Source organism: Streptococcus sanguinis, assembly GCF_019928825.1.
GTDB classification, from domain to species: Bacteria; Bacillota; Bacilli; order Lactobacillales; family Streptococcaceae; genus Streptococcus; species Streptococcus sanguinis_L.
Genome location: NZ_JAHZOP010000004.1, coordinates 288,358 through 346,028 on the forward strand (window position 1 = coordinate 288,358; position 57,671 = coordinate 346,028).

The window sequence follows — 57,671 nt, forward strand, 5'->3', positions numbered from 1 at the left end:
AAATAACAAAGAAGAATTAAGTAAATTTTTGCATGGTGCTAAATTAAGTAAAATTTTACTAAAAATATTGAAGTTTTACTCGGAAACAGTTATAATAAAGATAAGAAAACGATTACAATATTGATCATTCATTTTAAAGGAGTTTAGCTTATGTCAAATGTCATTTCAGTAGAGCAAATCCGCTCAGATTTTGCCAAGGTCTTTGGAGTAGAAGCGGATCACACTTTCTTTTCACCTGGTCGGATCAATCTGATCGGTGAGCATACCGACTATAACGGTGGCCATGTTTTTCCTGCAGCAATTTCCCTAGGAACTTATGGAGCAGCTCGCAAGCGGGATGACCAGCTCTTGCGATTCTTCTCAGGAAATTTTGAAGAAAAAGGGATTATTGAAGTGCCACTGGAAAACCTTCACTTTGAACCTGAGCATAACTGGACCAACTATCCAAAAGGAGTTCTGTATTTTCTACAGGAGGCGGGCCATAAGATTGACCGAGGCATGGATGTCTACGTTTATGGAAATATTCCCAATGGATCTGGCTTGTCGTCTTCAGCATCGCTAGAGCTCTTAAATGGTATCATTGCTGAGAAACTCTTTGATTTGAACTTGGAACGTTTGGACCTAGTGAAAATCGGGAAACTCACTGAGAATGAATTTATCGGAGTTAATTCTGGCATTATGGATCAGTTTGCTATCGGAATGGGTGCTGACCAGCGAGCTATTTACTTAGATACAAATACTCTTGAGTATGATTTGGTTCCTCTTGATCTCAAGGACAATGTTGTAGTGATTATGAATACCAACAAGCGTCGGGAATTGGCGGATTCTAAGTACAATGAACGCCGTGCTGAGTGCGAAAAAGCTGTTGAAGAGCTCAATCGTAAGCTGTCTATCGCAACTCTGGGTGAGTTGGACGAGTGGTCTTTTGATGAGTATAGCTATTTGATAGAGGACGAAAATCGTCTCAAACGAGCTCGCCATGCTGTTTTAGAAAATAAACGGACTTTGCAAGCGCGGGTAGCTTTGCAGGCAGGCAATCTTGACAAATTCGGCCGTCTCATGAATGCTTCCCATGTTTCATTGGAGCATGACTATGAAGTGACTGGTCTAGAGCTGGACACCTTGGTTCACACAGCCTGGGAGCAAGAAGGTGTTCTGGGGGCTCGTATGACTGGAGCAGGCTTCGGTGGTTGCGCCATTGCTTTAGTTTGTAAGGATGCGGTGGAAACTTTCAAAGAAAATGTTGGCCGCAAGTATCAAGAGGTTGTCGGCTATGCCCCTAGCTTTTACATTGCAGAAGTAGCTGGCGGAAGCCGAGTGCTGGACTAAATCACAGAAAAGGAACTTGGGTCTGGGACAAAAGTCCTAGCCTCTCAATTGTCTTTGGATTGTCGAGCAAGACGCAGTGGTTGAGTGGGCTCTATTACGCTGATTTCATCAGCTTTTACAGCCCTAATCAACTGTGCGGAGGTGGGACGACGAAATCGAATTCTAACGAATTACCGATTTCTGTCCCACTCTCTTTACTAGCAAGAGAAAGGAAGATCTATGTCCAAGAAGTTACTGGATGCTTTCGTATCAGCAGTGATTGACAATAGCACTTTTGAAGAAATGGACACCATCTATCTGAGCAATCGTGTTATGGCTTTGGTCGGAGAGGCAGTGGCAGAGGAGGATACGGAAGCTGAGCAGCTAATTGAACTTAAGGATGACTTGGTAGCTGTGGCTGTCAAGAATGGGACGATTGGTGATACCCTAGCTGAGCAGGATATACTGGGAGCAGAGCTCATGAACTTCATCACCCCTGCCCCTAGTCGGCTCAATCGGGACTTCTGGACGACTTATGCCTCTAATCCCGAGCAAGCTGTAGCTGATTTTTACCAGCTTAGTCAAAAGAATGACTATATCAAGGTCAAGGCTATTGCTAAAAACATTGCTTTCAAAGCACCGACTGAATATAGAGATTTGGAAATCACCATTAATCTCTCTAAGCCAGAAAAGGATCCCAAGGAAATTGCGGCAGCTAAAAAGGCTAAGAACAGCCATTATCCGGCCTGCCAGCTTTGCATGGAAAATGAAGGTTATCAAGGTCGCTTGGACCACCCAGCCCGCGCCAACCATCGGATTGTCCGATTTGACTTGGCTGGACAGGAATGGGGCTTCCAGTATTCGCCCTATGCCTACTTTAATGAGCATTGCATCTTTCTGCACAGCCAGCACCTTCCCATGGCTATCAGTCGGCTGACCTTTGAGCGCTTGCTGGACATCGTGGAGACCTTTCCGGGTTATTTCGCTGGCTCCAACGCCGACCTGCCGATTGTCGGTGGCTCTATCCTGACCCACGACCACTATCAGGGAGGACGTCATACTTTCCCTATGGAAATAGCAGAGCTGGATTGCAGCTTTACTTTTAGCGGATTTGATGAGGTCGAGGCAGGTATTGTCAAATGGCCTATGTCCGTTATTCGTCTAAGGTCTGAGAAGAAGGAACAGTTGATTGAGTTGGCTGACAAGATCTTGCAAGTTTGGCGGACCTATTCTGACCCGAGTGTGCAGGTCTTGGCAGAGTCGGAGGGTGAGCCTCACCATACTATCACACCGATTGCGCGCAGAAAAGATGGATCTTTTGAGCTAGACTTGGTCTTGCGGGACAATCAAACTTCCCCAGAACATCCGGACGGCATTTACCATCCTCATAGGGATGTGCAGCATATTAAGAAAGAAAATATCGGTCTGATTGAAGTTATGGGACTGGCTATTCTGCCACCTCGACTCAAGGAAGAACTCAAGCAGGTGGAACTTTTCTTGCTGGGAGAAGACTGTCAGGTTGCTGCCTATCATCAGGAGTGGGCCAATCAACTCAAAGACCAGAATCCAGATGTTAGTGCTGAGACGGTGGAAGGAGTAGTTCAGGCATCGGTTGGACAAATTTTCAGCCGAGTACTGGAAGATGCGGGAGTTTACAAGCGAACAGAGGAAGGGCAGGAGGCTTTCATGCGCTTCGTCCAATCCGTTGGCATCCAGCCCTAGGAAATGTGTTATAATGAATCTAGCGTAACAGGGAAAGGAAGTTTTATGGCAATTTTAGTGTTAGGTGGAGCTGGCTATATCGGCTCGCACATGGTAGACCGTCTGGTAGCAGCAGGCAAGGAAGAGGTAGTCGTCGTTGATAATTTGGTGACTGGCCATCGGGCAGCCGTCCATCCGAAAGCGGTCTTTTATGAGGGGGATTTGGCGGATAAGGACTTTATGCTTAGCGTTTTTGCCAAACATCCATCCATCGATGCAGTCATTCACTTTGCTGCCTTTTCACTGGTGGCAGAGTCTATGTCGGATCCACTCAAGTATTTTGACAATAACACAGCTGGCATGGTTTCTCTTTTGGAGGTCATGCAGGAATGCGGTGTTAAAAATATTGTCTTTTCTTCGACAGCGGCGACTTATGGCATTCCTGAGGAAGTGCCGATTCTGGAAACGACTCCTCAAAAGCCTATCAATCCTTATGGTGAGAGCAAGCTTATGATGGAGACCATTATGCGCTGGGCAGACCAGGCCTATGGCATCAAGTTTGTAGCCCTGCGTTATTTCAATGTGGCCGGTGCCAAACCTGACGGTTCAATCGGTGAGGATCACGGTCCTGAAACCCATCTCCTGCCCATTGTGCTTCAGGTGGCTCAGGGCAAACGTGAGAAGATTGCCGTCTTTGGCGATGATTACGATACTCCGGACGGGACCAATGTCCGCGATTATGTCCATCCTTTCGACTTGGCTGACGCCCATATTTTGGCTGTCGAGCACCTGCGTGCTGGTCAACCATCTGATGCCTTTAACCTTGGCTCTTCGACTGGTTTTTCCAATCTTCAGATTGTAGAAGCCGCCCGCAAGGTGACCGGCCATCCTATTCCTTTGGAAATAGCAGAGCGGCGCCCAGGGGATCCGGATACGCTGATTGCTTCCTCTGAGAAAGCAAGAAATGTTCTGGGCTGGCAGCCGAAATTTGACAATATCGAAACCATTATCGAAACCGCTTGGAAATGGCATTCCAGTCATCCAAATGGCTATGATGACAGAGGATAAACTGACAAACCAGCTAGAAAAGCTGGTTTTTTACTTTGAATTATAAAACGCTTGTTTACAAATTTTTAAAAGCCTCTTGTAATAAAAGGAAGATTAATTGACATATTATTTGTAATCTTGTTTAGTTGCTACTAATTCTTAGTATATCTTGAAAAATCATGGCAGCTACAGATACAAGGAGAAATAAGAATGTAAAATAGCGAATTTTTTGAACCACTATCAGATGAGACAGATGTTGACAGTTTGTTGTGTAAGGGCTTTAGTGACTTATGATATAATGAAGTCATAAAAGTTTGAGAAGTCTCTTAATCTTTTCAAGCTGATTTTCATAAAGAGAATAGGAAATAAGTATGCAATCGATTCTTGCCTTATATATCACCCTGATGCCGGTCATTCTGGCTGGAGTTCTGAATATGATCTTTTGCAAGTCTTCACTGTTAGAGGCGGCTTATCGACCAATGGATGCTGGGTTGATTTTAAAGGATGGGAAGAGGCTTTTTGGGGCTAACAAGACCTGGAAAGGTTTCTTGGGCATGATTGTCTGGGGAGCTTTGGCGCAGATCCTTTGGGGATTGCTCTTAAAGGGTATTCCCACCCTAGAGAAGCTGCACTTGGTCTATGCCTTCTACGAAAATACCGTGCTCTTTAATCTGATGCTTGGGGCTCTTTTGGGGCTGGCTTATGTTTTGTTTGAGCTGCCTAATAGCTTCATCAAGCGCCGGTTGGAAATAAGAGAGGGCAAGACGGCGGAGAATGGCTGGAAATGGACCTTTATCTGGATAGACCAGATTGATTCCTTGATTGGCTGTATCATTTTCTTGCTTTTCTATATTCCTCTGTCCTGGAAGCAGATGCTGGGCATACTTATTCTCGGGGCAGGCACGCATCTAGGAGTCAATCGTCTGCTCTACTGGGCTAAACTTAGAAAAAATCGTATGTGAGGTGGGAGCTTTTGATGAAAGAACTATGGCTGGAAAAAGAGCCTTCGGCTGTCTATGGCGGTAAAATCAATCAGTTAATCAACCTCTGTCAGCTGGGGCTTTCGGTGCCTAGGGCTCTAATATTGCCGGCAGACCAAGTCATGGCTTGGCTAAAAGTAGCTCTGCCAGAATACTCAAAACAGGGACTTAAAGAATTAATCGAACTGGGCAAGGAGGAAATTGCGGAGCGTTTGCAGCAATATCCCTTGGATCCAGCTTGGCTACAGGAGTTAGTAGCTTTTTGTCAGGAAAATCAAGCTTATATCGTTCGCAGCAGTGCCCTTTTAGAAGATGGACAGACCATGTCATTTGCCGGTCAATATGACTCGATTGGCAACTGCCGGACACTGTCAGAAATTGAGCAGGGCATTCGTTCTTGTCTGCTTTCCCTCTTTAATCCAGAAGCATTGGCCTACTGGCAGCGTCATGGGCTTGCTGAGCAGGATTTTGCTATGGCAGTGCTGATTCAGGAGCAGATAGAGTCTGACTTTAGCGGTGTCTGCTTTTCCCTAGACGTGGCGACCAATCAGGACCAGACCATGCTTCTTGAGTATGTAAAAGGCTCAGCTGAGAGCTTGGTTAGCGGTCAAGTCAATCCTGAGCAGCTGACTCTTTCTTGGTACAAGCCGGACTGGAGCAAGTTTGAAAAAGTTGAAATCCCTCTGGCAGTCTTGCAGAAACTGCACGCGCAGGTTTTGGAGATTGTGGCGTATTTTGGTCGGCCGATGGATATTGAGTGGTGTGCTGTCCAAGAGCAAATCTATCTGCTGCAGGCTCGGCCCATCACGACAGTACCAACTAAAATCGACAGTGGTCGCTGGACGACGGCGAATTTTCGGGATGGAGGAGTGGCGGCCCAGCCCTGTCCCAACCTGATGTGGAGCCTTTACTGCCATTCTTGGCAAGAGGCACTCTCTAGCTTTTTGCTGGCAATTGGCCTAGAGCCTGAAGGTGTGATGCCTCCGCTGATGCGTCTTCATTATGCTCGGCCTTTCTGGAACTTAGGCGTAGTCAAGCAAGGCATGGAGCAGATTCCGGGTTATATTGAGCGAGACTTTGATGATGAGCTGGGAGTCAATAAAGACTACCAAGGTCAAGGTTTTACCAGCAAATTAAGTCCAGCCCTGCTCTTGAATTTCCTGCGGGTAGCCTTGAAAACGCAAAAAGTAACTAAGAATTTTCTGCATCAGGCACCAGACAAGCTGCAAGACCTGCGCCAGCAATTTACCCGCCTGAATCAAGAAATCCAAGAACTGAACGACCAAAGCCTGCTGCATCAGGTCGAGAGTCTTTGGCAGTTAGTGCTAAATCAGGCTTATTTAGACAGTGAGGGAACTTATTTTTGGCAGGCCTACATCAATACGGTCCAGCTGTCTATGAAAAAGACCAGTCTGCTCAAATGGCTGTCTGTAGATGAGTTTTTCCAGTTGATTGCTAAGTTGGGAAATGTTTCACACACCAAGCCTTTAACTCGAATGCTGGAAGTTGCGGATCTTATTCTAGCAGATGAAAAGCTGACAGACGACTGGTTGAAGCTATCGGTGGAAGAATTGCAGGAACTGACTGCACAATATCCTGAGCGAGCTGATTTCATCAAGATTCAGGATTTCCAAAAGGATTTTGGCTATCACTCGGATCGGGAGCTGGACTTGCGAGTAGCTAGTTACGAAGAAGATGCTCATCAGGTTATGATAGCAGTCCAGCAATTGGTTGTTGATTCAGCTTACTACCAGGCGGCCAAAGCTTCGCTCAGTCCTGTCTCAGAGCCTGAGCTGGATTTGGCTCATCTATCTCGAGCCAAGCAGAAAAAGATAGAAAAAATCAGCGAAGACTTGCGGAACTTGCTTTGGTGGCGGGAGGAGTTCAAGGATATTTCCACGCGCTATTACCACCTCATTCGCCAGATTAGCCTCAAACTCGGCCGAGCCTATGAAAAGCGAGGCTTTCTGAAAAATGAACAAGATATTTTTTACATTAAGAAAGAAAGCCTGACTTCCTTTATGGAAGGGCAAATGACTGCTGACCAGCTCCAAGAAGAAGCAGCAGATAATCAGCACTATTGCCAGGCCTATCGGAATTTTGAGCCAGCGGGGGATTTGACCGACAAAGAGATTAGCCCGGAAGAGGTAGCCCATGATAGTCAGACTCTTCTGACAGGGATGCCAGCCAGCAGCGGTCAGGTGACCGGTCGGGTTCGAGTTCTCTTGGATTTGGCGGATATTGAGACAATTGAACCGGGAGAAATTCTTGTCACTCGCTATACAGATACGGGCTGGAGCTATGTTTTCGGTATTCTAGGAGGTCTTGTGACAGAGTATGGCGGGGTTCTCTGCCATGCCTCCATTGTCGCTCGGGAATGCGGGATTCCAGCTCTGGTCTGCGCTAAGAATGCAACTCAGCTGCTAGAAACTGGCATGCTGGTTACTTTAGATGGAAGAAGAGGAGAAATAAGAATTCATGAAGAAGAATGAACCTTTGTTTATCGGTGAATACGACAAATCTGTTATCCTGACCTATACGGGCGCTGCTTTTGCACTGTTGGCAGTCTATGCCATCATTCAGTCCCAGCTGCGGTTAGCTATGATGGCCTTTATCGTTAGCGGTATCTGTGACCTCTTTGATGGTGTGGTGGCGCGGCGGATGAAGCGGACTGAAAGTCAGAAGCGCTTCGGCATTGAAATTGATTCGCTCTGCGACATGATTAGCTTTGCGGCTCTCCCGGCTGTGCTCCTCATGATCCAGTTGCCCTTGGGAGGGGCCAATATCATCTTGGCTGTCCTCTATGTCTTAGCTGCGGTTACACGCTTGGCTCATTTTAATCGCTTGGCCAAGCATGATGAAGGATCTGGCTCTTATTTTATCGGCTTGCCAGTGACTTACAGCGCCCTCTTTTTCCCTCTGACCTATCTGGTATGTCAATGGTTGGCGCCTGGTTTCTTTGCTTGGGTGTGGTTGGGCTTGTCTCTTTTGCTGACCTTCCTATTTGTATACAACTGCCGAATTCCCAAGCCGAATAAGCTGGCCTATCTGGTCTTTGCGATTCTAGCTGTTGCAAGTCTGATTGGTCTGGGGGTTCTCCCGCATGGTTAAGGTCTATCAGAGAAAGACTGGCCAAGTAGTGGAACCGACAGAATACAAGGCGGGTCTGTTAGACAAGCTTTATGGTACTGCTTGGGGTCGCTTCTTATTGCCTATCTTGACCCGACCTAGCCTGTCTTATCTTCTGACTTTGAAAGACTACACTCCTTTATCTCGCAAGAAAATAGCAGCTTTTGTGGAAAGTTATCAGCTGGATCTGGCTGACTATGAAGATGGCCCCTATCCTAGCTTTGCGGCTTTTTTCCAGAGGAAAATCAAGCCAGAACTGCGTCCAATCTGTCCTGACAGTCAAGTGCTGGCAGTGGCGGATGCCAAGCTGGAGGCTTTTACCATCAGTCAGGACTTGCGGCTGATGATTAAGGGGCAGTCATACAGGCTAGCTGACCTACTGTTGGATGAAGAGTTGGTTCAGCTGTTTAGTGGCGGAACAGCGCTGGTTTATCGACTGGGAGTGGAAGACCTGCACCGCTATCTGGCAGCTGAATCCGGCAGAATTACCCAAAGACGAAAAATCAAGGGACGCCTGCATACGGTCAGACAGGTAGCCCAGAAGCGGCGCTTGATTTACAAGGAAAATAAAAGAGAATACTGTCTTTTAGATACCGAGCTAGGGCCAGTCTTGCAGATGGAAGTAGGGGCGCTCTTGGTCGGAAGAATTTACAATCACAATCAGGACCGTTTGGTCCGAGGACAGGAGAAGGGCTGCTTTGGTCTGGGCGGCTCAACCATTCTTGTCCTCTATCCGGCAGACACGATTCGCTTGGATCAGGATATCCTGACTTACTCAGACCTCGGAATAGAAACCCAGATTCAAATGGGTGAAAAGATTGGAGAAAAGCTATGTTTAAACGATTAGCTGTTTATTATAAGGAAATGTTCCCTTTGCTGCCGCGCTTTTTTGTGGCTGCCATCATGTTTTTTGAGATTTATTTTGTCCTCTTGCTCAATGACGGAGTGACCAAGTTTCACTTTGACCATCAGGAGTTGATTGGGATTTTTACGATTTTTGTCTTTCTGATGATTCTGCGGATTGCGGATGATTTCAAGGACTATGAGACCGACAGACGTCTCTTTCCTCATCGGGCTCTGCCATCTGGCCGGGTGAAAAAGAAGGACTTGGCTATTGCCCTCAGCTTTATCGTAGCTGTGTCTGTGATTCTCAATATTCTCTTTATGAACAATATCGGCTGGTTCCTCTTCCTCTATATCTACGGAACCCTCATGTCCTTCTGGTTCTTTAAGCGAGACAAAATTCAAAATTCCTTGCCTCTGGCTCTTGTGACCCATAATCCGGTCATGATGATTTTGAATCTCTATACTATCTCTTTTGTCTGCTACAAGTACAATCTGCCTCTCTTGTCCCTGCCGACCGTTTTGCTGGCCTTTACCATGTATTTCCCAAGTCTGATCTGGGAAGTCTGCCGCAAGATTCGGGCGCCAAAAGACGAGACCGAGTATGTGACCTATTCTATGCTTTTTGGCTACAAAAAAGCCACCCGCTTTATCGAGGTGGTGACTCTGCTGGATATCTTGACCAATTTCGCTCTTCTCTGGAATATTTCCCATGTCGGAGTGGTGGTCTTGGTGCTGAATGTCATCTGGATGACTGTCCAGTTTGAGCAGTTTATCAAGGATCCAACTCGCTTTAATATCCGGGAGCGGGTGGAGCGTTATACTTATATCACGGAGACAACCATGGTTCTGTCCGTTGCTGTCTATCTCTTGATGGGGGTACTTTGATGAAAAGAATCAAGCAGACAGGGCTTGATCAGGTCGGAGGCAAGGCCTATCATTTGCTGAAAATGCAGGCTGCTGGATTGCCGGTTCCTGACTTTGCAGTGTTTGCTTTTGACTTTTTTCAAAAATCTGCCAGCTCTGCTGACTTGGAGCGGATGGAAGCAGCCTATCGGTCTGGAGAGTTGGACTTGTCCCATCTCAGTCAGCAACTGCAGGACTGGGCCAGAGAGCAGTTTAGTCAAGAAGACCTGACGGCAGCAGAAAGTTGGGTTCGTAAGGAGTTTTCTCAGAAAGACTGTCGCTTTGCAGTCCGCTCATCTGCAACCATTGAGGATGGCAAGGCTTCCTCATTTGCCGGTCAGTTTGAGAGCCAGCTCAATGTAAAGCCAGAGGGGCTTAAAGAAGCTATTCAAGCGACCTTGCTCTCTCTTTATCAGGAGTCAGCTCTTAGTTATCTGTTTGAGCAGGGACTATCTTTGAAGCAAGCGCAGATGATTTGCCTTGTTCAGGTCATGCAGGAGGGAGACTTATCTGGGATTTACTTCACAGCTAATCCCAAGGGCATTCTTAACGAGCACATCATTGTCATCGGTCGGGGCTTGGGCAATAAGGTTGTTGAGGATAAGATTCCTACAACAATGGTGACGCTTCATCCCAAGGACCAGCTTTTTTATACAGAGCAGACGGAGGACTCACCAGACGTATCACAGGAACAACTCGAGGAGTTACAAGACTTGGCTGGTCAGGTGAGTCAGCTTTTCGGACCTTATATGGATATGGAGTTCACCTTCGCCAATAGCCAGCTCTATCTCTTGCAGGCTCGACCTATTACCACCTTGCCAGAGGGACAGTGGATTATTCTGGATAACAGTAACATTGTCGAGAGTTATCCGGGCGTTTCTAGTCCTTTGACCATTAGCTTTATCCAGGAGGCCTATGCTAGCATTTTCCGCAGTCTGGCCCAGCGCTTGGTTGGCAAGGATGCTCCAGAGTTGGCTGCCTATGAAGCCACCTTTCAAAATATGCTGCAGCCGGTCAATAGCCGGGTCTATTACCAGATTCAGAGCTGGTATCAGCTGCTACAGCTTTTACCTTTTTCTAAGAAAATCATCCCTATCTGGCAGGATATGCTGGGAGTGCGAGAGAAAGAGGTACCTAAGATGCCAGTGCACCTGTCTGCTTTCAAACGTCTGCAAATCATGCTTCGTATCATCAGAGAGTTTTGGACAGCACCCGAGCAAATGCGGCAATTGGAAGAACAGTTTGCCCGGATTCAGCTAGAATATGAAGTGAGCTTTTCTCCCGACACAGATGCGGAGACCTTGATTGCCTTGGTCAGTAAGCTAAAAGAGGATATTCTGGCTCACTGGGACATTACTCTGGTCAATGACCTCTATGCTTTTGTTTATACTGGACTCCTGAAGAAGTCGCGTCGCGGCGGAGCTGTTCAGGCTGAGATTGCAGGAATTGAGCAGATTGAAAGTATGCGGCCGGCTTTGGCTCTGCAGGCTTTAACAGCTCAGCTGAAAGCAGAAGAAAATGCAGAGATTAGACAGGCCATGACTAGTGAAAGCTCAGAAGTTTTTCTGACTCGCCAGCATCGTTTGGTCAAAGAAATAGTCCATTTTATCCATGAATTTGGTGATCGGGCTCCAGAAGAGTTGAAGTTAGAAACTCCCACCTTCCGAACGCATCCAGAGCGTCTGCTCAAGCTCCTGTTGCAAACGTGCCAGCAAGAGGAGAAGAGGTTGGCTCCTCAGAAACTTGAAGAAGAAGTGCAAAAATCAGGCTGGTGGACGAATTTTCTTCGCAAGCGAGCCATGACTGGTGTTAAATATCGGGAAAGCTCACGCTTAAACCGCACACGGATCTATGGCATGATGCGGCAGATTTTCCGAACTCTGGGCCAGCAATTAGCCGAGCAAGGACTGCTAGCTACGCCTGACGATGTTTTTTACCTGACAAAAGAAGAGTTGTTTGAGCTGACCAGAAAGCCCAGAGATGTTAGCAGTTTGATAGCTGATCGTCGAGAAAAGATGGAGGCGGATAAGGAACTACCAACCTTTAGTCGCTATGTTTTTGCAGGGCAGGTCTTTGAGAAATACCTCAAACCGCAAAACCACACCAGCAGTCATAATACGGGCAATCAAGCTCTACAAGGGATTGGCTGCTCACCTGGCTGCGTTAAGGCTCAGGTTTTGATCGTGGAAGATGTGCAAAAGATTGAGTCTGCTCAGGACCGGATTATCGTGACCAAGATGACCGATCCTGGCTGGGTCTATCTTCTGACTCAAGCCAAGGGTGTCATTGCTGAGCAGGGCTCTTTGCTCTCGCACACAGCCATTATTTCCCGCGAGTTAGGTATTCCTTCCATTGTCAATGTCAGAGGTGCCTGCAGCCAGCTGCAAAACGGTGATTGGATTGAAATGGATGGCCTGACTGGCAAGATCCGACTAATCAAGGAGGAAGGTTATGCTTGAAATTAAACCAGTCAAACCCAATACTACAGAGTTGGCCGATTTTCTAGCCCTGCCCAAACAGATTTACCAGCCAGACCACCTCATGCAGTCGAAAGAGGAAGAGCTGGCTTTGATTAAGGGTAGTCACCCGCTGAGTTCTGACTTAGAAACCTATGCTTTTATTGGGTATGTGGACAGTCGGACTTGTATTCGAGGGATCCTGACCTTCTATCCAGGTGATGAGGCTGCTTACTTGGGATTTTTCGAGTCAATCAATGACCAGCAGATTGCATCTGCTTTTATCGAACATTTAGCACATTTCGCCCGCAGTCTCGGAGCGATTAAGATAATTGGTCCCGTACAGGCAAGTTTTTGGCTGGGCTATCGAATGCAGCTGACTGGAACAGAAGAGCTCCCTTTTACTGGAGAACCTCATAATCCAGACTATTATCCCCAGCTATGGCAGGCTGCTGGTTTTGATCTCAAGGAGCGCTATCTGTCCAATTTTTATCCCAAGGTCAGCAATCAAACTCATCAGGACAAGCTGGCTCATCGCTTTGAGTCTTTTGAAGAAGCGGGTTTCACCATTTGCTCTCCCAAAAAGAAGGACTGGGAAGAAGCCTCGCTGCAGGTTTTTGAGCTTCTCAATCGTCTCTATCAAGATTTTCCGATTTATCGGTCAATTTCTAGTCAGCAGTTCAGTCAGATTTTTCAAAAATACCAGTATATTCTTGATTTTTCAATGGTTAAGCTGGCTTATAAGGAGGGTAAGCTTGCTGGTTTTCTGATTGCCATGCCGGACTACGGCTCTCTGGTTTATCAAAAACTGACTCCGCTTAACCTAGCCAAGCTTTTTTGGACCAAGCGTTTTCCAAAACGTTATACGATTATGTATCTAGGAGTAGATGAGCAATTCTTGGGGTTGGGCTCTGCCTTGGCCTATCCGATTTTTAAAGAAGCGCAGAAGCGACAAGCTTCAGCTATTGGGGCCTTGATTCATCAAAAAACTGTCACGCGCCACTATGCGGCAGAACTGCAAGGGGACAAGCATGAGTATGGCCTCTTTGAATTGGATTTAAACTCTTGATTAACAAATTAAAATATAGACAAAAAAGCAAATTTTCTAACCGAAGATTTGTTTTTTAGTTAAAAATGAACACTATTTTCAGGTTGTTCAAAAATCAAAAGATTTCAGCCTTCAAAGATATATTTTTAAGCAAAAGCATTGAATTTTTGTAGGAAATTCTGTAAAATTTTAAGAGATTATTATATGAAGAAAAGGGAATTATTATGGAAAAAAGAATCACTGGCGATACGCTCCAGCGTTATTCTTTTAGAAAGTTATCAGTAGGATTGGTTTCTGCCACTATCGGAAGCTTCTTTTTGAGTACCGCAATAGGGGGAAATATAAGCACGGTTGAGGCTGCAGAAGTCTCAGCAGGCAAAACCGTTCCAGTCCAGTATCACTACGTAGTAGAGTCTGAACTGACTGAAGCTGAGAAGAATGCTGTTGTTAAGGAGCTTCCAAAGTTTGTGGAAGAAAACTCTGATGCTTATTACCTGGTTTACCGTCCAAAGACTCAGGGGCTTTCGGCAAAAAGTTTGCCAAAGACAGGCTACTCAAGTCTGTGGGAAGCAACTTTTGCAGCTGCTGGGCTGACTTTAGCAGTCTTAGTAATTGCACGAGGTAGAAATGGCAAGAGGTACTTGTCTTCTATTTTGCTGGTGACTGGTCTAGGCTCTATTCTCCTAGCTCCTTCTGTATTTGCAGTGACCAATATTGAATTAGCCGCCTACAATCAAAGGCTGAATTTGACAGTGGGAGATAAGCTGCCTGAGCCTATAGAGATTGCTGGTTTCGAATATGTTGGCTATCTGAAAAGCGGTGAACAGGGCAAGGAGAACGCAGCAGGAAGTCATCAGCTTCCTACGGCACAAAAGGACTTGTCAGCTGTCGAAGTCGATCAGCAGGCAGGTAAATCTGCTAGTCTTTCTGGGAATCAGGGTACTGCCAACAAGCCGGTATCTAATGAAACAGAGAAACTGACAGAGCAAGAAAAAGAGATTATTGCTGCCAAAGAACGTGAATTTGCTCGGCTTTCTCCAGTCACTGAAGTACCAGAACTGGAATTCAAGAGCCAAGAAAGCAGCCAGACCCAAGTCCTGCCTTATCAAACAGAATACCAATATTCAAATGAACTCGCAGAGGGGCAATCTCAGGTCATTCGTGCAGGTGTCGCTGGTACACGTACTGTCGTCACTCGCAATTATATTGTAGGTAAAGAGATTGTAAAAAGCGAAGTCGTTTCAGACCAGGTAACTGCAGAGCCAGTTTCGGAAATTGTGTTGGTTGGAACTGCTGCAGTCAAATCTGTACCAAAAGAAGCACCAGTGCAAGAAGTTCCAGAGCTAACAACTTATGGTACCTCACCAGATGAAGCACCCGTGCAAGAAGTTCCCGAATTGACGACTTATGGCACAACGCCCGATACTGCACCGGTTCAAGAAGTGCCTGAGTCAACGACTTATGGCACTGCACCAGACACCGCTCCAGTGCAAGAAGTTCCGGAATTGACGACCTATGGCACAACACCAGATACCGCACCGATTCAAGAAGTCCCAGAATTGACGTCTTATGGCACTGCACCGGATACTGCTCCCGTACAAGAAGTTCCCGAATTGACGACTTATGGCACAACGCTAGATACAGCACCGGTTCAAGAAGTCCCAGAGCTAACCACTTATGGCACTGCGCCAGATACCGCTCCAATACAAGAAGTTCCGGAACTAACAACTTACGGTACCGCACCAGATGAAGCACCCATGCATCAAGCCCCAGAATTAGAGCTGACTGCGACAGATGAAACAAGAAGAGAAAAGATAGATTTTTCCGTTGAAGAACAGTATACTGATGAGATTCCAGAAGGCAGTCGCCAAATTGTCACACCAGGTGTCCAGGGTGAGCGGGCTATTACCACTCGTATCTATACCTCTAATGGCCAAGAGGTTGACCGCCAAGTTTTATCAGATGAAGAAATACTTGCAGCAGTCACTCAGATTATTAAGGTCGGTACAAGTAAGTCAAGCCTGATTCCGGCTGACGCACCAAAGGTTGAAGAACTACCAGAATACCTGCTAACTTACACCGACGAAACGCGTGTTGAAAAGGTTAACTTCACCATTCGTGAAGAAGAAACGGACGAGCTAGCCCAAGGTACTCGCCAAATTGCCACTCCAGGTGTGCAGGGCGAGCGAACTATCAAGACTCGTGTCTACAGTTCCAACGGTCAAGAAGTTGACCGCCAAGAAATTTCAAATGAGGAAACTCTAGCGCCAGTAACGCAAGTTGTCAAAGTCGGAACAGCTAAGCCAAATATGGTACCGAATGATGCACCAAAAGTAGACGCTTTGCCAGAATACCCGTTGACTTATACGGACGAAACGCGTGTAGAGAAAATCAACTTCACAATTCGTGAAGAAGAAACGGACGAACTTGTTCGAGATGCCCGTCAAATTGCGACTCCAGGAGTGCAAGGTGAGCGAACTATCAAGACTCGTATCTTCAGCTCCAACGGTCAAGAAATTGATCGTCAAGAGATGTCCAATGAAGAAACCTTGGCTCCAATAACGCAAATTATCAAAGTCGGCACGGCTAAGCCACACATGGTACCAAATGATGCACCAAAAGAAGATGCTTTGCCAGAGTATCCATTAACATACACGGACGAAACTAGAGTTGAAAAAATCAACTTCACTATTCGTGAGGAAGAGACAGATGAGCTTGTTCGTGATGCTCGTCAAATCGCGACTCCAGGTGTTGAGGGCAAGCGGACCATCAAGACCCGCGTCTACAGCTCCAACGGCCAAGAAATCGACCGCCAAGAATTGTTTAATGAGGAAACCTTGGCTCCAGTAACACAAGTTGTCAAAGTCGGCACAGCTAAGCCAACAATGGTACCAGGTGATGCACCAAAAGTAGACGCTTTGCCAGAGTATCCGCTAACTTACACAGATGAAACGCGTGTTGAGAAAATTGCCTTCAATATTGAAGAACAATACACCGATGATTTGCCACAGGATGCCCGTCAAATCGCGACTCCAGGCGTGCAAGGCGAACGGACAATCAAGACTCGTGTCTACAGTTCCAATGGTCAAGAAATCGACCGCCAAGAGCTTTCTAACGAGGAAACTCTTACGCCAGTAACGCAAGTCATCAAAGTCGGAACTGCTAAGCCAAACATGGTACCGAACGAAGCTCCGAAAGCCGATGCTTTGCCAGAGTACCAGTTGACTTATGCCGATGAAACGCGTATTGAGAAAATCGCCTTCAATATTGAAGAGCAATATACGGATGAATTGCCTCAAGACGCTCGTCAAATTGCTACTCCAGGTGTTGAGGGTGAGCGAACCATCAAGACTCGCGTCTATAGTTCCAATGGTCAAGGAATTGACCGCCAAGAGTTGTCCAATGAAGAAACCTTGGCTCCAGTAACACAAGTTGTTAAAGTCGGAACTGCTAAGCCAACCATGGTACCGAATGATACACCAAAAGCAGAGGCTCTTCTAGAATACCCTTTGACTTATACGGATGAGACGCGTGTTGAGAAAATTGCTTTCAACATAGAGGAACAATATACGGATGAATTGCCACAAAATGCTCGTCAAATCGCAACACCGGGTGTTCAGGGCGAGCGGACCATCAAGACCCGCGTCTACAGCTCTAACGGTCAAGAAATTGACCGCCAAGAGTTATCGAATGAGGAGACTATAGTTCCAGTAACACAAGTTGTTAAAGTCGGAACTGCTAAGCCAACCATGGTACCAGGTGATGCGCCAAAAGCAGACGCTTTGCCAGAGTATCCACTGACTTACACGGATGAAACTCGAGTGGAGAAAATAAACTTCACGATTCGTGAAGAAGAAACGGACGAGCTAGTTCGCGATGCCCGTCAAATTGCCACTCCAGGTGTGCAAGGTGAACGAACCATCAAGACCCGTGTTTACAGTTCCAACGGTCAGGAAATTGATCGTCAAGAACTATCTAATGAAGAGACTCTAGCTCCAGTAACGCAAGTTGTTAAAGTCGGAACTGCTAAGCCAACCATGGTACCAGGTGATGCGCCAAAAGCAGACGCTTTGCCAGAGTATCCACTGACTTACACGGATGAAACTCGAGTGGAGAAAATAAACTTCACGATTCGTGAAGAAGAAACGGACGAGCTAGTTCGCGATGCCCGTCAAATTGCCACTCCAGGTGTGCAAGGTGAACGAACCATCAAGACCCGTGTTTACAGTTCCAACGGTCAGGAAATTGATCGTCAAGAACTATCTAATGAAGAGACTCTAGCTCCAGTAACGCAAGTTGTCAAAGTCGGCACGGCTAAGCCAAGCATGGTGCCAAGCGAAGCGCCAAAAGCAGACGCCTTGCCAGAGTACCCTCTGACCTACACGGATGAAACGCGAGTTGAGAAGATTAACTTCTCTATTCGTGAAGAAGAAACGGACGAGTTGGTTCGAGATGCCCGTCAAATCGCAACACCGGGTGTTCAGGGCGAGCGGACCATCAAGACCCGCGTCTACAGCTCTAACGGTCAAGAAATTGACCGCCAAGAGCTTTCTAATGAAGAGACTCTAGCTCCAGTGACGCAAGTTGTCAAAGTCGGAACAGCTAAGCCAAACATGTTGCCAAGTGAAGCTCCGAAAGCAGACGTGTTACCAGAGTATCCACTGACTTACACCGACGAAACGCGAGTTGAGAAGATTAACTTCACCATTCGCGAAGAAGAGACAGACGAGCTTGTACGAGATGCCCGTCAAATCGCAACACCGGGAGTTCAAGGCGAGCGGACCATCAAGACTCGTATCTACAGCTCCAACGGTCAGGAAATTGATCGTCAAGAACTATCTAATGAAGAGACTCTAGCGCCAGTAACACAAATTGTTAAAGTTGGTACGGCTAAGCCAAATATGGTACCGAACGATGCGCCAAAAGCAGAAGCTTTAGAAGAGTTCGATTTAATTCCACTGCACAATCTATTAGCGGAAGCGGATCAGATTAAAGCTCAGGCACGTTATTTCAACGATAGTCTGAGTCATCAATCTAGCTATGATACTGCTTTGGCGGCGGGGCAAGCGATTCTAAGTCAATCACATGCTAGCCAAGCAGAAGTTAACCAACTGGTGGAACAAATCAATCAAGCAAAGGCTCAGTTAAGTGGTCTTGAGGTTGTCAAAACGGCTCTTCAAAACGAGTACGATTTAAATCCAATTATTAAAACAAGTGCTAAATATAAGAATGCTGATTCAGATAAGCAGACAGCTTATACTGACGAATTAACCAAGGCAGAAGTAGTTCTGAACAATCAAACTGCTACACAAGTGAAGGTCAACCAAGCTTTTGCTAGCCTGACAGCAGCCAAAGATGCTCTAAATGGAGTGCCTAAAGTCAAGCCAACAGTTTCCATTCTAAGTCTGACAGAAAATCCTGATGATAAGTCGGTTACAGTCCAATATAGACTGGAAGACCAGACCCAGTCCTTCCGTTCAGCGACTGCAGAATTATACCAGGGAGATCAGCTTGTCCGCACTCTTCCGATTACCAATTTCGCAGGAAGTCTGAAGATTGACGACTTAGACTACTACACAGGCTATACCCTGAAAACCAAGCTGACTTATGAACTGGATAATGGCAGCTTCACAGAACTTGAAACGGACAGCCGCAATTTTGAATTGGAATACAAGAAGATTGCCTTCCGAGATATTGATTCGGCCGAGTTTTACAGAAAAGAAAACGACCAGTTTAAGCGCATCGTGTCCATGAGCTCTATGCCTACGGATCTGTCTACCTACTTTGTCAAAGTCAAATCAAGTGAATCTAAGGAAATGCTTCTGCCGGTTCACAGCATAGCGGAAAGTCATAAGGATGGCAGGGACGTCTATAAGGTGACAGTATCTCTGCCTGAGCTGGTCCAAGAAGGTGAGACAGGCTATAAGTCTGGCTATGACTTCTATATCAGCAAGGCAGTCACTAGTCAACAAAATGTCTACACTAGCTTTGCTGGTTTGATAGATGCCATGAAGAAAAATATGGCCGGCAACTATGTTCTGGGGGCTGATTTGGATGCTAGCGAAGTTAGTCTGGCACCTGCAGACTATGTCTACCTCAAAGGGAACTTCACAGGCAATCTGACAGGTAACCATAATGGCAAGCAGTACGCTATTTATAATCTAGCCAAGCCTTTATTTGAAAACCTCAAGAGTGGTTCCTCTATTTCTAATCTGGATTTGAAAGAGGTCAATATTGTCGGTACTTACGACTCAGCTGCCCTAGCTCGCAATGCAGAAAATGCTCGAATCACAGATGTTTCTGTCCAAGGTAGAGTAGAAGTAAAAGAAAATGCTTCACAGGTGGCAGGTTTGGTCGTTATTGCTAACAATACGCAAATTACCAATAGCTCCTTTACTGGAACTATCGTGTCAAATGATAAACAGGGCAAAGAATACAATGTCGGTGGTTTGGTTGCCAATCTCAAGGGAGGAAACTCCTTGATTAGCCAAAGCAGGGCAGATGTGACCATTCTAGCAGGCGCTAGAGCCAACAACCAACGCTTCGGCGGTCTGGTTGGCCGTTTGGAAAGCAATGCCCGCATCAGCCGCTCTTATGTAGCTGGAAAGATTCAAAACTCTACTAAGAACGGTCAGATTGGTGGTGTGGTTGGTTCCAATTACTTCAATGGCTTGATTGATAATGTCATCAGCCATGTCAGCGGTACAAATGTTTACAGTATTTCTGGCGATCAGGGATATGAGAACAACCGTATCACAGAAGCTTATGCCGTTGAAGGAAATAAAACACTGGAAAATGACAAGTTTATCACTTCAACACTGACTCTGAACGAGGCAGAAGAGAAGCTAGCTAGCTTAGACATTACGACCACTCTAGAAGACACAAATCTCAACCTTTATTCTGTCAACTATGCCCAGGAAAAGAATGCTCGAGAAGACCGTCTGATAGCTTATGCTAACATGGAAAAACTCCTTCCATTCTACAATAAGGAGACCATCGTTGCTTATGGAAATAAACTTCCAGATAATCACAAGCTCAATACAGAGTACTTGCTGGATGTTGTTCCGATGAAGGGCGACCAGATTATCACTGATATCAATAGCAATAAGACCGGAATTAACCGTCTGATGCTGCACTTTGAGGATAATACGGTTGACTATCTGGATCTGACCTATAAGGGAGATTTCAAATATAAGGCAATTGCAGAGTACAGTGTAAATGGCTTAGATCTCCTTTATACTCCAGAAGCCTTCCTATCAGACTATAGCAGAGTTCTAAATCAAGTGCTGCCGGAGTTGAACAAGGTTGTCCTGGACTCACCGGCTATGCGAACTGTTTTAGGCGTGAATGCTGACACTTCTTTGGATGATCTCTATCTGGATACGGCTTTTGACCAAGTCAAGACCAAGCTGTCACAAGAGTTACGCAAGGTACTGGCTATGGACAAGTCTATCAATACGGAAGGCAATGTTGTATCAGACTATATAGCTCAGCAAATTAAAGACAATAAAGAAGCCTTCTTACTTGGTCTAACCTATCTCAACCGTTGGTATAATATCAACTATGACAATATCAATGTCAAGGATTTGTCTGCCTATAAGTTTGACTTCTTTGGAAATCATAATGCTTCAACGCTGGATACCATTATTTCACTTGGTCAGTCAGGCTTTAATAATCTTAAAGCCAAGAACAACTATATGGCTTATGATACCTCGCTCTCTGAAGCGACTGGTAAACGAGGCCTCTTCAATTATCTAGAAGGCTATCGTCAACTCTTCCTTCCGGACAAGAGCAACAATGAATGGCTCAAGACCAATACAAAAGCCTATATCGTTGAGGCCAAGTCGGATGTGCCAGAAGCTAGACAGCTTCAGGATGCAGCCGAGGGTAAGAGCAAGTATTCTGTCGGCGTTTATGACAAGATTACTGCTGATAACTGGGAACACAAGGGCATGCTCTTGCCACTCTTGACCATGACTGAGAAGGGTGTCTATGCTATCTCCAATATGTCTACCATCTCCATGGGGGCTTATGACCGTTATCGCCTTGATGCCAATGGCAGGGTTCGGACAGATGCAGAGCTAGCTGAATTTGTTGAAGACCGAGTGAGAAAAACAGCTGAATACCAGCGCGATCATTATGACTTCTGGTATAAGATTCTAAGCGATGAAAGCAAGGACAAGCTCTTCCGTTCTGTTCTGGTTTACGATGGATTCTCATTGGTTGACAAGAATGGTCAAAAATATTGGGCTCCAGCTAATGACAAAAAATCACTGGCTATGCAGGAGTTCTTTGGACCAGCCGGCAAGTGGTATCCAAGCAAGGGCTACAATGCCTATGCTACAGGAAGTGTAACCCACTTTGATGCAGCTAAATTGTTAGAAGACTATGGTAACTCTGTCTACACGCATGAAATGACCCATAACTCTGACGGTGGCATTTACTTTGAGGGCAATGGCCGCCGCGAAGGTCTGGGAGCTGAGCTTTATGCTCGCGGTCTCTTGCAGTCCACTCCAAGTGCAGATGAGGCAACCATTACGCTCAATACCCTCTTCAAGGTGGACAAGGATTCTAAGACGCGCCTACACACATATAACTTCAAGGAACGCGTTCAAAATGCAGAAGATCTGCAGCACTATGTCCATGGTATGTTTGACATGATCTACACCCTAGATTACCTAGAAGGTACCTCTATGCTGAAGCAGAGCGATGATGCTAAGCTTCAGTGGTTCAGGAAGATGGAGAATTACTATGTTACAGATAAGTATGGTAAGGAGACCCATGCTGGAAACCAGACGCGAAGTTTTACTGCTGAAGAAATCAAGCAGCTGAAGACCTTTAACTCCCTGATTGAAAATGATGTTATCACTCGTCGGGAGAACAAGGATAGTGGAAGATATGGCCGAAATGGCTACCTCAGTCTCAGCCTCTTCTCACCAATTTACTCAGCCTTGAGTAATCCAAATGGAGCGCCAGGTGATGTCATGTTCCGCCGTACGGCCTATGAGTTGCTGGCAGCCAAGGGTTACCATGAAGGATTTATCCCTTATGTTTCTGGTAAGTACTCTAAGGAAGCATTTGATGAAGGTAAGAAAACTTGGGATGGATGGTCCGGAAGAGATGTAGGTCTCGTGACTGACCAGAAAGTCTTGGAAAATGTATTCAAGGGTGAATATGACTCCTGGGTAGCCTTCAAGAAAGCTATGTACCAAGAGCGGATTAATCAGCTGACCAAGCTTAAACCAATCACTATTGAGTACGAACTCAGAAATCCAAACAGTACTAAGAAAGTAACCATTCGCTCTTATGCAGACATGCAAAGGCTGATGGACGCAGCAGTAGCAGAGGATGTACGCAACATTACCAATGCAACTAGCCGTGTTGATGCCAGCTGGGTCAACCTGCTCAAAAAGAAGATTTACAATGCTTATCTTCGTGAAACAGACGACTTCAGGCAATCAATCTTTAATAAGTAAGCAATAAGTTGTTTTCCGTATATATTTAAAAATACCTAGACTCTTTATAGTCTTGGTATTTTTTCTGCTATTTATTTCTAATAAAACAATAATAATCCATCCGAGTTTGATTAAAAAAATAATTTGTAACTTTTTTGTAATGAAAGTAGACAAAGAATAGAAAAATGATAATAAAAATTGCAGTTTACAAGGCGTAAATTATAATTTTTATGTTATAATTGATATGTATATGTCATATTTGCTTATCATATACGAGTACTATCATTTTTAGTTTGGTAATAAATCTTGATTTAAAATCGGCTGAAAATGAGGGGGTAGACAGGTGATGGTGTGCCTGCCAGCATTTGTCTAAAATAAAATATAAAAAGAAGGAGGACCGCATTCAAGGTGAAACAAACTTATCATAAAGTGTCTCATGCTCTGATGACTTTGCTGCTTTTGGTATCAACCTTTCTTCCCTTGTTAAGCTCAAGTCCTAGGGTTTCTGCTGCAGAGTTAGGTGAAAGTGATTATCAGCTAACTACAGATGTCACTATTAATACTAATCCTTTAAAGGATACAGGCTACGGTGAAGGTAAATTTTACATTGCTCCGACCTATACATTTGAGGATAGCAAAGTATTAAATAATGGTGATACCATGGTTTATCGTGTTCCATCACAGTTCAAAATTGAGCGAACTTTGGAGGAAAACATAAGTGCACCGGATGGTACTGTTGTTGCCAAGTTGGTGACAGATCCTGTTACCAATACAGCGACCATTACTGTCACAAATGCTGAGTATTTTGCGAAAATGCCAGATACCAAGCGTATTCAATCTTCTTTCACAGTGGTTTGGGCTGATAATATGCCTTATGACCAAGAGCAAGAAGTTAATTTCCCAGGTGCTAGAACCTATAGGCTGAAGCGTATCAAGGTTGATGAAGAACCTCAGGGGTATTCCAAGTGGGGTGTTCAGGATTCTAAGGATCCAAACTACGTCAACTGGCGTATCCGTGTCAATCGTGATGTCCAAAATCTTGGTCAAGTTGTCATTGAGGACGCTATTCCAGAAGGTCAAGAGCTGGATGAAGATTCAGGGATTACAGGTTACTACTTTACTGAGTGGGAAGGTGCTTCTGGCACACGTAAATCCTTTAACCCAAGCGATGTCGTTTCAATTACAGACTCCAATCATTTCACAGTTAATGCTGGGGATTTGAGTGGAAGAGGTATTTATGTTATCTACCGGACTCGTTTGACTGAGCCAGTAGATAAGGTAACCAAAAAAGCCTTTAACGATGTAACCGTTACATCTAATGGGCAAAAGATGCCTGATTTGTTAGCACGTCCATTCGCGCCTTTGACAACACTTGATGGTGTCGGGGAAGGTACCCGTTCTGATGAAGTTATCTTCAAAGTCAAAAAGGAATTGACTGGCCGCAATTTGGCAGATGGTGAATTTACTTTTGATTTGATCAATAAGGATGACAACGACAAAGTTGTTCAAACGGTAACAAACAAAAACGGTGCCGTAACCTTTAAGAAACTTCGTTTCAAAAATGAGGGAACCTTTAACTATGTCATTCGTGAACGAGCAAGCAATCTGCCGGGTGTGACAAATGATGCCAATTCAGACATCAATGTTACTGTTACTGTAACAGACAACAACGGCGTTAAGACAGCAGCGGTTACCTATGACCGTGATGCTTTCACCAATACATACAAGTTAGAGCCAGCAACTGCAGCGATTACCGCTAAGAAAGTTCTGGATGGTAAAGCACTTGAAGCTGGTAAGTACACTTTCAAGCTGACTGAGGTTGGCGGAAATAACGTGGAACATCAAGCAACAAATGATGCTAATGGTGATATCAAGTTTCCTGAAATCAACTATGATAAAGAAGGGACTTATACCTACAAGCTGACAGAAGTAGCTGGAAATGAAGCTGGAGTAACGTATGACAGTAAAGAACATACTGTGACTGTCACAGTGACTGAAAACAATGCTAAATTGGAAGCTGCTGTCGCAGGTAACAATCCAACATTCACCAACAGTTATAAAGACTATGGTGTCAGCTATGAGTTTCTCAGCTCTAACCCAGCCTATCCAAACCTGCCAAAAGAAGTAACGGATTTGCTTCCAGCAGATACTAATCGCTACACTAGTGGTACTAATGTAGACGCTAAGCAGCCTGCTAAAACAAGTGTTACAGTTACTGAAGGCACATGGACTTTCGAAGGCTATGCAGAAACGAATGCACAGACTGTTGCGGATAAGGACCTTAAATTTACTGGTAAATGGAATTTCACTCCAGCGCCGAAATATAAGGTGACGTATGAATTTGTAAGCGCAGATCCGAATCGCGCCTTACCAGCAGAGGTAACAGAATTGTTGCCGACCGATGCCAATGAATACACAGATGGTACTGCAGTTCAAGCGGTTCAGCCAGCTAAGGATTCTATTGAAGTAACTGGAGGTACTTGGAAATTCCTTAAATATGACGCGGATAGTAAAACTATTGCAGGCTCAGATGTCAAATTTACAGGCACATGGACATTTGAAGCTAGACGTCCACAAGGACCAACACCACCACCATCTTCTTCAGATTCGACACCACCACCGTCATCATCTGGTGATAAACCAGGCGGTTCGAAAAATGGAACCCCAGGTAATTCATCAGATAAAGATGGAAAAGATGTTACTGGATCAGCAACTGGCAAAAAAGTTTTGCCGAAAACTGGCAGTGAAACATCTATCTTTGCGATAGCAGCAGGATTTGCTCTGATTCTTTTATCAGCTCTTGTTTATCGTTTCAAAAAAGCTAATTAGTTTTAGCTAAACGAATCATCTCAGCTCGCTGAGATGATTTTTTCTTGTGTTTGTCACCACCTATTCTAGATAATGTGCTGACGGTTAAACATATAAACTCTAAAGAAAGCAGTCATTTGAATGGCTGTTTTTACGGTGACTAATATTTTCTGACCTTATTTTGACATTCAGTGAATACTTGTTTTATAAAGAAGGTTTGTTATAATAAAATAAGAAAAAGTTTCTTTATTTAAAGGGAGATGTTGATGAAAAATAAGAAGTTTAGGGTGATTCTTTTTTTGCCCCTAGTTTTGTATCTACTGGTTTTTCAGTACGGTTATTGGGGAATTGAGCCAGAACCGGGGGTTGCTTATGGTTATCTTTACCTTTTTCTTTTTTTAGTTCCTGTTGTCATTGCTTATTTTGTAGTTGCTGTTATGAATTTTGCAACACTGATGGGGGAAGTTACTTATTTATTCAAAGGACAGCTGCTAGGGCATCTCTATCGTCTTTACTTTTCTATCTTTTTCTTTTCGATTTTGTTTTGCGGTCTTAATTATTATCAGTTGATAGCTCCATACGGCCCACAGATGAAAATTAGTGCTGGAGAAGCTTATAATCCCCTAGCACCTTATGCCATTCCTCTCTTGCTTTTTCTCTTAGGATTGTTGGGCAATCTCTTCTTTTGGGAGTTGCAAAAGATTGAAGTCCAGGAGAAGAAAGTTTAGCGGTACAGCGATAGTAATTGAGGAGTTTTTATTGCACTTAATCATTAAAAGCCTGCTGAAAATCTATTTGCTCAGGCTTTCTTTGTGCTATAATAAAGAAAAACGATGAGGAGACATTCATGAATCAAACTGTTCAATATTTACAAGAATTAACGGCTATCCCTTCCCCAACAGGCTTTACGGCTGAGGTGGCAGACTATCTAGTAAAAACGCTGGAAGGATTGGGCTATGAGCCTGTCCGGACCAATAAAGGCGGCGTTCATGTTGTGGTTAAGGGTGAAAATGATGCCCAGCATCGGGTGGTGACTGCCCATGTGGATACACTGGGAGCTATTGTTCGGGCTGTTAAATCTGACGGTCGTCTCAAGCTGGATCGGATTGGTGGTTTCCCTTGGAACATGATTGAAGGAGAAAACTGTCTAGTCCATGTGGCTAGCAATGGTAAGACTATCAGTGGGACTATCTTAGTTCACCAGACATCTTGCCATGTCTATAAGGATGCTGGGACGGTTGAGCGAACTCAGGACAATATGGAAGTCCGTTTGGATGAAAAGGTGACAAGTGAGAAAGAAACTCGAGATTTAGGAATCGAAGTCGGGGATTTTATTTCCTTTGATCCGCGTACCACTGTTACCGAGTCAGGCTTTATCAAGTCCCGCTTTCTGGATGACAAGATCAGCGCAGCTATTTTGCTCAATCTTTTGCGCGTTTATAAAGAGGAAAATATTCAGCTGCCGGTGACTACTCATTTTGCTTTCAGTGTCTTTGAAGAGGTTGGTCATGGGGCTAACTCCAGTCTGCCGGAGCAAGCGGTGGAGTATCTGGCTGTTGATATGGGGGCTATGGGTGACGACCAGCAGACAGATGAGTATACGGTTTCCATCTGTGTCAAGGATGCATCAGGACCTTATCACTATGGCTTCCGTCAGCATTTGGTAAATTTGGCTAAGGAGCAGGACATTCCCTACAAACTGGACATCTATCCATTTTACGGGTCAGACGCCTCTGCAGCAATGAGCGCAGGAGCAGAAGTCAAGCATGCTCTGCTAGGCGCTGGCATCGAATCCAGCCACTCTTATGAGCGTACCCATATTGATTCAGTTGTTGCGACAGAGCGAATGGTGGACGCTTATCTAAGAAGTGGCTTAGTGGAGTGAGAAATCAAATTTTAAAAAAATCATCTGAAACGCTTGCATAAAATTGTAAGTTGTGAGATATTGTTATATAGAATTACTTTAGGTTAAAAGGGAGAAAATGAAAGTAGTTTGTGTGGATGCTTGTATCCGTTCTAGGGCATTTGGGATTGACATTGCCCTCCGCAATCGATTTGAGCTTTTTGAAGAAATGAAAGTTCCTTATGAATTGTGGGTTTCTAAAGCAGATACAGATATATATGCTAATGCCTCTTCTAGGCAGCTTGTGCTGGATAGTTATGAAGCCTTGGGAATCGATAGGAGTAAAGTTCGTTTTCTGGGCATAGAATTAGCCGGCAGGAGTCTGCAGGAGTTTGCTGAGGAGGAGCTTGAGCCAGAAGACTGGCTGATGATGGAGCGTTTGGATATTCCAGAAAATGTTCTCTTGAGACGTGAGCAAGATTTTCATGTAGGTCGCGTCCTTCATCAGGATCATATGATTGCCCTCGGACAAGAGTTAAATAAAAAGGTGATGAGCTGGCTGGATCAGGATGTGTTAGACTCTTTGATTTTGGTTGGGGAAGGCCAAGAGTCTTATCTGCCTCAAAAGATGAGGGATAAGGCCCTCTTTATTCCAACAACCTATGCGGATCAAGTGATTCAATATCCAAGAGTGAGAGTCTTTGATCCAGAGGATATTCGTCTGGTGACAGTCAGTCGTTTGTCTGAGGAGAAAAATGTTCTGTTATTGCTGAAAATCATGGCTTTGCTCAAATTTAAAGGGTATGAGCAATTTAGATTAGATATCTATGGAGATGGTCCAGATATGGCCATGCTGCAAGATGTCGTTCAGCTCAATGATTTGGAAGATATGGTTCATTTTAAGGGCTATCAGTCTCAGGTGTCTTATCAGGCTTATGATGCCTATATCAGCTCATCCCTATCGGAAGCCTTTGCGACATCTCTTTACGAAGCTCTAGTTAATGGCTTACCTCTGATAGGTTTGGATGTGCGTTATGCAAATCGCGCTTATATTAAGCATGGAGAGAATGGCTGGCTGATACCGCAGAATGACGCTAATCAATATATTCTCCATCTAGAGCGATTTAGCCAATTTGGAGAAAAAGAATGGGGGGAATTTTCGGCAAGATCTAAAGAACTTGCCAATCGTTATCACAAAGAATTACTAGTCAATCTATGGGAAAAAGTTTTTAAAATGTCAAAAATAGGAGATTAAAAGGAGAATAATATGAAAAAGAGTTTAGGGAAAAAAGTAGAACTGGGAATGAAATTAGTCCCAATTCCTCTGTCTTTACTGCTTGCTGGGACAATGGCAGTGACTGTGCAGGCTGAGGAGGTAATTAGTGAAACAGAGGGGAATCAAGTCCAGAATAATCAGTCGACTCCTCCTATCACTCAAGAACTGCCAAATGATGGTACAATCAAAAATACACCAGTAGAGGGACCTTCTGGTCTAAGTATCTCGGAACAAGGAGAAAATGGCGCAGCCCAAGTCACGCCTGAAATCAAACAGTTAGCTCAAGAATTTTATGACTATCATACTCAGGAAGAGAGCTATGAAATAACTAAGGCTGCAACCATGACATCTGTCATGCCAGAGATACAGTCAGTAGAGCAAATAGAAGAAGCAGCAAAAAAGTATGATCATGCTTATGCTATACGCAAGATAGATGGTGTTTTTAAATACATTGACTTAAAAGAAGTAGAAAATTTAAATCTAGTTAGAGATGAGGATTTTAGACAAGTTCCATCAAAAAGAGTATCTAGTTGGGAGTCATTTATCCAAAAGAATACAGCCCTTTTCTTTTTGAATAAGTGGGAGTCTATATTGAATGTAAATCCAACTCCAGAAGAAGTAGCTAAAATACCAAAGGCTATTATTCCACGCTCCGAATTGGATTTGACAGTTGATGAATCTATGCCCAAAAGAGTGTTTTTGAGGACAGCGTATACTCCATCAAAATGGGATGGGATAACCTATGAAGAAGCTTTTTCTAGAAAATATCTGCCTGAGTCAGATCGTAGGATTTTATCTATGAAAGAGATAAGGCAAATATATTCTGAAAATCCAGATATGTTCCGAGTTGATGCGTATCCTAGTGAAAGGAGATTGGCTGAACGAGTACCTATTAATCCGTACTTTCAGAAAATTGTTATTAATCAAAAGGAAATTGATTTTGATGTCCCTAATTACAATACGAATCTAAAGATTGGATTGCTTGATACACGAGATACGGATCCCTTAGCCTTTGGTTATAGAGAACCCAATGCACCATGGAGACAACACAATTATCGTTTCACTGAGTCTCAAATTGGTAGAATTTTTCGACTAGATCGTATGGGATTAGAAAAATATAACGACCTAGTGTATATCGACTGGCTGGGCAATAATCCGACTGTAATGCCACCTTGGTTTGGTGAAAACAATATTAAAACCTTCCACTACAAACTGTATCTGATGAAACCTCATGACAGGACTCGCTATTATATCGATAGAGACTATACGATCCAAATTGAGGGTGTACATAATTTAATTGAGACGCCTGATGGTGGACTTAAATCTGTTGAACCAACTTTTTACAGGGGAGGTAAGACATTACTTGGCTTAGAAATTAACCAAAAGGGCATAGATGCAGCTTTTAGAACGGTCAAAGCTGAAGGCTTCGTCTTTAAAGTTTCAGATGTTAAGAAGGTTAATGAGAGAGAGATCGGACCGGGCAAGGTTCTTGTCCGTTACCAAGACGAGCAGGGGCATGCAATTGCTAACCCTATTAAGGATGAGCAACCAGGTACGACCAGATACACAGTCAGCCCTAAACCTCTAATTTCCTATAATAACAAGCTCTATACTTATAAATCTCGGCTAGCATACTATGATGATGAATCGGGAGAGTATGAATCGGGAAGAACCAAAGAAATCGTCTATAAGTATGAACTCAGCCAGTTCCAGCTTCCAAATGATGCACCAAGCGAGGACAAGCCTGTCTTGGAAATGACCCGCTTTGTAGATGAATCAGGTCAAGAATTATCAGACCCAGAGCGCGGTTTAGTAGCTTCTAAGACTATCGCTGGTTATGACTACCAGTCAAGCAGCGACGAGGACGGCATTCGTACTCATGTCTATCGCGCCATTGTACATGAAGTACCGTCAGACGCTCCAAGAGAAGAACGGCCAGTCTTGGAGGTGACCCGCTTTGTAGATGAATCAGGTCAAGAATTATCAGACCCAGAGCGCGGTTTAGTTGCTTCTAAGAGTATTTCCGGCTATGACTTCCAGTCCAGTACTGACGAGGACGGCATTCGCACGCATGTCTATCGCGCCAGCGTGCATGAAGTACCGTCAGATGCTCCGATTGTGGACAAGCCAGTCATGGAAATGACCCGCTTTGTAGATGAAAGTGGTCAAGAGCTGTCAGACTCTGAGCACGGTTTGGTAGCGTCTAAGAGTATTTCCGGCTTTGACTTCCAGTCAAGCAGCGACGAAGAAGGCATTCGCACTCATGTCTATCGTGCCAGCGTGCATGAAGTACCGTCAGAAGCTCCGATTGTGGACAAGCCGGCTATTGAAATCACTCGCTTTGTAGATGTAGAAGGAAGACCTTTAGCAGCTGAGGAATTTGGTTTGCTAGATGCTAAGACTATTGAGGAGTATGGATTCGTTTCTGTATCAGATGCCAATGGCGTTCGCACTTATGTTTACAAGCCAAAAACGCATACTCAAACACCTTTGGGAACAGAAACTTCTGAGCAGAAGAGTCCTGTAAGGGTTGAAAAATCTGAGACCAGTCCAGTTCTATCTCGAGTGTCCAAACATCAATTACCAAATACTGGAAACACAAATTCATCATTCTTGGGAGCAGCAATTATCAGCCTTTTGGCTTCCTTTAGCTTACTATATTCCAAGAAAGAACGAAAAAAATAAGGCCAATTTGGTCTTATTTTTCTTTTTCATATTTTTTCTGTGACCTATTTAACACTCCAGACACTTACTGATTTTTCCTCCACAGGGAATTCTCCCCAGCCTTGATCGTCAATGGTTACGATTTGGGAGCTATTGCTTAGATAGTCACTGAATTCTCTGCCTGCCCATTCTGTGCCAATTAGCATGGATTTGCTAGCTGCTTGGTCATTGCTGATAAGGACAGCGATGGGTTGACCATCCTCCTTGCCTTGACGAGTCCAGCCGATACAGTTGGCATCGTCGAAGTAGTCGGTCTGCTCACCATAAGCAAGATTGAGGCGGATATCTAGGAGTTTATCCAATACCTCTTGAAAGCTCTCTTGGGCAAATTCTCCGCTAATGCCATAGTAGTCTCCGTAAAAGACGCAAGGCAATCCGGCTTCTCTTAGAAGTATGAGAGCATAGGCCGCAGGCTTGAACCATTCTTCAACTGTAGACTCTAAAGCCTGACCTCTCTGAGTATCGTGATTATCCACAAAGGTCACAGCTGATTCGGGGTGATTTTTTGCAAGTGTTTGGTCAAAAATAGTTCGTAGGTCATAGTCTGCTCCAGATTTGCTGGCATCAAATAAATTATGATGAAGTTTAACATCGACTAGATCAAAGCGGTAGTCAATATTTTCTAGATAATCGTTATTGGCCTTCTCATCGCTATTCCAAAATTCCCCAAAGACATAGAAATCTTCACCGTATTTTTCAGTAATATCGCGGATGAAATTCTTCATAAAGAAAGAATCGATGTGCTTGACAGCATCTAAGCGAAATCCATGTACACCAGTGCTTTCAATGAACCAATGAGCCCAGTCGTATAGATTTTGGATGACTTCAGGGTGCTTGAAATCAATATCCGCATACATTAGATAGTCGTAGTTGCCGTTCTCATTGTCTACTAACTCATCATCTGCCCAACCTTTATTGTCCCCTTGAATGAGGAAAATGCCTGACTTGTTGTTTTTTGCATCATAGTCAGTGCCGGTGAAGTGATACCAGTGCCATTCGAAGTCATTGTATGTTTTATTGCGGCCTGGGAAGACAAACTTAGTCCATCCTTTGATCTCGAAAGGTTCTGACAAGACCTTTGTGCGGTCGTTAGGATCAACTTCAACAACAGTAAAACGCTCTTTGTAATCTGCTGCGGCCTTGTGATTGAGGACTACATCTGCAATAGCTTCGATACCGTTCTGGCTAAGTGCTTCAATCGCTCGGAGGTATTCTTCTTTCAATCCATACTTGGTGCGGACGGTCCCTTTTTGATCAAATTCACCCAAATCAAAAAGGTCGTATACACCATAGCCGACGTCATTAGAGCCTGTTCCTTTGAAGGCTGGTGGCATCCAGACTTTGCGAATTCCTTTCGCTGCTAAGTTTGGTGCATCTTCTGCCAAGCGATTCCAATGCTGACCATCATCTGGCAGATACCATTCAAAATACTGCATTAAGGTTTGGTTTTCCATATAAATTTTCCTCTTCATTCTCACTGATTGGCTTTATTGTACCAAAAGAAGCAGAAAGGCGCAATCGTTTGCGTCTTTCTGCTTCTATAGATATTTTGACATCTTTCATAGATAAAAGATAGAATAGATTGAAATAAAAGCGCTTACATAGTATAATGGACTTATTATAAAAGATTTTATCTAAAGAAAGGTGTCTTTATGAGAAAGAAAAGACTAGTTACATTACTCCTACCAAGTTTGTTACTTGCACCTTTGGTATTGGCGCAAGCTGTTCAGGCGGATGAGGCGACTCAAGCTAGCAGCGAGCGCACGGACAATCTCAAGACAGAAACAGTTGCAAAGGCTTCTGAAACTGGCTCCAAGGACCAAGAGTCAACGGCAGTAGAAACTTCAAATCAGACTTCTTCAGAAGATTCGGTGCAGGAAAAGCAAGACAAGGCACCGCTTGCGGCTGAGGGAACGGTACCTAGCCTTAGCCCAGCGCAGGAGCAGGAGCTTCTTGCTTTGGCTAAAGATGTCAGCTCAGCACCCTCCGCTGCCTCAACTGCTGTGAAAGGCCAAGATTTATCTGCCTATACTGGCGTTCTTTCAAATCCTTCCCTCTCAGATAAGGAAATAACCCTGCAAGAGGCTGTGGATGAGTTACTCAAGTGGGCAGCAGTCAGTGATTCTCAGTTGGGGAGCAGTGCCGAGGATAGAGCAAATCTTGCAAAGAGTCTGGGGATGATTGAAAAAGAGGCTGATTTGACAGCCAGTGTCCAGGGTGCTAATCTGCAATCTATGTATTTGGTTGCCAAGCGACTGCATGATGCTTATCGCTCCGAAAAGAAAGAGCCCCTCTTTTTAAATGGTCGTTCACAGCCAATTTTTCCATATAGTAGTGGTGAAGACAGATATGAGGAGTATACTTATGAAGGCAGTGAGATTGTTCGTTTCCCAGTCTATGTAGAGACTGACTACGATACGGATGGCGACGGTAAGCGAGATTTAGTTAAGGCTATTGTGCAGCTTCCTAAAGCAGTTGCTAAGGGTGATTATAAGGCTGCGACAATCTTGGAAGCTCGTCCCTATGTCGCTGGAACCTTGGACGAAGACCATGTGACGCTAGAAAGTCTCAATCTGCCGACAAACGGTTCTTATGACATGAAGAGCCTGCGCAATCAGCCAGCTAAGCGCCAGCCAGTTTCTAGCATGAGCAGTATTGATGCAGCAAAAAGAGCAATGTCATCGGCTTGGTATTATTACAGTCCATATGAGGGGATTTATGACTATGAAAACTTGAACTGGTATGATTATTTCCTCGTCCGAGGCTATGCCTTTGTTTCTAGCGCTGGTCTAGGAACCAAAGGTTCTGAAGGTTTTAATACAACTGGCTCTGATTTAGAAATTGAAGCATTTAAAAATATTGTCGAATGGATCAATGGTAAACGAACGGCCTACACAGATAGGACTAATAATATCGAAATCAAGGCCGACTGGGCTAATGGCAAGGTCGGTATGACTGGTCTATCTTGGGCTGGTACGACAACTTTCGGTGTGGCAACGACTGGCGTTGAAGGCTTGAAAACCATTGTTCCAGCAGCTGGAATTGCCAGCTGGTATGATTATTTCAATAGTCAAGGGTCGGCTTACACCAATCCGCCCTACAGTGATTTATCTTGGCTGTCGCTCTATGTTGCTACACGGTTGCTGGATCAAAAAGATTGGGCTGCTATCAGTAACAAGTATGCTGACTACATTAATCAGTTAAATAAGGACCAGAATGCCCACGGCCGCAACTACAGTCCGGTTTGGCAGGAACGGGATTATACACTGCATCCAGAAAAGATAAAAACAAGTGCCCTGCTAGTTCATGGTTTGAATGATGACAATGTCAAAACCAAACACTTTGAGCTCATGTATGATGCGCTAAAAAAAGCCGGTCAAGATGTGAAACTTTATCTTCACCAAGGAAATCATATCAATCCAGCTGCCGTATCAAGAGGTTTTGGTATTACAGCTAACAAGCAAGATTTTTATGACTTACTCAATACCTGGTTCTCTCATTACCTTTATGATGTAGAAAATGATGTCAGCAAACTTCCTGCTGTTTTAGCACAAAATAACTATGATCCCAATAAATGGACCAGTTATGATGATTGGAAAAGCAGTAATCGTTTGATTCTGACAGCTCAGTCCAAGCGCTTAGAAGAAACGATTTCCAGTGACTATGCGGGAGCGGGGATTGATACCAGCAAGCGTGATGAAGCGGTTAGCAAAGCTTCTTCTAAAGCTAATTTGACCTTTATGACAGATGTCAAAGAGGATATGACCATTAAAGGACATATCCCAGTCCATTTCAAGGCGGCTCTGGCAAAGGGGGGTGGCAATAATCTGCAGGTCAATGCTCTCCTAGTAGATGTATCAGACCAAGAGTTTGATGTGGTTGGAAACGGCGCAGCCAGTGATGAAAGTCAGAAAGATGGCTTCTGGATGGGCAGCAATCTCAGCAATATGGATATCAAAAATTTTGCGACTGTCAAAACCAAATACAAAGTCATTGCCAAAGGATGGGTCAATCTGGCTAATCCAGAGTCGGGCTATACACCGTCTAGCTCGCAAAATAGTATTGTTCCTCAAATTGGTCAATTCCACGACTATACAGTCTATTTGCAGCCTAATCTCTATACGGTGAAAAAAGGCCATAAGCTTGCTCTGGTTTTCAACACTTATGACCCAAGCGACCTCACGATTGATCGTCAATATGAAGTGACTTTCAAGACGGACTCCATCAGTGCCCTAATACCTACTTTGGAAGCTAGTCGTCTGCAAAAGGCGAACTATGTACCGAATGCTCTTGATACAGCTTATGCAGCTCTACCAGAGATTATTGGTGCAAAATTAGTCGCACCAGCAATTTTAGAAGTTCCTGAGTATATCTTAGATAGCGAGGAAGGCGGAGAAGTTCCGTCAGTTCAGTTAGCGGTTCACTATGCAGAACATTATGATCAGGCAGTAGGAAAAGTTCAGAAGATAAGCAAGCAGCAAGCTCCAGCTGCCTTACCTAAAACCGGAAGCAATTCAGATAAGGGAATCCTACATCTTGGCCTGACTCTGCTGGTCAGCACACTAGGCTTATCTAGTTTAGCAAAGAAATACTCACAACGTTAGTGGTTCTGTTCAAAAAGCAGCTAGAACTTCATAGTTAGATGAAGTTCTAGCTGCTTTTAGCTTTATCTTGTATCCGACCTTAGGCAGAGACGAGACAAAAAGCCGCAAAAAGAGTATACTAATCTGTATAGAAATCGGTAAAGGAGCTCTCTTATGATTGAATTTAAAGATGTCACTAAAGTTTATGAAGGAACGGTAGCTCTCAATCAGTTGAATCTGACCTTGCAAAGCGGAGAAATCGTCGGTCTGATTGGTCACAATGGCGCCGGAAAATCTACTACCATTAAGTCATTGGTCAGTGTTATCAATCCTAGCAGTGGTCAGATTTTTGTGGATGGGAAAGAATTATCCGCTAATCGCTTGGAAATCAAGAAAAAAATTGGCTATGTAGCTGATTCACCAGATCTATTTTTGCGTCTAACTGCCAATGAGTTTTGGGAACTGGTAGCGACTTCTTACGATATGACAAATGCTGAAGTAGAAGAGCGATTGGGAAATCTGCTCCATCTTTTCGACTTTGGCTCTCATCGGTATGAGGTCATTGATTCATTCTCTCATGGGATGCGGCAAAAAGTTTTTGTCATAGCTGCGCTTTTGTCTGACCCGGATATTTGGGTGCTGGATGAGCCGCTGACGGGTCTTGATCCGCAGGCAGCTTTTGACCTCAAGCAGATGATGCGGGAGCATGCAGATAAAGGAAATACAGTTCTCTTTTCAACCCATGTCTTGGAAGTTGCAGAGCAGCTCTGTGATAAGGTAGCTATTCTCAAAAAAGGGAAATTGATTTTCTATGGAACCATTGAAGAACTAAAAGGCCAACATCCAGAACAGTCTCTTGAAACCATCTATCTTGGTCTGGCAGGCCGTAGAGAAGAGGTGAGTCCTGATGCGCATTAAAGCTATAAAAAAACTTGTTGATATCAACATTCTCTATGCCATTCAGCCGTCTCAGCTGCAGCAGTACCGCAAGATGCAAGCTAAGAATCCTGAGCGCAAGGTCAATGTATCGCTGAAGGCTATCCGCATGTATCTGATCTTAGGACTGGTCTATCTCTTTCTTTTCGGTTTGATGGGCTCCCTGAACCAACTGGTTGGTAATCCTGGTCTCTTTGCCAATTTGGTTTCTGCTTTTGCTCTTTTTTCTATGTCTCAGGGCTTTCTGGTCTTTTACAATGTATTTTATGAAAGCAAGGACTTGCAATCTTACCGTCCCTATGCTTTTAGCGAAGCAGAAATCATCGTCGGCAAAAGCATTTCAGTTATTCTGACCTTGCTGATTGCCATTCTTCCTATGTTTAGTTATTTCTTGGTTTTGGCTTTTCAAGGTGGTAATCCTTTCTTGGGGCTGCCCTTGGCTCTGCTTGCTATTCTGATTTTAAGTTCAGTTATCACCTTTCTGATTTTGATTGCCGTCCATTTTATTACCAAGACAGCATTTTTCAGGAAGTACAAGACCATCCTGTCCAATGTCATTCTGGCTCTTGTTTCCGTCGGATCCTTTTTCCTCTATTTTATGATTAATCAAATGAACAGCAGAAGCGTCATAAATCGTACAGAGGTCAAAGCTTTCTTCCCGCCAGTTCAAGCTTTTTATGATTTTATTCTTCATCCTTTTCATACAGCTTCCTTGCTGGGATTTTTGGGATGGGTGGCAGTTGCAGCTCTTCTATTTTTCATCGTAAAGACCAAGGTGATTCCAGAGTTTTATGAGGCAGCTCTCATGACGGGTTCCTCAGTAGGAAAGCGGGAGCGCGTGCATGACATCAATATTGCGGAAGCAAAAAATCTCAAAAAGTTTGTCTGGCGCTACAATATCAGGCTCTTGAGCGAGGGTTCTGTCATTATGCAGGCCATCTTTATGTCGGCCTTTCTCCCTTACATTGTCATTTTCAGTATGGGACTGGGCATGATACAAGGCGGCCTGTCTTTGACTCCTTATCTGGGACCACGTTTCCTCTTACCAATGATGGCCCTGGCTGTTTTGATTGCAACACTAAACTCAGGTGGCAGCAACCTTACGGCTATTGGGATTTCTCTGGAAAGGGAAAATTTTGATTATCTCAAGGTTCTCCCCTTTGATTTGAAGCAGTATATTCATCTGAAGTTTTGGCAGCTCTTTGCCGTCCAGTCTATCCTGCCTTTGACCTTGCTCTTGATAACCAGCCTTGTTTCCGGTATGCATCCAATGACTTTCTTGGGCATGGTGATTGTTTGGGCCTTGATTAGTCTAATGTGGAGTTCTTGGGGTTACTACCGAGACTATAAGCATCTGGTGACCAATTGGTCCAATGTCACAGAATTGATGAGCCGAGATAACAATATGGTGAAAACTCTTCTAGCTATCGCTCTGATTTTAGGAATGTTGATTGTCATTACTCTTCTCTTCTTTATATCCAATGTTCTTGCGCCCCTGGTAATTTATACGATAGTCGCTCTAGTTTTAGCAGGCTTAGCTGTGTTGTCTTACATAGTCCACAAACACTACATGAAAAAGCTGAATGAAGAGTTAGCAGTATTTTATTAAACAAGCATCAGGAAGTCGAAAGACTTTCTGATTTTTTGACTGATAATCATAAAAATAACAGCTCTGTACATTTGCAGAACTGTTATTTGTTTTTCTTTATTTTTTCTACATCCAGTGGCATGAAAGTCGCCATGACTCGACCGATCAGTTTAGGCTCTTCCTCATGCGGGATAAACTTATCGCTGTATTTTTTATTAAGAGAAATTAAGCGAATTCCTGTTGGATCATTGAAAACCCTTTTAATAATGGTTTGGCCGTCATAGTCAATGGCATAGATAGCACCGGCAAGCTCGAAATGAGTCTGCTTGATTAGCGCTACAGAGTCTCTCGGGTACTTGGGCTCCAGAGAGTCTGTTCGTACCCAAAGAGCAATATCGTAGTCAATTTCTCTGTCCAGCCAGACCAAATCAGCCTGATCTGGTTTATGCTGAGAGAGGTAGTAGTTTTCATAGACCAAGTAGGGGAAGTAGCCATCCTTTAAGCTAGCTTGTGTTTCTTGTTCAGCCAGGCTGGTTTCCAGCAGCTTTAATCCTTGTTCCTGTCTGTCTTGGTCAAGTTGTTGATAAATACGATTTAATTCGGGGAACTGTTGAGGGATGTCAGCGATTAGTCGGTAACGAGGGTCGATTTCTTCAACCTCTACCTCAAAAAATCTTGCAATCTTTTCTAAATTGGCTGCGATAGGCAGAGATGTCCCTTTGATATAGCCAGTCAGTGTACTAGCAGGAATGCCTGTTTCACGAGATAGTTCGACTTGTTTTTTACCTGTTTCCTTGAGAAGTTCTTTGAGCTTTTTAGAAATAAGAAGACTTGCTTCCTTATCTTGGGGGCTTGCGGCGCCTCTTCCTCTGGCCATAATATCAACTCCTTTACTTGTTTCAATTATAGCGAATTAAATCGAAAAAGTAAAGGATTAGGTCAATTATCTCAGCCTAATCCTTTACTTTTTAGATATTGTATTAAATTTCGTAGCCCATTAAGATTCCACCTTCCTCAGCATAGAAGCTGCAGAGTCCTGAAGTCGGCACCATTTCGATTTGAGCTTGTGGATACTTTTCTTGTACCAGTTGGCTAAATTGCTGGCAGAACTTTTCGTTATTCCGGTGAGCGATGATGAGTCGGCCACCCTTGTAACCAGCTTTGAGGAGCTCTTCGATTGCAGAAGCAAGAGCTTTTTTCGGACCGCGTGCCTTTTGCAGAAGCTCTAGCGTGCCAGTCTGGCTAGCTTCACCGACCATACGGATATTGAGCAAGCCGACAACGGTTCCCAAAAGTTTGCTAAGTCGGCCGTTTTTGACCAAGTTATCTACCTTTGCCAGAACGAAGAGAAGCTTAGTTTTCTCTTGATAGCGATTAATGACTTCAACGACTTCATCAAAGCTGAGATCTTGCTGAATGAGTTCATTGAGTTTAGTCACAAGTAAGTCCACCTCGCCGCCAGCAGAAAGACTATCAATGACATGAATCTGGGCATCAGGGTGTTCTTCCAAAAAGATTTTCTTGGCAATCTGTGCACTATTATTGCTTCCGGATAAAGTTCCAGTGATAGTCACCACAAAGATCTTGTCGGCTCCCTCGAAACTTTTGAGATAGTCATCTGGACTAGGGCAGGCAGACTTAGAAGCGGCAGAAGAAGCATACATTTTCTCCATCATAAGATCGATATCAAGCTGCTTATCATCTACAAAAATCTCATTTTCCACTTGAATGGTCAAGGGAACACTTTCAAACTGGGTGTCTTTAGCCAAGTTTGCCATTTCACGAAAGTCACAGCCAGAGTCAGCTATAATTTTCCAAGTCATATTTTTCTCCTTTTTTGTCAAGTATGTACAATAAAAAAATTGACAAAAAACCTGTCTTTTTTTAAAATTATAACATGAAGGATGCTTACTAGAAAGCGGAAACTGTCAGCTGAGACAAGAGGGAAGAAATTGTTATGTCGGAAAAGAAAATATCGGAAAAATCACTCGCGAATTTAAAGAAATACAATCAGGAATCCAATCAAATCACGAGAGAGTCTCTGGAAATTTCTCTCATGCAGCTGCTGGAGAAGAAAGAACTCAAAAAAATTACGATTTCAGAGTTGGTTGAGCGAGCAGGGGTTTCCCGCGCTGCATTTTACCGCAATTATAGCTCTAAAGAGCAGATTCTGGAAGAGATTTTTAAAAACACTGTTCAAGGTATTACGGATAAATTGGAAGAGTTTAACTTTAAAACTGAGATGTACCAGATTTGGCTTTTTCTTTTTAAGGAAGCCAAGAAAGAAGCTCGGGTTATCAGTCTAGCTATTGACTATAATTTTGAAAAGCTGCTGACCCAGGCCGTGTTCGACTTTTTGGAAAAGCGAAATCGCAATGCTAAGAAAACAACTAATTCTTACATGAATTCCTTCTGGAGTTCGGCAGTTGTTTCCGTTCTTTCCAAGTGGATTAAGGACGGTATGAAGGTTCCAGCTGAAAAAATAGCTTCTTTAGGCCTGCCTCTTTTCCCACAGAAAAAGAAAATCAAATAAAAACAAGTGAGTCATTAGGGCTCGCTTGTTTTTAGGTTCTGTAAGAAGTCGGTTAGTTCTTTTTGATTTCTTAATTCGTAGAATTTCTGAGGAAAGGTTTGTCGGATTTTCTTATATCTTGCCAGTGCAGTCTGACATCGTCCTTTCCAAAGAACCTAGCAGATAAACTCCCAGTCAAACTTTTCGGGGCAACCGGGAGCCATGCTTTCTCTGGTCCGATTTCGGTATTTTAGATAGCGTTTGAAAGCTCGATAGAGGCAGTTCCAGCGAGAGAAGTTCAGAAAGATGATTTGGTCGGCTTCTGCCATCCGCCGTTCATAAAAACACCAAGAGTAGTTGCCATCAATAATCCAGTCGGTATTTTTTGACAAAAAATTATCCATCTGTTCACTCATCCAATCACGGTCGCTATCCTTCCAGCCAGGTTGGAACTGCAATCTATCCATGTGAAGTTTGGGAATGGAGTAGTGGTTGGACAGTTGCCTTGCTAAAGTGGATTTGCCAGAACCGGAATAACCAATAATTGCTATTTTCATGCCTACCTCCTTTATGTTAGAAACAAAAAAAGCTCCTGAGAGCTCCCTTTGTATGCATTATTTAGCAAGTTTAGCTGAAAGACGTGCTTTATCGCGGCTTGCTTTGTTTTTGTGGATCAAACCTTTTGTTTCTGCTTTATCGATAGCTGAGCTAGCAGCACGGAAAAGTTCTTCAGATGGGTTTGCTTCAAATGCTTTGATTGCAGTACGCATAGCTGACTTTTGAGCTGAGTTTTTTTCGTTATGTTTCACGTTCAATTCAGCGCGTTTGATAGCTGATTTAATGTTTGCCAAGTTGTTTCACCTCCATTGAAAATACTAACTATCTAATTATATATGAAAAGTTAGGATTTGACAAGCTTTTTTATTTTTTTAAGTAAATTTCATCAATTTCATGATTTCCAGCTTTGTGCAGAATAATTTCTGCCCGATTGCGGGTTGGCTCAATGTAGTCTAGCAGGTTGACAAGGTTGATGCTTTTCCAGACATTATGGGCGAAAGCTACCACTTCCTCTTCTGCTTGAGTGGTGAAGCGGTGGTAGTAGTTTTTGGGGTCGTTTTCAGCCAGCGTCAGCATTTTTTTAAAGCGATCCAGATACCAGTTTTCAATATTTTCGACTTCAGCATCAACATAGATAGAAAAGTCAAAAAAGTCTGTCATATATAGGCGCTCGTTCTGAGGATTCTGGAAAACATTGATGCCTTCGACAATAACAAAGTCAGCAGCCTTTACCTCTTGCATTTCCTGAGGGACGATATCATAAGTTTCATGCGAGTAGACTGGAATTTGGCAATCCTGACCGTTTTTTATGCTATCTAGAAAGGAAAGAAGCAGCTCCATATTATAGCTTTCTGGAAAACCCTTGCGGTTTAAAATGCCATGATCTTCCAAGGTTTTATTCGGAAATAAAAAACCATCTGTGGTAACTAGCTCGACTGTTGCATTTGAAAAAGTCCGAGAAAGTAAAATCTGCAGCAACCGGCTGGTGGTGGATTTCCCAACGGCCACACTGCCAGAAACTCCGATGATAAAGGGCTGTTTCCGGCTTTCCTTTTGTAGAAAAATTCCCTTGGAAAAAGCCAAGTCTTCCTTGGAACGTTTATAGATTTGAATGAGGTTAGTCAAGGGTAAATAAATGTCCGTCACATCCTGCAGGCTAATCTTGTCATTGAAACTCTTGATGGAGTTAAGTTCCGCCTGAGTCAGAGGCGGAGTTGTTTTACGGTGCAGGTTTTGCCAAGTATGGCGGCTGATTTTTTCAAAGTGAAGAAATTCGTTAGTCATAAGTTACTCCTGTATGATGGACTTTAGTATAACATACTTTTTGGAGAAATGAAAACGATTTACAATTCTAGGAAAATTATGATAAAATGGTTGTATGACTAAAATGTATTTTGCAGAAAATCCTGATGCCAAACATGATATTCATGAATTAAATGTGGAACTGTTAGGACAGAGGCTGACTTTTTTGACAGATGCTGGTGTCTTCAGTAAAAAGATGATTGATTATGGCAGTCGGGTTCTTTTGTCTGTCTTGGACTTTGAAGCTGGAGAACGGGTCTTGGATGTTGGCTGCGGCTATGGGCCTCTAGGTTTGACCTTAGCCAAAGCGCAGGGAGTAACTGCGACCATGGTGGATATCAACCAGCGGGCCTTGGACTTAGCTCAGAAGAATGCTGAGAGGAATCAGGTATCTGCTCATATCTTCCAGTCAAATGTTTATGAAAAGGTCAACGGCATTTTCGACCATATTATCAGTAATCCGCCTATCCGTGCTGGTAAGCAAGTTGTACATGAGGTTATCAGCGGAAGCTATGAGCATTTGACAGAAGGCGGAGATTTGACCCTTGTGATTCAGAAGAAGCAGGGAGCACCCAGCGCCAAGTCAAAGATGGAAGATGTTTTTGGAAACTGTGAGATTGTCAAGAAGGACAAAGGCTACTATATACTAAGGAGTGAAAAACAAGATGCGTGCAGTTGATATTATCCAAAAGAAGAGAGACGGTTTGGAGCTAACCAGTCAGGAAATTCAGTGGCTGATTGAGGGTTATGTGGACGGGACGGTGCCGGACTATCAGATGGCAGCCTTTGCAATGGCTGTCTATTTTAAGGGCATGACGACTCGGGAAATTTCTGATTTAACCATGACAATGGTTGGAACCGGTGAGCAGTTTGACTTGTCAGAAATCTCGGGAATAAAAGTAGATAAACATTCTACTGGCGGTGTTGGTGATAAGGTAACTCTGGTCTTGGTTCCTTTGGTGGCTAGCTTTGGCGTGCCTGTTGCTAAAATGAGCGGCCGCGGTCTGGGTCATACTGGTGGAACCATTGATAAATTGGAATCCATTAAAGGATTTCAGGTAGAGCGCAGTCAGGATGACTTTATCAAGCAGGTGCAGGAAATTGGTCTGTCTGTAATTGGTCAGTCAGATCAATTGGTGCTGGCAGATAAGTTGCTCTATGCCTTGCGAGATGTAACAGCAACTGTTGATACCATTCCGCTGATAGCTAGCTCTGTTATGAGTAAGAAAATTGCTGCTGGTGCAGACAGTATCCTTCTGGATGTGACGGTCGGTGAAGGTGCCTTTATGAAAAATATTGATGACGCTCGTGTACTAGCACGCACTATGGTGGATTTGGGCAAGGCTGTCGGAAGAAAAACAGTAGCTGTTCTGACAGATATGAGTCAGCCTTTGGGAACCAGCATTGGCAATCGTCTGGAAATCTTAGAAGCCTTGGATATCTTACAGGGCAAGGGCCGTGAAGACATCACAACTTTCATTTGTGAGCTGGCGCAAATTATGCTCGGACTGGCAGATGTTGAGAAAACGGTGGAAGAAGTGAGAGAACAGTTGACTAATGGCGCTGCTTTGAAGAAATTTGAAGCTATGATTGCTGCTCAAGGCGGTGACTTGGAAGACCTCTATCGTCCATCAAGTGCAGCTCATATTATAGAAGTGAAAGCAGAACAGGCAGGTTATATCACTGAACTGCCTGCCATGGAATTCGGACTCTTTGCTATGAGACTTGGAGCAGGACGTGCAGTTAAATCTGACGACTTGGATTATGAAACTGGAATTGTTTTCGAAAAGAAAGTCGGAGACAAGGTCGAAATTGGAGAAGTTTTCGCAAAAATTTATTCAAATGAAAAAATTTCTCAAGAACTAGTTACAGATTTTCAAAAAAATGTTAAAATAGGTGATGAAAGCGTTGCAGTAAGCGAAATTATCGAGGTTATTGCTTAATTCTAGGAGAAGTCAACATGAAATTAAACAAATACATAGACCATACGCTTTTAAAACCAGAAGCGTCAGAAGAGCAGATTCTGAAGTTAATTGAAGAAGCAAAAGTTTATGATTTTGCCAGTATCTGTGTCAATCCAACCTGGATAGAGTTTGCTGCGGAGCAGCTGAAAGGCTCAGATGTCAAGGTTTGTGTGCCAATTGGTTTTCCTTTAGGAGCCAATACTTCCGATGTAAAGTCTTTTGAAACGAAGGACGCAATCCAAAAGGGTGCGGGCGAAGTGGATATGGTCATCAATGTCGGCGCTCTGAAGTCTAAAAATTATGATTTGGTAGAGCGAGACATCCGTGCGGTTGTAGAAGCTGCAAACGGTACCTTGGTCAAGGTGATTCTGGAAACTTGCCTGCTGACAGATGAGGAGAAGGTTAAGGCCTGCCAACTGGCTCAGAAAGCTGGAGCTGATTTTGTTAAGACCTCTACAGGGTTTTCAACTGGCGGTGCGACAGTTGAAGATGTCGCCCTCATGAGAAAAACAGTTGGTCCTGACATGGGCGTCAAGGCTTCTGGCGGTGCTCGTTCTTATGAAGATGCGCTGGCCTTTATTGAAGCAGGTGCGACTCGTATCGGAACTTCGGCCGGAGTGGCGATTATGAAGGGAGAAGAAGCTAGTGGCGACTACTGAGTTGATTGACTTGGCTGTCCAAGCCAGCAAAAATGCTTATGTTCCCTATTCTCATTTCCCTATCGGAGCGGTTTTAGTCGCTAAAGACGGACGGGTATTTACCGGCGTTAATATTGAAAATGCCAGTTTTGGTTTGACCAACTGCGGAGAGCGGACAGCTATATTTAAGGCGGTTTCAGAAGGAGCTTTAGACTTCGAGGAGCTGATTGTCTATGGTGAGACGGAAAAACCCATATCACCTTGTGGTGCCTGCCGCCAGGTAATGGCAGAATTTTTTTCTGAGGATCTAAAAGTGACCTTGGTCGCTAAAGATAAATCGACGGTCGTGATGACGGTCAAGGAATTACTTCCATATTCTTTTACAGATTTATCATAAGTCTGTTATCGGTCATCTGACCAAACTCAAACTTGCAACTGTGTTGCACATCTTATTTAGGAGGTTCAGAAATGAACAAAAAACAATGGCTAGGTCTTGGTCTAGTAACTGTCGCAGCATTCGGACTTGCTGCATGTGGAAACCGTGCTTCTCGCTCAGATTCTTCAAACGCGAAAACGGATTTGAAGGCTGCTATCGTAACTGATACTGGCGGTGTTGATGATAAGTCATTTAACCAGTCTGCATGGGAAGGCTTGCAAGCTTGGGGTAAAGAAAACGGTCTTTCTAAAGATAACGGCTTTACTTACTACCAATCTAACGATGAGTCTCAGTACGCAAACAACCTGAACCAAGCTGCTACAGATGGTTACAACCTAGTATTTGGTATCGGATTTGCCCTTCGTGATGCGGTTGAATCTGCTGCCCAAGATAACACTGGCATCAATTATGTTATTATCGATGATGTTATCGAAGGACAAAAGAATGTTGCTTCAGCTGTCTTTGCTGATAATGAATCTGCTTACCTTGCTGGTGTTGCTGCTGCAAAAACTACTAAGACAAAACAAGTTGGTTTCGTAGGTGGTATAGAAGGCGCAGTTATCACACGTTTTGAAAAAGGTTTCGAAGCTGGCGTGAAATCAGTTGACCCGTCTATCAAGATTCAAGTAGACTATGCTGGCTCATTCGGTGATGCTGCTAAAGGTAAGACAATTGCTGCTGCTCAATATGCTGCAGGTGCAGACGTGGTTTACCAAGTTGCTGGTGGAACTGGTGCTGGAGTATTTAACGAAGCTAAGTCAATCAACGAAACAAGAAATGAAGATGAAAAAGTTTGGGTACTCGGTGTTGACCGTGACCAAACTGAAGAAGGTAAATACAAGTCTAAGGATGGTAAAGAGTCTAACTTTGTTTTAGCATCAAGCTTGAAACAAGTTGGTAAGACTGTCCAAGACATTGCTAACCAAACTGCTAAAGGTAAATTCCCAGGCGGTAAAACTACAACCTTCGGTCTGAAAGACGGTGGAGTTGACTTGACAACTACAAACCTGTCAGAAGATGCGAAAAAAGCCGTTGAAGAAGCGAAAGCAAAAATCCTTGACGGCAGCATCACTGTTCCTGACAAATAAAACAATTTAAGAGCGATCCGACCGTGTAGGGTCGCTTCTTTTTGAAATTGAGACGCCTTTGTGTCAATAGAATTTATTAGCACTGGCTGTGCTAGTAAATTTTATTGAAATAAAATGAAATTCTGGAAAGGAAAGAGCCATGACACATGAAAATGTCATTGAAATGCGAGAAATTACCAAGATTTTTGGTGAATTTGTAGCCAATGATAAAATCAATTTGGAACTCAGAAAAGGTGAAATTCACGCTCTTTTGGGAGAAAATGGTGCCGGCAAGTCAACCTTGATGAATATGCTGGCTGGCCTGCTTGAGCCGACCAGCGGTGAGATTGTAGTGAATGGAAAGTCAGTTAAACTGGACTCTCCATCAAAGGCGGCCTCACTTGGTATCGGGATGGTGCACCAGCACTTTATGCTTGTTGAAGCTTTTACTGTCGCTGAAAATATCATCCTTGGAAGTGAAATCACAAAAAATGGTGTGTTGGACTTGAAAGGTGCCACTAAAGAAATTAAGGAACTGTCTGAGAAATACGGATTGGCAGTTGATCCATCTGCTAAGGTAGAAGATATCTCTGTCGGTGCCCAGCAGCGGGTTGAGATTCTGAAAACTCTTTATCGTGGGGCGGACATTCTCATCTTTGACGAGCCAACAGCCGTTCTGACGCCAGCTGAGATTGATGAATTGATGAAAATCATGAAGAATCTGGTAAAAGAAGGAAAATCTATCATTCTCATCACTCACAAGCTGGATGAGATTCGGGCAGTTTCTGACCGAGTAACGGTTATTCGTCGCGGAAAATCCATTGAAACAGTTGAAATCGCTGGTGCAACTAACCAAGATTTGGCTGAAATGATGGTGGGACGGGCTGTTTCCTTCAAGACTGCGAAAGAGCCTGCTAATCCTCAAGAAACTATCTTGTCAATCAAGGATCTTGTTGTTGAAGAAAACCGTGGTGTTCCAGCTGTTAAGGGACTTTCTCTTGATGTCCGAGCTGGTGAGATTGTCGGGATTGCTGGGATTGACGGCAATGGTCAGACTGAGCTGATTCAGGCTATTACAGGTCTTAGAAAAGCTAGCTCTGGCGAGATTACAATTAAGAACCAGTCTATTATTGGTAAGCAGCCGCGGCAGATAACTGAAATGAAAGTCAGCCATGTTCCTGAAGACCGCCACCGTGATGGTTTAGTCCTGGCAATGTCCATTTCTGAAAATATTGCTTTACAGACTTACTATAAAGAACCGCTCAGTAAAAATGGAATCCTGAATTACGGTAACATTTATTCTTACGCACGCAAGTTGATGGATGAATTTGATGTTCGGGCGGCTAGTGAATATGTACCTGCTTCAGCTCTTTCAGGAGGAAACCAGCAGAAAGCTATCATTGCTCGGGAAGTGGACCGTGATCCAGACCTTCTGATTGTCAGTCAACCAACTCGCGGACTTGATGTGGGGGCTATTGAATACATTCATAAACGTTTGATTGAAGCGCGGACTCAAGGTAAGGCTGTCCTCGTTGTTAGCTTCGAGCTAGACGAAATCCTCAATGTTTCTGATAGAATCGCAGTTATCCACGATGGTAAGATTCAGGGAATTGTAACTCCAGAGGAAACTAATAAGCAAGAACTTGGTATTCTCATGGCCGGTGGTAAGATTCAGAAGGGAGCTTCAAATGTCTAAAAAAACACAACAGATTGCGGTTCCTTTAATCTCAGTTCTTCTAGGGATTTTATTGGGAGCGGTTGTCATGGCCATCTTTGGTTATGATGCTATCTGGGGGTATGAATCCCTCTTTAAAACAGCTTTTGGTTCTTTGAGAAGTTTGGGTGAGATTTCTCGTGCGATGGGGCCTCTGATTCTCATTGGTTTGGGCTTTGCTGTAGCTAGCCGTGCTGGATTCTTTAATGTTGGACTTCCTGGTCAAGCCTTAGCTGGCTGGATTTTGGCTGGTTGGTTTGCACTTTCCTTCCCTAATTTACCTCGTCCTCTGATGTTATTGGCGACTGTAGTCATTGCAGCAGTGGCTGGTGGTATTGTTGGTGCTATTCCAGGGATTCTGCGTGCTTATCTGGGAACGAGTGAAGTTATCGTAACCATTATGATGAACTATATTGTTCTTTTTGTTGGAAATGCTGTTATTCATAGTTTCCCTAAATCTGTGATGCAGAGTGTTGACTCTAGTAAGCGTGTTAGTGCCAATGCGATTTATCAAACAGAGTGGTTGAGAAGTCTGACATCTAACTCTCGGATGAATATCGGTATCTTCTTTGCTTTGATTGCAGTAGTGGTTATTTGGTATTTGCTTAAGAAAACAACACTTGGTTTCGAGATTCGCGCTGTAGGTCTGAATCCCAATGCCTCTGAATATGCAGGGATGTCATCTAAGCGTACCATCATCGTGTCTATGATTATTTCCGGAGCTCTTGCAGGTCTTGGAGGAGTAGTAGAAGGACTTGGAACTTATCAGAATGTCTTTGTTCAAGGAAGTTCCTTGAGTGTTGGTTTCAATGGTATGGCTGTAAGTCTTTTGGCAGCCAATTCTCCAATTGGAATTCTCTTTGCAGCCTTCCTCTTTGCAGTTCTGAGTGTTGGTGCTCCAGGTATGAACGTGGCCCAGATTCCAACAGAACTTGTAAACATAGTAACAGCTTCTATTATCTTCTTTGTCAGCGCCCATTATCTGATTGAGCGTATGACAGGTATGACTATCTTTGATTTCTTTAAAAATCGTCGCCAAGAAGCTAAAAAAGTCAAGGAGGGAAACTAGGATGAATATTGTAACGGTATTAAGTTTATTAGTATCATCTATGCTGATTTATGCGGCTCCCTTGATTTTTACAAGTATTGGCGGGGCTTACTCTGAACACGCTGGTGTGGTTAATGTCGGCTTGGAAGGAATCATGGTTATGGGGGCTTTTACAGGCGTTCTATTTAACCTGACTTTCGAGAAGAGTTTTGGTAGTGCGACTCCGTGGCTTTCTTTGATTGCTGCTGGTTTGGTCGGAGTTGTCTTCTCTCTTATCCATGCTGTGGCAACCATTACCTTCCGTGCGGACCACGTTGTGAGTGGTACAGTGCTGAACTTGCTGGCGCCAGCCTTAGCAATTTTCCTTGTTAAAGCTATTTATAATAAGGGACAAACGGATAATATTCAGCGTTCATTCGGGAAGTTTAATTTCCCTGTCCTATCTGATATTCCAGTCTTGGGAGACATTTTCTTCAAGCATACAAGCTTGGTTGGTTATCTTGCCATTGCTTTCTCTTTCCTTGCTTGGTTTATCATGTTTAAGACTAAGTTTGGATTGCGTCTTCGCTCAGTCGGAGAGCATCCGCAGGCAGCAGATACCTTGGGGATTAATGTTTACCTCATGCGTTATTGCGGTGTCATGATCTCTGGTCTGCTCGGTGGTATTGGTGGAGCTATCTATGCTCAGTCAATCTCAGTAAACTTTGCTGTGACAACTATCGTAGGTCCTGGATTTATCGCCTTGGCGGCTATGATCTTTGGTAAATGGAGTCCTATTGGTGCCATGTTGGCTAGTCTCTTCTTTGGAGCTTCCCAAAGTTTGGCGGTTATCGGGAACCAGTTGCCATTGCTTTCAAGCGTTCCAAAGGTTTATCTGCAGATTGCGCCTTACGTATTGACGATTGTAGTCCTTGCGGCATTCTTCGGTAAAGCTGTTGCTCCGAAAGCGGATGGTATCAACTATATCAAGTCTAAATAAATCTTTACACCAGTCCTTTGCAACTGGTGTTTTTTTGGTGATTGAAAGAAGTTATAATCATAGGGATTGAAAAAGCCTGCTTCGTCTGAAGCGGGCTTTTTAAGATTAGTTTGTTGCGATTTCATTTAGCAGGTCTTCTGCAGTAGTGGTTGGGTTAACGCGAACGCGATTGAGTGAGAGCAAGCCATTAGATAGTGTGGCTAGTCCGTTATTGGTCGTCAATCCCATCTTGTAGCCAAGGCTTTCAGCAATCTGCAAGGTTGCATCACTGTATCGTCCAGATGGATAGGCAACGGTGGTTGTGGTTTGAGACAGATTTTTGTCTAAGTAAGACTTGGAATCTTTTAACTCAATTTTTTGTTGGTCTTCTGTCGTTGCTGAGAGGTCGGGATGGTTGACGGTGTGGTCTTCAAAGGACATGCCTTTGTCCTTCATTTCCTTTATCTCATCTAGCGTCAGCATATCTTCGCGTCCAGCTTGAACAAATCCGGTAATGACATTATTTGTTGCTTTCATGTCATATTTCTGGAGAAGTGGAAAGGCATTAGTATAGAAATCCCTTAAACTATCATCGAAGGTCAGCCAGACGACTTTTTTATTTTCTGGCAAGACATTCTCCGTCAGTACCTTGTATGCTTCTTCTGGTGTTAGTGGATAGTAGCCTGCGTCTTTCAAAGCTTTCAGATGACTTTCAAATGTGGCTGGATCTACAATCAAACCGGCATTAGCTGCTTCTGATGGATCCATGACATGAATGGCATGATACATCAAGATAGGAACTTGAACTGGCTGGTCTTGCTTAACCCATTTAATCTTGTCTTTACTGTTGTCATCCGATGTCGTCTTTTTATCCCGAGTTGGAGCTGACGAAGTTTTAGATGAAGTATTGACTTGGTTAATTGAAACATTATTAGCTTCCTCTTGATTGTGCGACTTTTGCAGCTGAGCTAGTAAAGAAAAGCCACCAACAATCAAGACAAGAAAAAGTAACAAACTCGTTAAAGAAAGCAAAATAGCTCTTTTTCTAGCTTTGCGTTGCTGCATGCGATTTCCTCTGTGTTTTCCTGTCATAGTATCTCCTTTGAAAATAAATTGCTATTCCTTACGGAAATTTACATCTATTATAACAAATAAAGAAGTAGTTTTGTAGGCATTTTTTTATAATTTTGTTATAATATTTTTTATACAAGAAATTTTCAAGGAGTGCTTCATGTCTATTAAAATAGCTTTACTTGGTTTTGGAACAGTGGCCAGCGGTGTGCCTTTTTTGCTGAAGGAAAATGGAGAAAAAATCGTTCAAGCAGCTCATTCAGAGATTGAGGTTGCTAAAGTTTTGGTAAAAGACGATGCTGAAAAAGAGCGTCTTTTAGCAGCTGGAAATGACTTTAACTTTGTCACAAATGTTGAGGAAATTCTGAACGATTCTGAGATTACCATCGTTGTAGAATTGATGGGACGGATTGAGCCAGCGAAAACGTTCATCACTCGTGCTCTTGAAGCTGGCAAGCATGTGGTAACGGCTAATAAGGACTTGTTGGCTGTTCACGGAGCAGAGTTGCTGAAAATCGCTCAAAAGCAAAATGTGGCTCTCTACTATGAAGCAGCTGTTGCTGGCGGCATTCCAATCCTCCGTACCTTGGTTAATTCACTGGCTTCTGACAAAATTACTCGTATCTTGGGTGTGGTCAATGGAACCTCTAACTTTATGATGACCAAGATGGTAGAAGAGGGGTGGTCTTATGAAGACGCTCTTGCTGAAGCACAGCGTCTTGGCTTTGCTGAAAGTGACCCGACCAATGATGTAGATGGCATTGATGCGGCATACAAGATGGTGATTCTCAGCCAGTTCGCTTTTGGTATGAATGTTAAATTTGAAGATGTGGGTCATCAGGGAATTCGTCATATCACACCAGAAGATGTGGCTGTTGCTCAAGATCTGGGCTATGTAGTCAAGCTGGTAGGTTCTATTGAAGAAACGCCATCAGGAATCGCAGCAGAAGTAGCTCCAACTTTTCTGCCAAAAGCGCATCCGCTTGCTAGTGTCAATGGGGTAATGAACGCCGTCTTTGTCGAATCCATCGGCATCGGAGAATCCATGTACTACGGACCAGGAGCAGGTCAAAAACCAACTGCAACTAGTGTTGTGGCAGATATTGTCCGTATCAGCCGCCGTTTGAATGAAGGAACAGTTGGCAAGGCCTTTAATGAATTCAGCCGTGAGCTTGTGCTAGCTAAGCCAGAAGATGTGAAGAGCAGCTATTACTTCTCTATCTTGGCACCTGATTCTAAAGGCCAAGTTCTGCATTTGGCTGAGATTTTCAATGCTGAGGATATTTCCTTTAAGCAGATTCTGCAGGAAGGTACAGATGGTTTGAAGGCTCGCGTGGTGATTATTACCCATGCTGTCAGCAAGACACAGCTGGAAAATGTCACTGTTAAGCTCAAAGAAGTTGCTGAGTTTGACTTGCTCAATACCTTCAAAGTATTAGGAGATTAAGATGAAAATTATTGTACCAGCGACCAGTGCCAATATCGGTCCTGGATTTGACTCCGTTGGGGTAGCCCTCTCAAAATATCTGGAAATTGAAGTCTTGGAAGAAAGTCAGGAGTGGGTGATTGAGCATGACCTCAATCCGAGAATTCCTAAGGACCGACGCAATTTACTGGTTAAGATTGCCCTGCAGTTGGCTCCAGATATTCAGCCGCGCCGTTTGAAAATGACCAGTGATATTCCATTGGCTCGCGGGCTTGGATCTTCTAGTTCAGTCATTGTGGCTGGGATTGAATTGGCCAACCAGCTAGCTCACCTTAATTTGTCGGATTATCAGAAGCTAAAAATTGCTACAAAGATTGAAGGTCATCCTGACAATGTTGCGCCGGCTATTTATGGTAATTTGGTCGTATCTAGCTCATCTAGAAATCAGGTGTCTGCTGTGGTAGCGGACTTTCCGGATGCAGACTTCATCGCCTATATCCCAGACTATGAGCTGCGAACGGTTGAGAGCCGTCAAGTATTGCCAAATCGGCTTTCTTATAAGGAAGCTGTTGCGGCCAGCTCCATTGCCAATGTTGCGATTGCAGCCCTTTTAAAAGGTGATATGAAAATCGCTGGTCGGGCTATCGAGTCTGATTTGTTCCACGAAAAATACCGTCAGCCTTTGATCAAGGAATTTTCAGATATTAAGTTCTTAGCCAGAAAAAATGGATCTTACGCAACCTATATCTCAGGAGCGGGACCGACTGTTATGGTCTTATCGCCTAAGCACAAGACAGAGAAGATTTATCAGCTTCTGCAAAAACAGAATTTCAAGGGACAAATCTTCCAGCTTCAGGTGGATACTGAGGGTGTGCGAGTAGAAAAATAAATCATCAAGAGGTTTTCTATGAGCCTCTTTTTTCATTTCTAAGCTATGGAGTTGATATCCCTATCTTTTTATACCTAACTGTGCTATAATGGGTCTAGCTTAAAGGAGGATCATTCACTTTATGGATCATTTAGAATTACAGGCTCTAGCGACTGAGCTAGCTTTCGGTGCCATCAGGAATGCTCTTTCTAGCCAAACACAGCGTTTCACTACTAGACAATTATAAGCGTTAAAAAGCTGACCTTTCTCAGCTTTTTCTTTGTAATCTATCGTAAATGCCATAGATTTTTGATATAATAGAGTGTATTTTGTTTACATAAAAGAGAGAAAATCATGCAAAAACTAGAGAAATTAAAAACTGAATTAGAGGGAATCGACATTCGCTTCAATGAGCCTTTGAGTCAATACACCTACACAAAGGTCGGGGGTGCAGCCGATTTCTTAGTTTTTCCCCGCAATCGTTATGAGCTGGCTCGTATTGTTAATTTTGCCAATCAAGAAGACATTCCTTGGATGGTGCTGGGAAATGCCAGTAATATCATTGTGCGAGACGGCGGTATCCGAGGTTTCGTGATTATGTTTGACAAGCTCAACAATGTAGCGGTGGATGGCTATATGATTGAGGCAGAGGCCGGAGCTAATCTGATTCAGACAACCCATATCGCTCTGCAGAATAGTCTGACTGGCTTTGAGTTCGCTTGTGGTATTCCAGGCAGCGTTGGCGGAGCTGTCTTTATGAACGCCGGGGCTTATGGCGGCGAGATTGCTCATGTCTTGGTATCTTGCAAGGTACTGACTCCTCAGGGCCAAGTCAAAACGTTGGACGTTCGGGATATGAAGTTCGGCTATCGTCACTCACTTGTTCAGGAAACAGGCGACATTGTTATTTCTGCTAAGTTTGCTCTTTCGCCTGGTGTTCACAGAACGATTCGTCAGGAAATGGAGCGCTTAACCCATCTGCGAGAGCTCAAGCAGCCCTTGGAATATCCATCTTGCGGTTCTGTTTTCAAGCGTCCTTTGGGTCACTTTGCTGGTCAGCTGATTAGTGAAGCAGGCCTCAAGGGTCATCGGATCGGTGGTGTAGAGGTATCTGAGAAGCATGCCGGCTTTATGATTAACGTCGATAAAGGAACGGCTCAAGATTACGAAAATCTTATCGCTCATGTGATTGAAAGGGTGCGGGAAAATTCAGGTATTACTCTGGAGCGCGAAGTCCGCATCATTGGTGAATCTCTGTAAGACAGATATGATTTCCAGTAGAAGTATGCTGGATAAGGAACTGCAGCTGGCTGCAACTTAGTAAGGGGGTGAAAGCCTATCGACACGGAATTTATAAAGGGCCTTTACAGCCCTCACGAGGTAGCAGCGGTCTGACAGAACCCTTAATCTGTTAATACGAGAAAGAAGGAATTTATGACAATTGAAAAAACCAATCATCGAGTTTAAAAACGTTTCAAAAGTTTTTGAAGATAATAATACTGTCGTCCTGAAAGATATTAATTTCGAGCTGGAAGAAGGAAAGTTCTATACTTTGCTGGGGTCTTCTGGTTCTGGCAAATCAACGATTCTGAACATCATTGCTGGACTTTTGGACGCGACGGACGGGGATATTTTTCTTGATGGCGTCCGCATCAATGATATTCCAACTAATAAAAGAGATGTTCACACGGTTTTTCAGTCCTATGCACTGTTTCCTCATATGAATGTTTTTGAAAATGTAGCCTTTCCGTTGCGTCTGCGCAAGGTTGATAAAAAAGAAATTCAAGAGCGAGTTGCAGAAGTGCTGAAAATGGTTCAGCTGGAAGGTTTTGAGCGCCGTTCTATTCGTAAATTGTCAGGCGGTCAGCGCCAGCGTGTAGCCATTGCGCGGGCAATCATTAATCAGCCGCGGGTCGTTTTGTTGGATGAGCCTCTGTCTGCTCTGGATTTGAAGCTGCGTACAGACATGCAGTATGAGCTGCGGGAATTGCAGCAGCGTTTGGGTATTACCTTTGTCTTTGTCACGCACGACCAAGAGGAAGCCCTAGCTATGAGCGACTGGATTTTCGTTATGAATGATGGTGAGATTGTTCAGTCGGGGACGCCTGTCGATATTTATGACGAGCCCATTAACCACTTTGTTGCGACCTTCATTGGCGAGTCCAATATTCTGCCTGGTAAGATGATTGAGGACTATCTGGTTGAGTTTAATGGCAAGCGCTTTGAAGCAGTGGATGGTGGGATGCGCCCAAATGAATCTGTTGAAGTGGTGATTCGGCCGGAGGACTTGCGGATTACTCTGCCAGAAGAAGGCAAGCTGCAGGTTAAAGTTGACACCCAGCTTTTCCGTGGCGTTCACTATGAGATCATCGCTTATGATGAGCTTGGCAATGAATGGATGATTCACTCGACTCGTAAGGCCATTGTCGGAGAAGAAATCGGTCTGGATTTCGAGCCTGAGGATATCCACATCATGCGTCTCAATGAAACTGAAGAAGAATTCGATGCCCGTATCGAAGAATATGTTGAAGTAGAAGAGCAAGAAGCGGGTCTGATCAATGCCATTGAGGAGGAACGCGATGAAGAAAACAACCTCTAATCTTTTTCTCTTGCCATACCTGCTCTGGATTTTCCTTTTTGTCTTGGCACCTGTTGTCATGATTATCTGGAAATCCTTCTTTAACATTGAAGGGCAGTTTACGCTGGAAAATTACCAGACCTACTTTACATCGCAGAACTGGACCTATCTCAAGATGAGTCTGAATTCGGTCCTTTATGCAGGGATTATTACTCTCGTAACCCTGCTGATTTCCTATCCGACCGCATTCTTTTTGACTCAGCTCAAGCACAAGCAGCTCTGGCTGATGCTGATTGTCCTGCCGACCTGGATCAATCTCCTGCTCAAAGCTTATGCTTTCATTGGTATTTTCGGTCAGAATGGCTCAATCAATCAATTTCTAACTTTTATTGGAGTGGGACCGCAGCAGATTCTCTTTACGGACTTTTCATTTATCTTTGTAGCTAGCTACATCGAGCTGCCTTTTATGATTCTGCCCATTTTCAACGTTCTGGATGATTTGGATCCAAATCTTATCAATGCCAGCTATGACTTGGGAGCCAATCGCTGGGAGACTTTCCGTCGGGTCGTTTTCCCTTTGTCATTGAATGGTGTCAGAAGTGGAGTGCAGTCCGTCTTTATCCCTAGTCTCAGTCTCTTCATGCTGACCCGCTTAATCGGGGGTAATCGGGTAATTACTCTGGGGACAGCCATTGAGCAGCACTTCCTGACCACTCAGAACTGGGGCATGGGCTCTACTATCGGAGTGGTGCTGATTGTTGCCATGCTCTTTACCATGTGGGCAACCAAGGAAAGGAGAGGGCGATGAAAAAAATTGCAAATCTCTATCTGGCCTTTGTCTTTTTGGTGCTCTACATCCCCATCTTTTACCTGATTGCTTATGCTTTTAATGCTGGGGAA

General features: G+C 43.8%; 41 protein-coding genes and 1 pseudogene (1 of these 42 running past the window's edge). 34 read left to right on the forward strand and 8 right to left on the reverse strand.

The features are described 5' to 3' along the window. Positions 1–150: 150 nt before the first annotated feature. The 16 genes from K1J09_RS09520 to K1J09_RS09595 all read left to right on the forward strand — a co-directional run bounded on the left by K1J09_RS09520 (position 151) and on the right by K1J09_RS09595 (position 31,485). Positions 151–1,329: a galactokinase gene (locus K1J09_RS09520; RefSeq protein WP_125330990.1), complete on the forward strand. Its 1,179-nt coding sequence runs from the start codon at positions 151–153 to the stop codon at positions 1,327–1,329. Between the two features lie 219 nt (positions 1,330–1,548). Next, the gene (gene galT, locus K1J09_RS09525; protein ID WP_223323801.1) at positions 1,549–3,030 is read left to right on the forward strand and encodes a UDP-glucose--hexose-1-phosphate uridylyltransferase; all 1,482 of its coding nucleotides are present in this window, start codon (positions 1,549–1,551) and stop codon (positions 3,028–3,030) included. A 45-nt stretch (positions 3,031–3,075) separates the two neighbouring features. Then, the gene (galE, locus tag K1J09_RS09530; protein ID WP_185758665.1) at positions 3,076–4,077 is read left to right on the forward strand and encodes a UDP-glucose 4-epimerase GalE; all 1,002 of its coding nucleotides are present in this window, start codon (positions 3,076–3,078) and stop codon (positions 4,075–4,077) included. 350 nt (positions 4,078–4,427) lie between these two features. Then, positions 4,428–5,018 carry a CDP-archaeol synthase gene (locus K1J09_RS09535; RefSeq protein ID WP_223323800.1) on the forward strand — a complete coding sequence of 197 codons (591 nt, stop codon included), beginning with the start codon at positions 4,428–4,430 and terminating at the stop codon, positions 5,016–5,018. Positions 5,019–5,032: 14 nt separating this feature from the next. Then, positions 5,033–7,528, forward strand: coding sequence for a PEP/pyruvate-binding domain-containing protein (locus K1J09_RS09540; RefSeq protein ID WP_126436109.1), 2,496 nt, complete (start codon positions 5,033–5,035; stop codon positions 7,526–7,528). Beyond that, the gene (locus K1J09_RS09545; protein WP_126435638.1) at positions 7,515–8,147 is read left to right on the forward strand and encodes a CDP-alcohol phosphatidyltransferase family protein; all 633 of its coding nucleotides are present in this window, start codon (positions 7,515–7,517) and stop codon (positions 8,145–8,147) included. The genes K1J09_RS09540 and K1J09_RS09545 overlap by 14 nt, the downstream gene beginning before the upstream one ends. Then, a complete protein-coding gene (locus K1J09_RS09550) occupies positions 8,140–9,012 on the forward strand; it encodes a phosphatidylserine decarboxylase (RefSeq protein ID WP_126435637.1) in 873 nt (290 codons plus the stop codon). The genes K1J09_RS09545 and K1J09_RS09550 overlap by 8 nt, the downstream gene beginning before the upstream one ends. Next, a complete protein-coding gene (locus tag K1J09_RS09555) occupies positions 8,997–9,896 on the forward strand; it encodes a UbiA family prenyltransferase (RefSeq protein WP_126435636.1) in 900 nt (299 codons plus the stop codon). The genes K1J09_RS09550 and K1J09_RS09555 overlap by 16 nt, the downstream gene beginning before the upstream one ends. After that, positions 9,896–12,373 carry a phosphoenolpyruvate synthase gene (locus K1J09_RS09560; protein ID WP_223323799.1) on the forward strand — a complete coding sequence of 826 codons (2,478 nt, stop codon included), beginning with the start codon at positions 9,896–9,898 and terminating at the stop codon, positions 12,371–12,373. The genes K1J09_RS09555 and K1J09_RS09560 overlap by 1 nt, the downstream gene beginning before the upstream one ends. Next, complete coding sequence (locus K1J09_RS09565; RefSeq protein WP_223323798.1) at positions 12,366–13,439, forward strand: hypothetical protein; 1,074 nt, start codon at positions 12,366–12,368, stop codon at positions 13,437–13,439. Before K1J09_RS09560 ends, K1J09_RS09565 begins: the two co-directional genes overlap by 8 nt. Positions 13,440–13,642: 203 nt before the next feature. Beyond that, positions 13,643–22,894 (forward strand): ZmpA/ZmpB/ZmpC family metallo-endopeptidase, encoded by a 9,252-nt coding sequence (locus K1J09_RS09570; RefSeq protein WP_223324789.1) that lies wholly within the window; start codon positions 13,643–13,645, stop codon positions 22,892–22,894. A 387-nt stretch (positions 22,895–23,281) separates the two neighbouring features. Next, positions 23,282–25,702 (forward strand): SHIRT domain-containing protein, encoded by a 2,421-nt coding sequence (locus K1J09_RS09575; RefSeq protein ID WP_125330980.1) that lies wholly within the window; start codon positions 23,282–23,284, stop codon positions 25,700–25,702. A gap of 239 nt (positions 25,703–25,941) precedes the next feature. Then, positions 25,942–26,409 carry an ABC transporter permease gene (locus K1J09_RS09580; protein ID WP_124764795.1) on the forward strand — a complete coding sequence of 156 codons (468 nt, stop codon included), beginning with the start codon at positions 25,942–25,944 and terminating at the stop codon, positions 26,407–26,409. 119 nt (positions 26,410–26,528) lie between these two features. Continuing rightward, entirely contained in the window at positions 26,529–27,566 is a 1,038-nt protein-coding gene (locus K1J09_RS09585; RefSeq protein WP_124764793.1) for a M42 family metallopeptidase, read from the forward strand. A 97-nt stretch (positions 27,567–27,663) separates the two neighbouring features. Beyond that, the gene (locus K1J09_RS09590; RefSeq protein ID WP_124764791.1) at positions 27,664–28,779 is read left to right on the forward strand and encodes a glycosyltransferase; all 1,116 of its coding nucleotides are present in this window, start codon (positions 27,664–27,666) and stop codon (positions 28,777–28,779) included. A 12-nt stretch (positions 28,780–28,791) separates the two neighbouring features. Then, positions 28,792–31,485 (forward strand): MucBP domain-containing protein, encoded by a 2,694-nt coding sequence (locus K1J09_RS09595; RefSeq protein ID WP_124764789.1) that lies wholly within the window; start codon positions 28,792–28,794, stop codon positions 31,483–31,485. A gap of 44 nt (positions 31,486–31,529) precedes the next feature. On the opposite strand, the gene K1J09_RS09600 is transcribed toward K1J09_RS09595, so the two are convergent. Together K1J09_RS09600 and K1J09_RS09605 are read right to left on the reverse strand one after the other, a co-directional pair. Continuing rightward, positions 31,530–32,996, reverse strand: a complete 1,467-nt coding sequence (locus tag K1J09_RS09600; protein WP_223323979.1) for an alpha-amylase — start codon at positions 32,994–32,996, stop codon at positions 31,530–31,532. Further along, positions 32,947–33,087, reverse strand: coding sequence for a hypothetical protein (locus tag K1J09_RS09605; protein WP_223336030.1), 141 nt, complete (start codon positions 33,085–33,087; stop codon positions 32,947–32,949). The genes K1J09_RS09600 and K1J09_RS09605 overlap by 50 nt, the downstream gene beginning before the upstream one ends. 89 nt (positions 33,088–33,176) lie before the next feature. On the opposite strand from K1J09_RS09605, the gene K1J09_RS09610 reads away from it, so the two are divergent. The 3 genes from K1J09_RS09610 (at position 33,177) to K1J09_RS09620 (ending at position 38,652) form a co-directional block, all read left to right on the forward strand. After that, the gene (locus K1J09_RS09610) at positions 33,177–36,128 is read left to right on the forward strand and encodes a CocE/NonD family hydrolase (RefSeq protein WP_223323980.1); all 2,952 of its coding nucleotides are present in this window, start codon (positions 33,177–33,179) and stop codon (positions 36,126–36,128) included. Between the two features lie 153 nt (positions 36,129–36,281). Beyond that, positions 36,282–37,025 carry an ABC transporter ATP-binding protein gene (locus K1J09_RS09615; RefSeq protein WP_002933943.1) on the forward strand — a complete coding sequence of 248 codons (744 nt, stop codon included), beginning with the start codon at positions 36,282–36,284 and terminating at the stop codon, positions 37,023–37,025. Further along, the gene (locus K1J09_RS09620) at positions 37,015–38,652 is read left to right on the forward strand and encodes a hypothetical protein (RefSeq protein ID WP_223323981.1); all 1,638 of its coding nucleotides are present in this window, start codon (positions 37,015–37,017) and stop codon (positions 38,650–38,652) included. The genes K1J09_RS09615 and K1J09_RS09620 overlap by 11 nt, the downstream gene beginning before the upstream one ends. Positions 38,653–38,734: 82 nt before the next feature. Here K1J09_RS09620 and K1J09_RS09625 read toward each other — a convergent pair whose 3' ends face one another. Both K1J09_RS09625 and K1J09_RS09630 read right to left on the reverse strand, forming a co-directional pair. Then, entirely contained in the window at positions 38,735–39,508 is a 774-nt protein-coding gene (locus K1J09_RS09625) for an XRE family transcriptional regulator (RefSeq protein ID WP_223323982.1), read from the reverse strand. 103 nt (positions 39,509–39,611) lie between these two features. Continuing rightward, complete coding sequence (locus tag K1J09_RS09630; RefSeq protein WP_223323983.1) at positions 39,612–40,454, reverse strand: DegV family protein; 843 nt, start codon at positions 40,452–40,454, stop codon at positions 39,612–39,614. Positions 40,455–40,588: 134 nt separating this feature from the next. On the opposite strand from K1J09_RS09630, the gene K1J09_RS09635 reads away from it, so the two are divergent. Further along, complete coding sequence (locus tag K1J09_RS09635) at positions 40,589–41,164, forward strand: TetR/AcrR family transcriptional regulator (protein WP_002895666.1); 576 nt, start codon at positions 40,589–40,591, stop codon at positions 41,162–41,164. Positions 41,165–41,178: 14 nt separating this feature from the next. Here K1J09_RS09635 and K1J09_RS09640 read toward each other — a convergent pair. The 3 genes and pseudogenes from K1J09_RS09640 to coaA form a co-directional block, all read right to left on the reverse strand. Further along, positions 41,179–41,700, reverse strand: a pseudogene (locus K1J09_RS09640) (DNA topology modulation protein). A 57-nt stretch (positions 41,701–41,757) separates the two neighbouring features. Beyond that, positions 41,758–41,994 (reverse strand): 30S ribosomal protein S20, encoded by a 237-nt coding sequence (gene rpsT / locus K1J09_RS09645; RefSeq protein WP_002895661.1) that lies wholly within the window; start codon positions 41,992–41,994, stop codon positions 41,758–41,760. A gap of 70 nt (positions 41,995–42,064) precedes the next feature. Continuing rightward, complete coding sequence (coaA, locus tag K1J09_RS09650; RefSeq protein WP_223323984.1) at positions 42,065–42,985, reverse strand: type I pantothenate kinase; 921 nt, start codon at positions 42,983–42,985, stop codon at positions 42,065–42,067. A gap of 94 nt (positions 42,986–43,079) precedes the next feature. Between coaA and K1J09_RS09655 the strand changes: the two genes are divergently transcribed. The 8 genes from K1J09_RS09655 to K1J09_RS09690 all read left to right on the forward strand — a co-directional run bounded on the left by K1J09_RS09655 (position 43,080) and on the right by K1J09_RS09690 (position 50,849). Further along, the gene (locus tag K1J09_RS09655) at positions 43,080–43,682 is read left to right on the forward strand and encodes a class I SAM-dependent methyltransferase (protein ID WP_223323985.1); all 603 of its coding nucleotides are present in this window, start codon (positions 43,080–43,082) and stop codon (positions 43,680–43,682) included. Continuing rightward, positions 43,669–44,946, forward strand: a complete 1,278-nt coding sequence (locus K1J09_RS09660; RefSeq protein ID WP_125406766.1) for a pyrimidine-nucleoside phosphorylase — start codon at positions 43,669–43,671, stop codon at positions 44,944–44,946. The genes K1J09_RS09655 and K1J09_RS09660 overlap by 14 nt, the downstream gene beginning before the upstream one ends. Before the next feature lie 17 nt (positions 44,947–44,963). After that, positions 44,964–45,626, forward strand: a complete 663-nt coding sequence (gene deoC / locus K1J09_RS09665) for a deoxyribose-phosphate aldolase (RefSeq protein ID WP_124764767.1) — start codon at positions 44,964–44,966, stop codon at positions 45,624–45,626. After that, positions 45,613–46,002 carry a cytidine deaminase gene (locus tag K1J09_RS09670; protein ID WP_124764765.1) on the forward strand — a complete coding sequence of 130 codons (390 nt, stop codon included), beginning with the start codon at positions 45,613–45,615 and terminating at the stop codon, positions 46,000–46,002. The genes deoC and K1J09_RS09670 overlap by 14 nt, the downstream gene beginning before the upstream one ends. Positions 46,003–46,073: 71 nt before the next feature. Then, positions 46,074–47,129 (forward strand): BMP family lipoprotein, encoded by a 1,056-nt coding sequence (locus K1J09_RS09675; RefSeq protein WP_124764763.1) that lies wholly within the window; start codon positions 46,074–46,076, stop codon positions 47,127–47,129. A 139-nt stretch (positions 47,130–47,268) separates the two neighbouring features. Continuing rightward, entirely contained in the window at positions 47,269–48,804 is a 1,536-nt protein-coding gene (locus tag K1J09_RS09680; RefSeq protein WP_124764761.1) for an ABC transporter ATP-binding protein, read from the forward strand. Further along, on the forward strand, positions 48,797–49,891 hold the full coding sequence (locus K1J09_RS09685; protein ID WP_124764759.1) for an ABC transporter permease: 1,095 nt from the start codon (positions 48,797–48,799) through the stop codon (positions 49,889–49,891). Before K1J09_RS09680 ends, K1J09_RS09685 begins: the two co-directional genes overlap by 8 nt. Position 49,892: 1 nt before the next feature. Further along, complete coding sequence (locus K1J09_RS09690; RefSeq protein WP_223323986.1) at positions 49,893–50,849, forward strand: ABC transporter permease; 957 nt, start codon at positions 49,893–49,895, stop codon at positions 50,847–50,849. Between the two features lie 105 nt (positions 50,850–50,954). On the opposite strand, the gene K1J09_RS09695 is transcribed toward K1J09_RS09690, so the two are convergent. Next, positions 50,955–51,920 (reverse strand): polysaccharide deacetylase family protein, encoded by a 966-nt coding sequence (locus K1J09_RS09695; RefSeq protein WP_223323987.1) that lies wholly within the window; start codon positions 51,918–51,920, stop codon positions 50,955–50,957. Positions 51,921–52,059: 139 nt separating this feature from the next. Here K1J09_RS09695 and K1J09_RS09700 point away from each other — a divergent pair, with 139 nt between their 5' ends. The 6 genes from K1J09_RS09700 to K1J09_RS09725 all read left to right on the forward strand — a co-directional run. Then, positions 52,060–53,346 (forward strand): homoserine dehydrogenase, encoded by a 1,287-nt coding sequence (locus tag K1J09_RS09700; RefSeq protein WP_223323988.1) that lies wholly within the window; start codon positions 52,060–52,062, stop codon positions 53,344–53,346. A gap of 1 nt (position 53,347) precedes the next feature. Beyond that, on the forward strand, positions 53,348–54,214 hold the full coding sequence (thrB, locus tag K1J09_RS09705; protein ID WP_223310728.1) for a homoserine kinase: 867 nt from the start codon (positions 53,348–53,350) through the stop codon (positions 54,212–54,214). 333 nt (positions 54,215–54,547) lie between these two features. Then, positions 54,548–55,453: a UDP-N-acetylmuramate dehydrogenase gene (gene murB / locus K1J09_RS09710; protein WP_002895636.1), complete on the forward strand. Its 906-nt coding sequence runs from the start codon at positions 54,548–54,550 to the stop codon at positions 55,451–55,453. 181 nt (positions 55,454–55,634) lie between these two features. Next, a complete protein-coding gene (locus tag K1J09_RS09715; protein ID WP_223323989.1) occupies positions 55,635–56,792 on the forward strand; it encodes an ABC transporter ATP-binding protein in 1,158 nt (385 codons plus the stop codon). Then, positions 56,773–57,579, forward strand: a complete 807-nt coding sequence (locus K1J09_RS09720; RefSeq protein WP_111675889.1) for an ABC transporter permease — start codon at positions 56,773–56,775, stop codon at positions 57,577–57,579. Before K1J09_RS09715 ends, K1J09_RS09720 begins: the two co-directional genes overlap by 20 nt. Next, positions 57,576–57,671 carry the beginning of an ABC transporter permease gene (locus tag K1J09_RS09725; RefSeq protein WP_223323990.1) on the forward strand. Its footprint extends 678 nt past the window's final position, so the window shows 96 of its 774 coding nt (coding positions 1–96); it begins with the start codon at positions 57,576–57,578; its stop codon lies beyond the right edge, outside the window. Before K1J09_RS09720 ends, K1J09_RS09725 begins: the two co-directional genes overlap by 4 nt.

Coding starts and splice junctions, on each gene's coding strand:
- K1J09_RS09590 (WP_124764791.1), top strand. CDS start 27,664: ATGAAAGTAGTTTGTGTGGATGCTTGTATCCGTTCTAGGGCATTTGGG.
- K1J09_RS09610 (WP_223323980.1), top strand. CDS start 33,177: ATGAGAAAGAAAAGACTAGTTACATTACTCCTACCAAGTTTGTTACTT.
- K1J09_RS09655 (WP_223323985.1), top strand. CDS start 43,080: ATGACTAAAATGTATTTTGCAGAAAATCCTGATGCCAAACATGATATT.
- K1J09_RS09625 (WP_223323982.1), bottom strand. CDS start 39,508: ATGGCCAGAGGAAGAGGCGCCGCAAGCCCCCAAGATAAGGAAGCAAGT.
- K1J09_RS09720 (WP_111675889.1), top strand. CDS start 56,773: ATGAAGAAAACAACCTCTAATCTTTTTCTCTTGCCATACCTGCTCTGG.
- K1J09_RS09585 (WP_124764793.1), top strand. CDS start 26,529: ATGAATCAAACTGTTCAATATTTACAAGAATTAACGGCTATCCCTTCC.
- K1J09_RS09540 (WP_126436109.1), top strand. CDS start 5,033: ATGAAAGAACTATGGCTGGAAAAAGAGCCTTCGGCTGTCTATGGCGGT.
- coaA (WP_223323984.1), bottom strand. CDS start 42,985: ATGACTAACGAATTTCTTCACTTTGAAAAAATCAGCCGCCATACTTGG.
- K1J09_RS09690 (WP_223323986.1), top strand. CDS start 49,893: ATGAATATTGTAACGGTATTAAGTTTATTAGTATCATCTATGCTGATT.
- K1J09_RS09695 (WP_223323987.1), bottom strand. CDS start 51,920: ATGACAGGAAAACACAGAGGAAATCGCATGCAGCAACGCAAAGCTAGA.
- K1J09_RS09700 (WP_223323988.1), top strand. CDS start 52,060: ATGTCTATTAAAATAGCTTTACTTGGTTTTGGAACAGTGGCCAGCGGT.
- K1J09_RS09600 (WP_223323979.1), bottom strand. CDS start 32,996: ATGAAGAGGAAAATTTATATGGAAAACCAAACCTTAATGCAGTATTTT.
- K1J09_RS09565 (WP_223323798.1), top strand. CDS start 12,366: ATGCTTGAAATTAAACCAGTCAAACCCAATACTACAGAGTTGGCCGAT.
- murB (WP_002895636.1), top strand. CDS start 54,548: ATGCAAAAACTAGAGAAATTAAAAACTGAATTAGAGGGAATCGACATT.
- K1J09_RS09580 (WP_124764795.1), top strand. CDS start 25,942: ATGTTGATGAAAAATAAGAAGTTTAGGGTGATTCTTTTTTTGCCCCTA.
- K1J09_RS09555 (WP_126435636.1), top strand. CDS start 8,997: ATGTTTAAACGATTAGCTGTTTATTATAAGGAAATGTTCCCTTTGCTG.
- K1J09_RS09595 (WP_124764789.1), top strand. CDS start 28,792: ATGAAAAAGAGTTTAGGGAAAAAAGTAGAACTGGGAATGAAATTAGTC.
- K1J09_RS09635 (WP_002895666.1), top strand. CDS start 40,589: ATGTCGGAAAAGAAAATATCGGAAAAATCACTCGCGAATTTAAAGAAA.
- deoC (WP_124764767.1), top strand. CDS start 44,964: ATGAAATTAAACAAATACATAGACCATACGCTTTTAAAACCAGAAGCG.
- K1J09_RS09545 (WP_126435638.1), top strand. CDS start 7,515: ATGAAGAAGAATGAACCTTTGTTTATCGGTGAATACGACAAATCTGTT.
- galT (WP_223323801.1), top strand. CDS start 1,549: ATGTCCAAGAAGTTACTGGATGCTTTCGTATCAGCAGTGATTGACAAT.
- K1J09_RS09630 (WP_223323983.1), bottom strand. CDS start 40,454: ATGACTTGGAAAATTATAGCTGACTCTGGCTGTGACTTTCGTGAAATG.
- K1J09_RS09535 (WP_223323800.1), top strand. CDS start 4,428: ATGCAATCGATTCTTGCCTTATATATCACCCTGATGCCGGTCATTCTG.
- K1J09_RS09570 (WP_223324789.1), top strand. CDS start 13,643: ATGGAAAAAAGAATCACTGGCGATACGCTCCAGCGTTATTCTTTTAGA.
- K1J09_RS09520 (WP_125330990.1), top strand. CDS start 151: ATGTCAAATGTCATTTCAGTAGAGCAAATCCGCTCAGATTTTGCCAAG.
- K1J09_RS09685 (WP_124764759.1), top strand. CDS start 48,797: ATGTCTAAAAAAACACAACAGATTGCGGTTCCTTTAATCTCAGTTCTT.
- K1J09_RS09615 (WP_002933943.1), top strand. CDS start 36,282: ATGATTGAATTTAAAGATGTCACTAAAGTTTATGAAGGAACGGTAGCT.
- K1J09_RS09620 (WP_223323981.1), top strand. CDS start 37,015: ATGCGCATTAAAGCTATAAAAAAACTTGTTGATATCAACATTCTCTAT.
- thrB (WP_223310728.1), top strand. CDS start 53,348: ATGAAAATTATTGTACCAGCGACCAGTGCCAATATCGGTCCTGGATTT.
- K1J09_RS09560 (WP_223323799.1), top strand. CDS start 9,896: ATGAAAAGAATCAAGCAGACAGGGCTTGATCAGGTCGGAGGCAAGGCC.
- galE (WP_185758665.1), top strand. CDS start 3,076: ATGGCAATTTTAGTGTTAGGTGGAGCTGGCTATATCGGCTCGCACATG.
- K1J09_RS09675 (WP_124764763.1), top strand. CDS start 46,074: ATGAACAAAAAACAATGGCTAGGTCTTGGTCTAGTAACTGTCGCAGCA.
- K1J09_RS09550 (WP_126435637.1), top strand. CDS start 8,140: ATGGTTAAGGTCTATCAGAGAAAGACTGGCCAAGTAGTGGAACCGACA.
- K1J09_RS09660 (WP_125406766.1), top strand. CDS start 43,669: ATGCGTGCAGTTGATATTATCCAAAAGAAGAGAGACGGTTTGGAGCTA.
- K1J09_RS09605 (WP_223336030.1), bottom strand. CDS start 33,087: ATGAAAGATGTCAAAATATCTATAGAAGCAGAAAGACGCAAACGATTG.
- K1J09_RS09680 (WP_124764761.1), top strand. CDS start 47,269: ATGACACATGAAAATGTCATTGAAATGCGAGAAATTACCAAGATTTTT.